Origin of the sequence: Chryseobacterium potabilaquae, assembly GCF_902728265.1 — a bacterium.
GTDB lineage: Bacteria > Bacteroidota > Bacteroidia > Flavobacteriales > Weeksellaceae > Chryseobacterium > Chryseobacterium potabilaquae.
In genome coordinates this window covers 1-49,899 of the sequence record NZ_CACVBR010000026.1, presented here as the reverse complement: position 1 = coordinate 49,899, position 49,899 = coordinate 1, and the positions used below count along the sequence as shown (strand labels likewise).

Sequence of the window (49,899 nt, the reverse complement as noted above, 5' to 3'; positions counted from 1 at the left end):
AAATGGACCATGCCTATTCGAAATTGGGGTATTGTTCTCAACCAATTTATGCTTATTTTTGAAAAAAGGCTCAGATTATAAAATCCAAGCCTAACTTTTTAACTTACACACTTTACGAGATAGTGTCAATAAATATGATGTATAAAATTATAATTTTTAGTATAATAACTTACCTGTTATCTTTTATAACCACTTTTATTTCAATGCATTCTTTCTCATCTGAGACTTCTGCTGCATGTATGAGCTGTTCTTATATTAATGATGTATTTTTCTTTTCCTTATTATTATTGATTATCATGCCGATAGCTATATATATATCAGCTAAAACAATATACAATAAAAAAATATTCTGCTTAATAGTATCTACTATTTTTATGCTTTTTACCTTTTTGAACAATTATAGCATATTTGAAGACAGAGTTGCTTCTTGGAGCTCTTATAGTTTTGAAGATGCTTTGATAGCAACAGCATTTCAATCCTTTTTGTATATACTTGCAGGAGGAGTTTTGACTTTTTATTTATACTATAAATTTTATAAAACACGTCTTCATATTGAATTATAACAAAATTTTTATTGTATGTATGATATGTTATCTTTTAGGATGCTTACAATCATATATAGGTTTGTTTTCATTGAAAGAAAAGATGTCCTCTATGTGTATGGAGTGCTCTTTTTTGGAAGAGATTTTATATACTAATCTGATAATATTAGTTTTAATGGTAATAGTATCTTTCATTTTTAAGATTATGAGACTAAAAAAAGTATATTTTATAATAGTTTTATATATATTATCATTTTCTACTTTTTCAATAATTGTAAATAGAGATATTTTTAATGCTCGTGAAGCGTCATGGAGTACTTATCTAGAGTCAGAAGTAGCTGCTAATGTAATTTCAAGTCTTGTACCTACTATTATGATGAGTTGGTTAGTAATTTTCTGGATGATAAGGAAAGGTTTAGATGATAAAATTGATACAGATAAAAATGATTTGTTAGTAATTAAGATAAAGAAAGTAAAATGAAATTAATTACAAATCCATATTAAAAAAAAATCAATCAAGTTGCTGATTAATATAATATGGTAATTTGTGACTTGACAAATTATATCAAAGGACTAAAGAACAAAATATTAATATAAACAATATATGGGAGTACTGGTAACCAATGAAACAGTAAAACAGCTTTTGCATATTGCACAATCGATTGCGAGAGAGAACTATAATGCGACTTATGGTGGACCTCATATTTTACAGGCTTTAATGCATAAAGATATTGGCCTTAATGATTTTTTAAGAAGCCTTGAGAAAGACCCAGGGTATTTTTATGAGTGGGCAGAAGTAAGAATTGAAGATTATCCTAAAACAACACATCTTTTGGATGAAATTATAAAAGATGATCATGTCGATGATATTGTAGAAGAAGCTGATGATATGCGATTGAAACTTGGATTGGATGAAATAACTCCTTTATGCATTCTTACAGCAATCGTAAAACCTCAAGTGGCTTTCACGTTACAGCAGTTGAAATCTTTACCTCTTCGTGAACATGAGATTTTTAATCTATACAGAAAGGATATCGTAGGTGAGGTTTCTCAAAGTGGGCAGACTTCTTCTATTTTTTCAAATGGTTCGGAGTTTTCAGATCACTCTTTTCCTTCTCTTAAAAATTATTGCATAGATAAAACCAGGCAGGCAAGAAAAGGAGATTTGGAAAATATCATTGGCAGAGATAAAGAATTGAGAATGTTGGTTGAGATTCTTTGTAGAAGAAGTAAGCCCAATGTAATTATTATCGGAGAGCCTGGAGTGGGTAAAACAGCTTTAGTGGATGGTTTTGCCATTGAAATTACAAAAGGAAATGTGCCTGAAATGTTAAAAAATGCCACTCTGATGGAATTAGATACAGGGGCTTTATTAGCAGGAACTTCTTATAAAGGTGAAATTGAAGATCGCCTAAAAAAGATTATTAATGAATGTAAAAAGATGGAGAAGGGAATTTTATTCATTGATGAAATTCACACATTGTTAGATCCGAAAGGGAGTATCGGAAATGTATCCAATCTTCTAAAACCTGAATTAGCAAGAGGGGAAATTACAGTAATTGGAGCAACCACTCAGGAGGAGTATAGGAAAATTATTGAACCTGAACAAGCTTTCAATCGTCGTTTCGAGGTACTAACAGTACATGAGCCTGATGAAAGGAATTGTATTAAAATGATTGAAGTACTTATTGATAGATATAAAAAACATCACAACATTGAAGTGGAAAAAACAGCTCTTCCTGAATGTGTGCGTTTAGCGAAGAGGTATTCAAAAGGTAAAAAATTACCCGATGCGGCGATTGATTTACTTGACAGAACAATGGCGGCGATCAAAATACTTGATGAGCTTTCTATGAAAGAGCTTCAAGATTGGAAAGAAACGTATAATGAAATTCTGAAAGAAGATTTTTTTAATGAAAAAGATAATGCTAACGAACTGATCTGGGCCTATCATTTATTAAGAGATAAAATTAGTCCAATACTATGGGGATCCTTAGCTGAGCAGCCTCAAATTGATAACTCGATGCCTGTTGAGCATATTAAGAAAATAATTGACGATACATATGCTGAGTTGTTATTGCATGCTGCTAAAAAAAGACATAAAGTGGACAGACTTGAACTAGCTGCTGTAATGGCTGCTAAAACCAATATTCCTATTGGAAAAATTCAAGCTCAAGAAAAAGAAAAGCTACTCAATATGGAATCTCTTTTATTAAAGAGGGTAGTAGGACAAGATCATGCGCTTAAAATACTCTCTGATGCGATTGTTGAAAATCGGAGTGGATTGAATAAACCCGGTCAACCGATTGGTTCTTTCTTTCTTCTTGGGCCTACTGGAACAGGAAAAACTGAATTGGCAAAAGCAATGGCAGAATTACTCTTCAATGATGAAAAGGCTATGATTCGTTTTGACATGTCCGAATTTAAAGAAGAGCATTCTGCTGCTCTTCTTTATGGAGCGCCTCCAGGCTATGTAGGATATGAAGAAGGGGGAATGTTGATTAATAAAATTAGACAACAACCTTATACCGTTGTTTTATTTGATGAAATAGAAAAAGCTCATCATTCGATCTTTGATATATTTTTACAAATTATGGATGAGGGAAAGGTTCATGATAAGCTAGGAAAAGAAGGAGATTTTAGCAATGCACTCATTTTATTTACATCCAATATCGGGAGTGAAGAAATAATAAAACAATTTGGAGAAGGAAATATTCCGGAATCTTCATCACTCATGCAAATTATGACTAATTCTGGCCGTTTTAGACCTGAGTTTTTGGCAAGAATTACAGAAATTATCCCTTTTGCACCTATTACAGAATCTATTGCAGAAAGAATTTTTAATATTCAATTAAAATCCCTCCATACTTCATTAGCAAGATTAGGGATTACAATGAATATCAGTGATAGGGCAATTAAAAGCCTTACGTTAGATGGCTTTAACAGTAAATATGGAGCAAGGCAGATTTCAGGGGTTATTAGATCACAATTAGCGAGACCGATTTCCAAAATGATAGTCCGTGAAGAAGTAAAATCTGGACAAACAATATATGCAGATTGGGGTAAGGAAGAACAAAAATTAAGCTGGAGAGTTGAATAATGGATAGTAAAATTATAAATACCCTTTTGGTAAAAAGTAGTAGCTTTAAAAGTGTTTTTTTTAGATTGGTACTGATCAGCTCTTCGACTTTTGTCAATGCTCAGTTTCTGGCGGCAACAGATACTTCGGAAAACAGTGTTAAGAAATATAGGACCATTATTAATAATAATAAAGAAATTGTTAATTTTATAGAGTACTCGCTTTCTCAGAAGGGTCTGCCTAGGCATTTGAGGAACTTAGCTCTCATTGAATCCCATTTTAATCGAAATACAATTTCTAAAGCCGGAGCTGTAGGTGTTTGGCAGTTGATGGGTGCTCATGCCAATCAATATGGACTGACAGAACAAAATCGGGCAGATCTTTATAAAAGCACAAAAACCGCAGTGATATCTTTAGCAAGTCTTTATAAAAAATACAATAATTGGGTTACTGTAGTGGCTGCTTATAATTGTGGTGAAGGAAATATTGCTAAAGCTATGCAAGAAGCGAGTTCCTCTCAATATCATGAATTTTATAAATATTTACCTGCGGAAACTATTAACCATGTTAAGAAATATTTGAATGCTTGTTATGCGACTAGAGAACTTGAGGATGTAATAAGTAATTATAATTCTTCCAGAATAAATTCTGTTTTCTTTACCGATGGAAAGCGTAAAGTAGAACAGACTTCTTTAGCGGAGACGTCCATTAATGCAGGGTTTAATTTAAATATAATTGCAGATGAATTGAAGGTGGGTATGGAGCAGCTTCTTTCATGGAATCCAGGAATTAAAGAAGAATTACAGAATAAAGGAGAAGGTATCTTACATCTCCCAATGGATTTGATGCCGGATTTTCTCTTAAAAAAGAGTAAGATACTTTTCCAGTCTATCAAAGGGAAAAAGTAATATTTCTTAACTCATAAAATTATTAAAAAACAGGTGTTATGCCAAAATAACATAACACCTGTTTCGATATAAGGTATGTAGGACGTCTTATCTAATGATAAATTTTAATAATGTATTATCCAGCTTAAGAAAATAAATACCTTGCTCTAAGTTTTTAATTTTAAATGAGTTCGATTTTTTTGAGAAAGGATGATGAATTGTTTCCATTACCTTTCCTTGCGGATTATAGATTTCTGCTACTTTGATGTTTTGTGTGAGTCCCTTTACAAAAATTTCTTGGTTAGATACCGGGTTAGGATAGATTTGTAAAAGGTCCGAACTCGTATTCTTTTCAATAAAAGTTTGCTGGTCTTGTTTTGATGCTCCAGAATAGCAAGTCCAACTCAAATTATCGATAGCCACTCTGTTACCTGTTGAATTATTAATCAAAGTGATTACTACATTTCCTGAAACATTAATGTTATCAATGGTTGTGGTCGTTGATTTGTCACTGTAAGGAACTGTACCCACTACAGTATCATTTACTTTTATGATCAAAGCTCCATTATTTCCGGAAAATTTCAATTGTGTGGTTAAAGTTAAGGAACCAATTCCTTTATTAGAAACACTTGAGGTTAGCGAACCGTTTCTTACTATAATAGCTTTATTGAAAATTGTGGTATCAGTTCTTGCATCAGTTGCGGTCCAATTGATACCATTATTCATCCATGTTCTTTGAGAGTAGGATGAAGCATTGTTGGTAGGAATAGTCTCAAAATCTTCGTTAATACAGCCTGTTCCTGAATTAGGGTTTGTGGAGTTGATTGTAGTGCTTGTACTTGCTGAGCCAGATCCCCAAATGAGGTTTACATAGCCTGGGTTATCAATAAAAGGATTTCTATTACCCTGATATGAGTAAGAAGCATTATTCCTATTAATTTCTGCTGGAGATACAGGATCTTGATTATGCCATGCTAATAATACATTCAATTCCCAATTTTGTAATCCCGGAAATGTAGAATTTCCCAGCATATTTCCCGAAGAAAAAGAGGAAAGTTGAGATTGATAACGAGTTACAAAATAGAAAATCATTCTGGCAACATCTCCCTTAAATTCATCGATAGGTTCAAAAACGGTTCCTGCATATCCTGAAGATGCAGAGTTGCCTAATTTAGATCCGTTTTGAGATACGAAAGTAGTTGATCCTACTATTCCAAAAGGATAATTACTTCTCATACCATTCACTTTTCCATCTGTAGCCCGAATGAAGTGAATATCATTTCTCATGGGAGAATCTTTATAAAACAAGCTTTGTGGTACAATATGTTCACGATTATAGCATTGACCTTCGCCTACATAGGTTCCGCATTGATTGTTTCCCGGAGTATATTGATAAGAATCAGCTCCAGTAGGCTTTTCAGAGTAAATATCTAAAATCGAACCATCATTTTCATAGGTGGTATCTAGATCTGTTGTTTTATAAGCAGTCCAAAGCCCGCCGTAGCCTTTATCTTGATGACCATGGGTTATAATATTGCTTAATGCTGTTTTCAGTTCTGCTCCACTTAAACCATTGGCTGAATCATAATATCCCGCTGGGCTTTGAGCATAAGCAAGATTTACTAATGTGATAAATAATAACGTTTTTCTCATATTAACATAATATTGAGCAAGAATACTACATTTTATTGATAAAAAAATTCCAGCATTATAGCGGATTATTTTGATATTGTATTTTAACTAGAAATTAATGAATAATACTAAGTAAAGTGATATTGTATTTGATTCATAATTATTCTTGTTTTTGTCAAAATGAATCTTTTTTATAAATGTTTTTTACTATACTCTATTTCTTTTCGTTGAAATTATTTCTAATATATGGGAGTTTTATTTTTTTAATACTAAGAAAAATTTAAAATATATTAAAAAGAAGAGGTATTTTTCTATGGAGGTTATTTTTATTTAGAAAGATTAGAAATATTATTTTTTTTATTTATTTTTTTAATTGATGTGGGTTTTCAGAGAAAAATTTACGAGATAAATAATTTGATTATATTGATAAAAATAATCTATTCCTTGTGTATGAAATATTAAATGGACGACTTTACGTGGAAAATATAAGTGAATATTGATTTTAAGGGTATAGTCACTAATTTTAAAAATCAGAAAAGATAGAAGTTTTCCATAGAGATATAAATAAAGAGGCTGTCCCAATTTGGGACAGCCTCTTCGTATACGATGATTAATTTACTTTTTTTGTGGAGGATAATTTTTCATCATCTCCGCTATTATTTCAGGAATTTGTTTCTGCTTAGCTCGTGGAGAATCAACAGATATACCACTGCCAATACCTTGCCAAACCAATTTATTGGTACGAGCATCTACTAAATCAACAACTAATGCTCCTTCATTATAATTACTCGTCCACGTTCTATTTACTCCAATTCCCCATCCAAAAGGTCCTCCCCATCCCCACATTCCATAAGGAGATACGCTGTTGATATCCGTTACTTTTTTGTGGTTTGCTTTTACATTAACGATGAGGTCTGGATTCTCACCAGACTGCAAACCTTTCATTTGCAATTGTTTGGATAGCTCATTTAAAACTCTATCTTTATCTATATCATTAAGCTTTAGATCATCAATCCTAAGCTTATAGGTTTTATAAGTATTAAAATTTGCTGTATCAGCATAATCAGAACGCACTTGAAAGGGACTACATGATGTTAAGCCTAAAGTAGCAGCTAACAAAATAAAAATATATTTTTTCATTTATTTATTTTTTTATCGTTTTTAATGAATGTGTCGGTCTTTTTATCATATCCATAAGGACAATGTTTACAACCACTTTTACAGCAATAACCTCTTTTTAAATGAAATTTTTCTGTAAAAACCTTGTAGCCTTGTTCATTATAATAGAAGTCTTCATTCTCTTTGATGTCAAAATGGCCCATAAGTTAAATCTCTAATCCAAAAAACTTTATATTTGTTATCATGATAATTGTATGCCAAAAACCATTAGAAAAATTGAAAATTAATGGTATTGCTCTTTTTCCTTTTATTTTTATTAGACAACCCGAAGATAAGGAAAATAAAGTACTTATAAATCACGAAAAAATACATCTAAGACAGCAAGTCGAGATGTTGGTTATATTTTTTTATATTTTTTATGTTGTGGAGTATTATTATCGACTCTTTACACTAAAAAACAGATATTTAGCGTATAAAGGCATCTCATTTGAAAAAGAAGCTTATGCAAAAGAACGAGATTTAAATTACCTTAAAAAAAGAAAATTTTGGAGTTTTAGTAAGTATTTATAACTTTTTATAATCAATATAAATAAGTTTGTAGAGTAAGACTTTAAAGATGGATATGTTAAAATATCATTTAGATAAAATGCTATTAGAAAAACCCCTAACAAATATTCCTATCCAGGAAATAGTAATACATAAGAGAGTGAGACTTTTCATGAAAAGAGAAGACTTGGTTCACCCTCAAATTTCAGGAAATAAATATTGGAAACTGTTTTATAATATTAATGATTATTTAGAGAGTAACCCTAAAAAACCGTACATTATTAGTTTTGGCGGAGCATTTTCAAATCATATTTCTGCTGTTTCTGCAGTGGGTAGAGTAGCAGGAATTTCAACATTAGGAATTATAAGAGGGGAAGAGCTTAAGAATAGTTGGAGAGATAACCCTACGCTTCTTTTTTCCCGAAGAAATGGAATGAATTTAAGATTTGTTACCCGTGAAGAATACCGCTATAAGGATAAGTTGACCGAGTTTTTGCAATATGAATTTCCTGATGCATTGATCATTCCGGAAGGAGGGACGAATAAGGAAGCTGTCGCAGGTGTAAAAATGATGTTAAATCATGAAACAAAAGATTTTGATTATCTTTGTACTGCAGTTGGAACAGGAGGTACAATTGCTGGACTTTCGATGTTTTGTGAAGGAAATCAGAAAGTTATAGGGTTTAAAGTGGTGGACGATGCATCATTAGAAAATAAAATTCTTGAATTAACTTCTAAAAGGAATTTTAATCTAATAGACTCAAGCTTTGGAGGCTATGGGAAAATAAAGGATGATAATGTTGCTTTTATCAATGATTTTAAAGAAGAATTTAAAATTCCTTTAGAACCCATTTATACAGGCAAAATGATGCAAAAAATCTTTGAATTGATTGATGCAAAATATTTTCCTGAGAATAGTAAAATTTTATGCTTTCATACAGGGGGATTACAAGGAATTGAGGGAGCTAATTTGCTTTTAGAAAAACAAAATAGAAATTTAATTATATAAGTAAATAAAATTGAAAAACATGAAAAGACTTTTCTTGTTGGTAAGCCTTTTAGTTTTATCAAAATTCTCGGCTCAGACGTGGGCTACTGAAGATCAGTACATTCAAAAATTCGCTAAATATGCGGTAGAAGAAATGGAGAAGTATAAAATACCCGCATCAATTACACTTGCCCAAGGACTTTTAGAAACAGGTGGAGGACAGAGTAGACTGGCGCTGGAAGGTAAAAACCATTTTGGAATAAAATGTAAAGAGGATTGGACCGGGAAAACGATGAGGCATACCGATGATGCTCCCAATGAATGTTTTCGAGTATATGATGACCCAAGACAATCATATGAAGATCATTCTATATTTTTATCTACTCGAAAGTATTATACGAATCTTTTCAGACTAGATATGAAAGATTATAGGGCTTGGGCCCATGGTTTAAAGAAAGCCGGCTATGCAACAAACCCTCGATATGCTTCTATATTGATTGGTAAAATTGAAAGATATAAACTTTATGAATTTGATAATACAAACTCAAAAGAAGTTTTATATGCGGTATTGAAAATGTATCCCGATCTGAAAAATGATAGGGCTTTCATGGCGCAGCTGGATTCGGATAAATACCCTAAAACGAAAGAGCCGGTTACTCTTACCGTGCCTTATAACCAAACTTCTTATACTCAACAACAAAAAAAAGTTGAAAAAATCAAAACGAGAGCAGAAGTTCTCAATTCTATTATCATTAAGACTCATCCCAATGAAGGCTTGAAATATATCATTATTCCGGAAGATACTAATCTGAAGTTCATTTCAAATAAATTTAAAATAAGTGAAAGTAGATTGATGAGATGGAATGAGCTTGAAAGTGATGTATTAAGAAAAAATGATATTATTTTCCTTGAATCCAAAAATTCCACAGGAAATACCCCAACTTATAGAAGTGAATATGGTGAAAATATGCATGATATAGCACAAAAATTTGGGATTAAATTGCATAAACTATACGTTAAAAATAGGATGGATGATGGACAGAAACCATCCACAGGACAGTTGATTTATTTAATAGATAAAAAACCTCGAAACTAAATTGAGTTGTCAATATCTAGCTAAAAGCTTAAGGCTTAATACTCATAAAGTTGCCTGTTTTAGTTAGAAAATTTCAACGGTCAATTATCAACAAAAAAATATGAAGTACCAAAGAAGTTCAGCTTTATTTGATGAAGCTTATAAGTACATTCCGGGAGGGGTGAATTCTCCGGTTCGTGCATTCAAATCCGTAGGAGGAGTTCCCATTTTTATGAAGTCAGCAAAAGGGGCTTATCTCACGGATGAAGATAATAATACATATATAGATTATATAAATTCTTGGGGGCCGGCTATATTGGGACATACCCATCCGGAAGTTTTAGAAGAATTAAAATTACAAGCAGAAAAAGGCTTTTCTTTTGGGGCTCCAACGGAATTGGAAACCGAAATAGCCAAGTTTATTATAGAAAACGTTCCTAATATTGAACAAATTAGAATGGTTTCTTCTGGCACGGAAGCCTGCATGAGTGCTATCAGGTTGGCAAGAGGGTATACAAAAAGAGATAAAATTATCAAATTTGAAGGGTGCTATCATGGCCATTCGGATTCTTTTTTAATTAAAGCGGGTAGTGGAGCAGCTACTTTTGGAAACCCAAATTCACCAGGTGTAACACAAGGAACTGCTAAAGATACCTTATTGGCTAAATATAATGATTTTGAACAGATTCAAGATCTATTCCGCCATAATCAAGGAGAAATAGCTGCGGTGATTATTGAACCTGTTGCCGGAAATATGGGGTGCGTTCTTCCTGAAAATGACTTTTTACAAAACCTAAGAAAAATCTGTGATGAAAATGGATCTTTATTGATTTTTGATGAAGTAATGACTGGCTTTAGATTGGCTTTCGGGGGTGCTCAGGAACTTTACAATGTGAAAGCGGATTTAGTTACGTATGGTAAAGTAATTGGAGGAGGTCTTCCTGTAGGTGCTTTTGCAGGAAGAAATGAGATTATGGATCATCTGGCACCTAAAGGAGGAGTATATCAAGCAGGAACATTGAGTGGAAATCCTTTGGCCATGAGAGCAGGTTTAAAAACTCTCCAAATCATTAAGAATGATCCGGATTTTTATACCAGAATCAATAAAGCAACTGAAATATTGGATTTTGAAATAGGAAAAATTTTAAATGAAAAAGGAATTGCCCATAAAATCAATAGAAAAGGATCTATGATGTCGGTCTTTTTCCATATCCATAGCGTTTCCAACTTTGATGAAGCCCAAAACGCAAATCATGCTTTGTTCAATAATTTTTTCCATCAGATGTTGACAAATGGAGTATACCTCCCGCCAAGTGGGTATGAAACCTATTTTGTAAGTGATGCAATTAAAGATAGCGAGCTTGATATGACATTAGAAGCTGTAAGAAAATTTGAATATTCTTAAATAGATATAACAAGAACTAAAAATATACCCTCAGAAAATGGTATTCTAAGGGTATATTTTTTATATAGTGTATCTTCATTTTTATAAACCAGACCATCCTATGGCCCATGTTGGAGTCAAAATCCCATTTCCAGCTCCTTTAGCATCTACTTTTTCCGTATATGTATCATTTAATATCGGAACATTGGTACCGGAAGTTGATGTTGCAATAGCTTGTGTGGTAATAGTATCAAACATGACATCTTGAAGTTTTTCTTCTCCATTGAAAAAGCTCACAGAAGCATCACTTTCAATATTGAAACCTGTAGTCCAGTTGGAAAGTACAATATTACTAATGGTAGCATAAGTACCTGTTTGAAGTTTTATAGCATCAGAGTCTCCTGAAGTATCACCAATAAAAGTTACATTTTTAATGGTAGGATTAGATCTTGGTGATGCATCATTATTGCTCGTATTGTTATTGCCTATAATGCCTCTATTTCCAGCTCCATTGGTTCTTCTCTTAGTATAGATATTTGTTGCACTTCCATCCCAGCCTTCCGTCCATGAAAAAGCATTATTTTCGTTACCGACTGACACAATATTGGAAACATTTACTGTTCCTCCAAAGATTTCAATACCATCATCAGATCCATTAATTAGAGCAATATTGGATACATTGGTTTGATTTCCCACTCCAAATAAAGAAAGTCCATTAAATTTATTATTGCTATTATAATTTATTCCCGAATACTCGATTCTTACATAGGTTAAAGCTCCCGAATTATCCGTTTCAGAGGTTCCTCCGTAAGGAACATTTCCAATAGAAGATGTAGAAGATGTTCCAGTATTAATAGGTGCTTTACCGCAAAGAATTAATCCTCCCCAGCTTCCCGAATTGCTATTAGAAGAGGTAAATAATACAGGAGACCCTGCAGTTCCGTTGGCAAATATTTGTCCACCTTGTTCTACAATAATATAAGACGACGCTCCTCCTGTAGCGACTATTCTTGTTCCTGCGGGAATAACTAGTTTGCCTCCGTCTTTGATGGCAATAGTGCCCGTGAGATTGTATACTTTAGTAGGGTCTAGAGTGACTGTTTCTCCATTTGTTACATTACCTTTAAGATTACTCGGATCAACTGCTATACCTACTGGAATTATGGTTTCGACAGAATCATCATCTTTAGTACAAGATTGAATACTGAAGGAACTTACAATAGATAAAGCAATGGCTATATATTTTACATAGTTCTTTTTCATAGTATTATTTACATTTTATTAAGTCTCAACATTAAAATATTATGCCATAAAGAAGTGTGATTAATACCTCAGGTGATATGTATAAATATTTAAAATGTAGACCCATTTTTCAAGGTTCAAATTACCATTTTTATGTTTATTTTCATAATACTAATTAAAAACTTTTGATTAATCCAATTTAATTTTTTTTTAATTATAAGGTCTACAACAAAAACAAAACACCCTCGAAAAGAAGTTTCGAAGGCATTTTTTCAAGATTGAAATTTAGGAATTAATTCCTTTTATTAGTTCATGGCATTAGTTACGTCAAAACTAGTAAGTCCTGTCCATCCTTTAGCCCAATCTGGCAAAGCTGTACCATTTCCGGCACCTGTTGCAGAAGCATTTGTGGTGAATACTCCGGACATATCTGGAGCTGGAGCTTTAGACTTCCAAGGAGTTGTAATATTTACGAATCTTACATTTTTGATATATGAACCACTCGTAAACCAAGTGTAAGTTCTATCTGTTTCGAAATCTAAACCAGTTGAGAAATTAGCCAGAACCAGATTATCAAATTTCCCTTGGGAACCTGCTCTGATTTTTAAAGCTTGTGATTCTGAACCGGCAGTATTTCCTAAGAAAGTAGCGTTATTGATTGTAGGGTTAGAAGCTCCGTTTCCATTGGTTGTATTGGGTTCTAAATCTTGAGTATCTGCTTCGATACCTCTGTTTCCTGGTTCAGCAGCATTTTGATATTCCTTTTTTCTAGCAGCATACAAATAGTTGACGGTTCCATTATAGCCTTCTGTCCAGTCAAAAGAATCATCACCAACACCTGTTACCACAATGTGATCTAAATTTACATTTCCTCCGAAACATTCTACACCATCATCAGCACCATCAGTTACATACACATAAGAAACTGTAGTACCACTTCCTACTCCAAATAAGGATAATCCATTGAATTCTTTTTCAGGATTATATTTAAATCCACTATTTTTAATGACAACATATTTGATAGAACCTGAATTATCTGCTGTGTTTGTTCCTCCATAAATTAATTCCCCCAGTTCTGAAGTTGAAGTTCCGGAAGCACTTCTGTTCGATGGAGCATTACCTAATACAACTAAACCTCCCCAGTGACCTTGTTTATTTTGAGTACCTTCAAATACCACCGGATTAGTAGCTGTACCATTAATGAAAATTTTACCCCCTCTTTCAACAATTAAATAAATAGCACCTTCACTCGCTACTACTTTAGTTCCTGCGGGAATAACAAGGGTTGCTCCATTTTCCACGGAAAGTTTTCCCGTAAGACGATATTCTTTAGTTGGATCTAAAGTTAGGGTAGTTCCAGCTGCGATTTTTCCTTGAAAATTAGTTGGATCTAATGTTGATACGCTCTCTTCTGTGTCATCAGAACTACTACAAGAAATGGCAGTTGATGAGAATGCTGCGACTAATGAAAAACAAAGAAATGCTCTTAAAATTGTTTTTTTCATGACTAATAACGGTTTTATTATTATTTATTTTTTTAAAATTTATATGATACGTTGAATCCAATTTGACGACCTTTCGTATAATCTCTATGAATAAAGGTACCCGATTGATTGATCTGTTCTATTTTGTAATGAGGATTGATTAAATTTTTGGCATTAATACCAATACTTATGTTTTTTAAAGTAACATTTACATTAGCATCAAGTATTTCACGGGCTTTGTCATAAAAATTCCCTGTGTTGTTAGTACCCAATGCGAATAGACTTTTTCCGATATGAGAATAAGAGACTACAAAATCTACACTATTATCCGTACTCCATTTATAATTATATCCTAGATTTATATTGGCTAAAAGATCGGCAACTCCTTGTATATCGTCTTTAGTTTGTCCACTAAATTGTGCTACCATGCCGTCGTTTTCCTTTGCTAATGTAGCCTCATCTTTTAATTCTTGTTGAGAATGCATATAGGTGGCATTAAGGAACGTGTAGATTTTAGAATCATTCCATTTGTACAAATCTTTTCTATATTCTAGCTCAGCTCCAAATATATACCCCCAGTTTGCTAAGTTAAAATACGTCATGTCACTTGGTGCAGAAGTAGAGTAGGTGGTTCTTGCGATTGGATTTTGAATATATTTTCCAAATGCAGTAACCGATAATATTTCACCTGATTTTGGAAACAACTCCCATTTTAAATCAAGGTTATAATTGTCTGATGGATAAAGATTTTTATTACCATATACATTACTTGTTACATCATAATAAGCGATAGGGATAATTTCTTTTGGCTGTGGTAAGGTATACGTTTTTGAGAATGATAGCCTAAGATTTTGTTTATCATTGATGCTATATTTGGCATTCAATGCAGGAAGAAATTTATTGTACTGTTTGTTTTTCTTTCCTTCAGTTCCCCCACCTAAAGGGTCTTTCCAACGAGATTTTATATCAATATAATCAAAACGAGCGCCTACTTGAACGATGAACCTTTCCGAAAGATTAAGATCAATATTAGCAAAACCAGACTGGATATTTTGTTTCACAGTATAGTAAAAAGGAATAAATAGTTTGTCTCCAGTCTGGAATGTTTGATAGCTAAATAAACTATTGTTATTGGCATTGATGAAGCCGTCAATATTATCAGGATCTACCGGATTAATGAAATTAAAATTCATTCCAATAGTTGTATTATCGAATTTACGATCTTTATATTGTCCGTCATAACCTACTACTACTTTGAACTTGTCAAAATTCTTGGTAAGGTAAGCATGTCCTAGCAATGTATTGTCTTTAAGCTCGTCAAAGTATCTGTGATTATTAATCGCGCTTCCTGCAAGTAAATTAAAGTTTTCAGCATCAATCGTATTTTGAAGACGATCCGGTCTCTTGCTATTAAGCATGTTATACCCTAAAGCCCAGTCCGCATTCCAAGTTTCCCCCAATTTATGAGTACCAAATAATTGATTGATCCAAGTACTGGTAATCTTGTTATCCCCTCTATTGATAATAACATTTCTATCCACATCATAAGTGTATCCATTAAATTTTCTGATCGTCTGATCTGAAGAGTGAATATAATTAGATGTAAAATTAATCTTATTATGATTATTGATTTTATATCCTAAATTAATTAAAGCTGTTGTATTGGTTTTATAATTGTAACGTTGAACAGCAAAATCTTTAATAGGTCTTCCTTCACTAGCCGTAAAAAAGCCTTCTCTTCCTTCACTATATTCGTACGCATTATCAAATCCTGCATATCCAAAAATTGAAAGCTTCCCGAACGTAGCCCCCCCTTCTATATTCATATCTGAGCTAAAAGGATTTTCGGCATTTTTGAAATTCCATTTTGTAGTAAAAGGGTATGTTTGATAAGGATTTCCTTTAATAAAACTCGCTTCTTTAAATCCAAAAAAGCCAGGGCCTCCATCTTGTAGTTTGAAATCTTTTTTATTATAAGTTTGCATGTTGATACTACTTCCAATGCCAATTTTAAAATAAGGCTTTCCTGAGTGCTCTTTAGAAACAATGTTGATACTGGCTCCTCCAAAATCACCAAGAAGTTTTGGGTTGTATACTTTATCCAAAGAAATATATTCAACCATAGAAGTTTTAAATATCTCCAGGTTTATATTTTTCAGTTCAGGATCGTCAGATGGAATAGGTAAACCATTCAAAGTAGTTCCATTATAGCGATCTCCTAGACCTCTCACAAAAATTTGTCCACTCCCTTCCTGTTTTTGAGTCCCGGATGCTTTTGTTACGGCTGTTGCAGCATCACTTACACCTTGCTTAGAAAGCTGTACGGATCCTACTCTTTCAATAACTTCAACCGATTTTTTTTGCAGGTTTATAAGATTTGCTTCAGTTCCTTTTTTCGTAGATCCTTTAATAATGACTCCTTCAATTTTTTTCTCATTCTTGATGGAATCTTTTTTGATCTCCTGGGCGTAAATTACAGTTCCTGATGTTGTTAAAAACAAAACTGCGATATTCAGTTTTCTAAAATTCATTTCTTTTTACTATATTCTTTCGCTGCAAAGGAAGAAAAGATTATTAAGGTAAATGGTTTATTAAAATTTAATTAATTTTTAATAAAATATTAAGAAATAAGGATTATTGTTAACTTTATGTAAACGATGAACGTTTTGTTAATCTGTGATTTAAAAATGATTAACTTTGAATCAGCAAAAAACGAACATGAATCAAAAGAAAATACTCTTAATAGATGATGAGCTGGATATTTTAGAGATACTGTCTTATAATTTAGAAAAAGAAGGCTATGATATTTATACTGCTACCAATGGCAATGAAGGTATAGATAAAGCTAAAGAAATTATCCCTGATCTTATATTATTAGATGTCATGATGCCAGAAAAAGATGGCATTGAAACTTGCCAAGAATTACGTAAAGTAAAAGAACTTCAAAAGACCCTTATTGTTTTTCTTTCGGCAAGGAGTGAAGAGTTTTCACAGTTGGCGGGGTTTCAAGCTGGAGCAAACGACTATATTGTGAAGTTGATCAAACCTAAAATTTTGATATCTAAAGTGAACGCTTTATTGCAATTAACTTCTCAGGTTTCTGATAATAGTAAATTAATAGAAATAGGAGATTTAGTGATTGATAAAGATAATTTTAGAGTTTCAAAAAATGACCAACAATTTTTACTTCCTAAAAAAGAATTTGATTTGCTTTATCTTTTAGCCTCAAATACAGAAAAAGTGTTCAAAAGAGAAGAAATTCTTGAGAAAGTTTGGGGTAATGACGTGATAGTAGGAGAGAGAACAATCGATGTTCATATTAGAAGACTAAGAGAAAAATTGGGAATCAATACAATCCAGACACTAAAAGGAATCGGGTATAAACTTATTGTTTAGCACTAAAGTTCCTCACTATTAACCTATTAAATCTTTGTAAAATTGAAATTTTACAGACTTACTCTCGTTGCCTCTTGTCTCTTGACAATGCTAATGCTTCTTTTGGTGATCATTTTTGATTCACTAAAGGAGATTTATTATCAAACCCCTTTCTTTAAAGTTGGCTTTTTGGTTTGTCTCATTTTTATTTTTATCATTAATTGTGTGGTGTTGGAATTGCTTTTTAATTATTATGGAAAAAAGCAAGTACGCGGAATTTCTCAGATTTTACCGCAGAAAATAGTTCATAGCCAAGATGAAAATATTACCATTAGGGAATTGGGAGAACGTTTCTCGGATCTTAATCAGCAACAAATGACTGAGATTGATATGATGAAACAAATGGAAGGGTATCGTAAAGAATATATTGGAAATATTTCGCATGAGCTTAAAACTCCATTATTTTCAATTCAAGGATATGTAGAAACATTGAGAGATGGAGGAGTCGAAAATCTGGCTATCCGCGATAAATATTTGGAGAGAGTGGATAAATCTCTTGAGAGACTTATTGCTATTGTTACAGATCTTGATATGATCAATCGACTTGAGGCGGGAGAAATTAATCTTACTATTTCCAAGTTTGACGTAAACCTATTGATTAAAGAAATATTTGACCTTCTTGATCTTGAAGCTGTAAAGCACAATACGGTATTACAACTTCATACTTTACATCCCCAAATATTTGTAGAAGCAGATAAACAGAAGATATCACAAGTATTTATCAATTTATTATCTAATGCTATTCATTATGCAAATAGGCAAGAAGCAAAAGTGATAGTAAAAACAAGTATTCTGAAAAATAAAGTATTGGTAGAAGTAATAGACAATGGAATGGGGATAAAATCTGAAATTTTACCTAGGATTTTTGAAAGATTTTATCGTGTGGAAACCAGTAGAAGTAGAAGAGAAGGTGGTTCGGGACTAGGTTTGGCCATCGTAAAACATATTTTAGAAGCTCATAATGAAAATATTACGGTAGAAAGTGTTTATCTGGAGGGGACTAAATTTAGTTTCATGTTGGAGAAAAGCAGATAATTTTTGGCAAAATGTAAGGAAAAAAAATATTTTAAAAAATAATGAAATATTTTTTTGTCACATCTCATTTATTATATATTTGCAACAGAGATTATCATAAACATAAACGCAAAAAAAGTAATTGAAGAACTGATATGGTTTATAAGGTCCGCGTAATATTAGATGCGAAAGAGAATATTTTCCGTGACATTGAAGTAAAAGGAAAGCAAACACTATGGAACCTACATTTAGGAATTAAAAGTGCTTTTAGCCTACAAGGTGATGAGCTTTCAACTTTTAATTTATTGGAAGAAGATGGGACGATAGTAAAAAGTGTTCCCCTTGAAGATATGAGCGATGACGGAGATGGAGAAATTATGTCGGATGTATATATTGATGAAGCTTTCCAGAGCAAGGGCGATAAAGCCCAATTTCAATATGGATTACTCGACCTTTGGGAATTTTTCTGTGAATTGGTTGAAGTTATCGAAGAAACTAAGGGGGTAAACTATCCAATTACGGTCTATAGATTTGGAAATGTTCCTTTAAAGGCTCCTAGTAAAAATGGAAGTACAGGAGGTTCAAAGAAAAAATCGGCAATGCCTTTAATGGATGATGACTTTAGTTTCGATGATGATTTCGGAGGTAATGCTAACTTCTCAGACGAAGATGATAATTTTGATGATGAGGAGGAAGAAGATTATAATGATGATGTTTTCGATGATGAAGATGATAATGAAGAAAGATAGAGAATGATATATACAATAAAGGAGCCCGTTTATAATAAAACGGGCTCCTTTATTATTTAGAAGATTAAGTCGTATATTTTTTTAATATTTTATAGTAAATGTTGTGTATTTTATTCTATTTTAATCGTTAAATTTTTATTTTTGTTAAAAGCAGATTAATGAAAAAATTAATTTTATTAGCTATACTTGTTCTGGGAATTATTTCTTGCAGCAAATCAAATATAAAAAGTACTATGGAATTACCCAACGAATGGAAACATACAACCAATATTTACGAAGTAAACGTACGGCAATATACACAAGAGGGAACTTTTAAAGCTTTTGAAAAAGAAATGCCTCGATTAAAATCAATGGGTATTAAAACTCTTTGGTTTATGCCCATAACTCCGATTGCTCAGGAAAACAAAAAAGGGAGTTTAGGAAGTCCATATGCTGCTGCGGATTATACATCTGTTAATCCTGAATTGGGTACATTAGACGACTTTAAACACCTAGTCAAAGAAGCTCATAAATCAGGGTTTAAAGTAATTATTGATTGGGTGGCAAATCATACAGGATGGGACCATGTTTGGACAAAGCAACATCCTGAATTTTATCTTAAAGATCCGGATGGCCAATTTCATAAAGCTTCTGGTATGGATGATATTATTGAATTGGATTACAAAAATCAAGAGATGAGAATGAAGATGATTGAAGCAATGAAATTTTGGGTCAGAGAAGCAGATATTGATGGGTTTAGATGTGACCTCGCTGCTTGGGTGGAGGTTGATTTTTGGGAGCAAGCAAGACCTCAAGTTGAAATATTAAAACCGCTTTTTTGGCTAGGAGAATATGATGAATTAGAAAATCCTGAATATGGAAAAGTATTTGATGCAAGCTATTCATGGAGATGGATGCATAAATCTGCTGATTATTACAAAAATAATGAATCACTTCAGGGGTTGAAAGATTTATTGATGGACTATTCCAATATTGGGGATACATCAATGAGGGCTTGGTTTACAACAAATCATGACGAAAATTCTTGGAATGGAACAGAATATGAAAAGTATGGAGTAATAACTAAACCAATGGCTGTATTTTCGATTACCTGGAATGGAGTTCCATTATTATATTCAGGGCAAGAACTTCCAAATTTGAAAAGGTTGGAATTTTTTGAAAAAGATCCTATAGAATGGGGAAATGCTTACCAAGTTGCAGATTTCTATAAGACATTACTGAATTTAAAAGAATCAAATCCGGCCTTAAGGGGAGGTGATACAAAGGCCAAAACTTATTTTCTGAATACTACGGCGAATGATAAAATTCTTGCATACATAAGAAAAAACGGGAAGAATGAAGTGCTGGTTGTCTTGAATATGTCAAAAGACCCTGTGAATTTTACGATTCAAGATGAAAATCTTTCGGGTACATTTAGAGAGGCTTTTAGTCATACAAACAGAAATTTTGATACCGGAAAAGAATTTCATTTCAACATATCAGACTTTGTAGTATTCGAGAAATAAAATTTATATTTTTATGGGTAGCAAAAATAAGGATATACTATTATCTGTTTTCAATAGTGGTGATGAATATGATTTTTGCTTGAAAATTATAGAGACATGAATAAACAAGAAATATTGCAGATGGTAAGCATGAAAATTGCTGATAAAATTCAAAATTTTGAAAAGCTTATAGAAGAAACTAGAGATTCGAATAATGATACTAAAAGTTCTATGGGAGATAAGTATGAAACAGGACGTGAAATGCTCCAACAAGAGATTAATAATTTGCAAAGACAATTAAATGAAGCTTTACAGCAGCAGAATTTAATAAAAAAGATGAACCCTACTCATTCTTTAAAAGTATCCAATGGAGCGTTGGTGAAAACCAATAAAGGAATCTTTTATATTTCTGTTTCTATGGGGGAAATTATATTTGATAATCAAAAAATTATGACGATTTCTGCAGATTCTCCCTTGGCGAAAGTAATGATGGGGCTGAAGGTTGATCAGCAGTTTATGATTAATAGTACAAATCAAAGTATCGAAAATATTTGGTAAAATTATAATTATATTATTTGATGTATAAAATAATTTGATTCCTTAACTTTGGACTTTAAAATTACTCTTCAAATGCAAAATTATTTAGATCTTTTACAGCACATTATTGATAATGGGACTGACAAAACAGATAGAACGGGGACAGGAACAAGAAGTGTTTTTGGATATCAGCTAAGATATGATTTATCAAAAGGTTTTCCTTTAGTGACAACCAAAAAAGTGCATTTGAAGTCTATTATTTATGAGTTGTTATGGTTCTTGAAAGGAGATACTAATATTCAATATTTAAAAGATAATGGAGTCTCAATTTGGGATGAATGGGCAGATGAAAAGGGAGATCTTGGGCCGGTCTATGGAGCTCAGTGGAGAAGTTGGAATGGAGCAGATGGGAAAGTGGTTGATCAGATTACAGAAGTTATTGATCAAATCCGGAAAAATCCGGATTCCAGAAGATTGATTGTATCCGCATGGAATGTAGCTGAAATTCCTAATATGGCATTGGCACCTTGTCATGCATTATTTCAATTTTATGTAGCCGATGGAAAGTTATCTCTCCAGCTATATCAGAGAAGTGCTGATGTTTTTCTAGGAGTACCATTTAATATTGCAAGCTATGCTCTTTTATTAATGATGGTGGCTCAGGTTTGTGATTTACAAGTAGGTGACTATATTCATAGTTTTGGAGATGTTCATATCTATAATAATCATGTTGAACAAGTAAGAACTCAGCTTTCAAGGACTCCTAGGCCATTACCCTCAATACAATTAAATTCTGAAATCAAAGATATTTTTGATTTTAATTTTGAAGATTTTGTTCTTGAAAATTATGATCCTTATCCAGGGATCAAGGCTCCTGTAGCAATATAGTTTTTTATATGTTGGGCTTATTGTATATAAGTTCTCTGGTTGTCATTTTACTTGTTTAATAAAATAGTAATCTATTATTCAAAAATATTTTGTTTGTCTATTTTTATCAATGTAAGTTATTTAGAATGCAAAAATAACTATACATATTCATAGGAAAATAGAATCTTAAAATTGGAAATAAAAACATAGATGAAAGAAAAATCAAGCAATATTTATTTAAAATTTTTAAATATTCTCATAGTTATTTATAGTTTTTATATATGCTTTACAATTTTTAAAAATAAGGTGTTATTAGCTGATGATCTAAGTCAGGTTTATGAATCAAAAAATATTTCAGAGTCTTATTTTAAATATATTCATACTTTTCTAGATTCTTATACTATGGCTTCCAGGCCTATATCAGGTTTTGTGTCTGGGACTTTAGTGTTTTTTTCAAAGTATAATGAAAATATTTATTTTCTAGGATTGTTTTTTTTTCTACTATCCTTGCTGACAATATATATGGTCATACAAAAAATCTTGTCAAAGGAACTTGCAAGCTTAGTTACGCTACTATATATATGCTCTTTATTGGGGACAAGTATTCAGTTTTCTCCCATCATGTTAAACTCAAATTTAGCAACCATTTTCTTTTCGTTGAGTATTTTTTATCTCTATTTTCATGAAAAAATATTTATCAGCTCATTATTTTTTATTGCTTCAGTATTAAGTTATGAAATCTTTTTTCCATTGTGTTTGCTGCATGTTTTTTTATTAAAAGATAATAGAAAAAGAATTTTGTTTTTAGTTGTAACATTAGGTGCCATCATTGTGTTTCGAAAAGTTATTCAGCCTATTGTCTTTGTACATTCATATCAGAGAGATGATATAAGTAAGATCCTTGATTTTAATAGAGTAATATTTGTTGGGATATGTTCTGTGAAGTTATTTTTTAAAGATATTTTTGTAGGAATTTACAAAAGTCTTTTAAACTTTAAGAGATTATTCTTTTTAGAATTAATATTGGCTTTACTTATATCTTTAACTATTTACCAAACATTCCGTCATTATAATTTTAGACATAAACTACAGTTTTTAGAAAAAATTTGTATGATTTCATTTATTTCAACCTTGGTAGGTTTAAGTGTGTTTACTGTTTCGTCATATATTCCCACAGTTTTTGGATTTGACAATAGGAATCTAGGCGCTGTCCGACTTTTTTATACGGTATTTGTGAGCACAGGTCTTATCTATCTATTTATAAAAATCAAACTACGAAATCAAACGATTAGTATAGTGTTGGCAAGCATTACTTTTATTCTCGTTACTACAAATATCAATATTAAAAACTCTTGGATTTATGCACATAACTATAACAATGAATTGTTTGGTAAATTGAAGCTTGCATTAAAAAAAGATCATATTACAGAGGGAGTGGTTTGTATAGATAATGATATATTTAATGAGTTGAGTACAAATTCTAATCTAATCTTTAAAGAATCAATTTTTTATAATAACTGGGAGGGTCCTATGTTGTGTGAAATGAATGGATTGGATTCAAGGAAAATTCATGTTTATAATAGAGATAAGAATATAGATTGTTCCACGATATTTCTCTATAAAAATGGATTAATTACAAAAGTAAAATAATAACATATTTTTTTATCTAATAGTTGTTCAGATAAATTATTTTGTAACGATTTTTCTAATCTTACGACTTACTTAGGGTGATTTATAAGGGAGGAAAATAGACATGCTAATTTAAATCACATGATATTGAAATATTAATAAAAATAATTCTAAAAATAATGGAAAGTCAAGGATATTTCATATAAATCCATTGATTGTTATTCTGCTTTAAAATTTAAAATAATTAGAGATTAATGAAAAAGGCTATTTTATCAATTGCTATACTAGGAATTTTATTTTCTACTCCTATATCAGCACAAACCGAAACTTCCGGAAGAGAAAAAGTATATAGGGCTACTCATACCAAAATAACTGAATTAAAGCATACAAAACTAAAAGTTAATTTTGATTATCAGAAGGAACAGATGAATGGAGAAGAGTGGTTAACAGCTTCTTCTTACTTTTATCCCTCAAATGAGCTAACTCTTGACGCCAAAGCGATGCTGATTCATGAAGTAGCATTAGATAACAATGGAAAAAAGAGTCCTTTAAAATATGATTATAAGGATGATGTTTTAAAAATTACTTTAGATAAAGTATATCAAAAAAATCAAGATTTTACTGTATATATCAAATATACTGCTCGTCCCAACGAAGTAAAGCAAAAAGGAAGCGAAGCGATTAATGATGCTAAAGGATTGTATTTTATCAATGCACAAGGGAAATTACCTGATATTCCTACTCAAATATGGACACAAGGGGAGACAGAATCTTCTTCTGCATGGTTCCCTACCATTGATAAACCCAACCAAAAAACTACTCAGGAAATTTATATGACAGTTCCTGATAAATATGTAACCCTTTCTAATGGTGTGTTGAAAGATTCTAGTAAGGAAACGGATGGTTTAAGAACTGATCATTGGGTAATGGATAAAAGACATTCTCCTTATCTTTTCTTTATGGGAGTAGGAGAATATGCTATTGTTAAAGATAAATGGAAAAATGTTCCTGTAGAATATTACATTGAAAAAGAGTATGAGCCCTATGTTAAACAAATCTATGGGAATACTCCTGAAATGATTGACTTTTTTTCTAAGAAGTTGAACTATGATTTTCCTTGGGCAAAATATGCACAAATTTCGGGAAGAGATTATGTAAGTGGTGCCATGGAAAATACGACAGCAACTCTTCATGGAAGTGATATCTTGCAAAAACCAGGACAGTTAGTCGATGAAAATAAATGGGAAGATACGATCGCTCATGAATTATTCCATCATTGGTTTGGTGATTTGGTAACAGCAGAGAGTTGGAGTAATTTGACGGTAAACGAATCTTTTGCCAATTATTCTGAATATCTTTGGAATGAATATAAATATGGAAAAGATCAAGCAGATTATCATCAGATGACTGATGTTGATATGTATATTCACGACCCTAATGATTTCAAGAAGAACCTTGTAAGGTTCACTTATGACTCTCGGGAAGATGTTTTTGATCTTGTTACTTATCAGAAAGGTGGAGGAATTCTTCATATGTTAAGAAACTACTTAGGAGACGAAGCATTTTTTGCAGGAATGACAGATTATTTAAAAACGAATGAATATCAAAATGCAGAAGCTCATCAATTGAGATTATCATTTGAAAAGGTTTCAGGTAAAGATTTGAATTGGTTTTTTAATCAATGGTATTTTGGAAGTGGAAATCCAAAAATTGATTACTCTTACACTTTTGAACCTGTTAAAAAGCAAGTGATGGTTACGATTAATCAAACACAAGAACTTCCATTCGAATTTCCTTTGGCTATTGATGTTTACGACAATGGAAAGCCGAAACGATATACGGTTTGGGTGAATGCTGAGTCAAAAAATACATTTAATTTTGAGACATCTAAAAATCCTGATCTCATTAATATTAATGCAGATGGTGTTTTGTTAGCAGATATTACTGGATCGAAGACTCCTGAGCAGAATTTGATGCAATATATAGGATCCAAAGAATTTAAAAGCAGATATAATGCTTTATCTGATGTGAAAGATCAATTGGGGAAAAATCCGACGGCTATCAAACTACTGGCTGTAGCTTTAAAAGATCCATTTTTTAGACTAAGGATAGAAGCGTTACAATTGATGGATCTTTCCAACCCTGATCAAATGAAAATGTTAGGTGCTGAGGTTGAAAAACTAGCTGGAAATGATCCTAAAACACTTGTCCAGGCAGCGGCAATTTCGGCTTTGGCAAAAACAAAAGATAAAAAATATAGTTCAATTTTTGAAAAAGGTATGGGCTCTATTTCGAATGCAGTAAAGATAAATTCCATAGCGGCAATCATAGATATGGATCCTTCCAAAGAAAAAATGCTAAGCGATAAAATAGACCTTGATGGAGCGTCTGACAGTATAATCGAAAAAATGCTACCTATTGTAGTTCGAAATAAAGTGAATTCACAAATGGCAAATATTGCTAAGCTTGTTGCTTTTTATCCATTTCTAAAGTTTCAGAATCCTGAATTAGGAAAAGCTGCTGAAGAGGGATATAACTTGATTATGACTTCAGACAATCTGAACGCTACAGAAAATATAACCAAAGTGTTAAGTCAAGCAAAAGGTCAAATGGGAAATAATCCACAAGTTAATATGATGATTTCTCAAATGTTGAAAGATGGACTGAATAAAAAAATGGGACTTCTTAAGCAAAACCCACAAAATGCAGAAAGTATTAATAGACAAATTGATGCGTTGAATAAATCAATTGAAAATTTTAAATAAATGAAAAGAGGCTTTTTTAAAAAGCCTCTTTTTTGCATATAATTACTCTTTCATTTTCAGCAAATCCATGATAGGAATCTTTTGTGAAAGTTTTAACCTGAGTTACAAAGCCTGTTTTTTCTAGCCTTTCAACTAAGTTTTCGACTGAATAAACTCTTACATGATCTTCTTGACCAAAATGTTTAAGACGTTCTTCAGGTGTTCTTATCGTCGAATCTTCGTATGTATGTCCATCTTTAAAAGGAGTTTGAATCAATAAAGAACCATCGACCTTCAAAACACGGTATAGTTCACTCATGGCACGATGATCCTCTTCTATATGTTCCAAAATATGATAACATACAATTAAATCAAAAGTTTCAGACTCGGTATCTATTTGAGTGATATCAAAATGATAATCAGCTAAAAATTCATCTTCATAATCGGTAGAAAAATATTGGATGTTTTTTCTTTTTTTAAGCTTTCGAAAGATTGATCTTGATGGAGAAAAGTCTAGAAATTTTACATTATCTTTTAGATACTCATCATGTAAAATTTTATATAATCTCCGAGATCTAGGTAAACTTCCACAGATAGGACAAAGAAGATTTCCATTTTTTAATATAATAAAACTCTTAAGCTTTGAATGGCAAATATTACATTCGTAATGACTTCCTTTATAAAGAGGATAAAGCAATTTTCTGAAAAGCATTTCATTTTCAAAAAGAAACTTTTGAGGAAGAATTTTTCTAATAATGTTTTTGGCAATAGAATACATGAGTATTGCAATTTAACAATAGTAAACGAAATATTCGTTGTTGTGATTAATAATTTTTAAATTCGTAATTTAATTTTTTAGAATATGAGTTTTGGAATAGAAGCAGCAAGTTATTATGTGCCCTCTTTATATTTAGAAATCAAAGATTTAGCAGAGAAAAGAGGTATAGAGCCGGCAAAGTTGGAAAAAGGATTGGGGTTACATAAAATGGGGTTTCCGGATGTGCATGAAGACGCAGCTACATATGCAGCAGAAGCATTATTAAAATTAATTAAAGATTATTCAATCCATCCTAAAGATATTGCAAGGATTTATTTAGGGACAGAAAGTGCTTTGGATGCAGCTAAGCCTACTATTTCTTATGCAATGCAAATGGTAGAAAAGCATATAGAAGAGGAATTTGGAATGCGATGTTTTAAAAATTGTGATGTAGTGGATATGACATTTGCGTGTATTGGAGCGGTTGATGCCCTTCATAACTCTCTTGATTTTGTGAGGGCAAATCCTGATAAAAAGGCTATTGTGATTGCAAGTGATTATGCAAAATATGAATTAGAGTCTTCTGGAGAATATACACAAGGTGGAGGAGCGGTTGCTTTACTCATTTCATCGAAACCTGATCTTTTGGAAATTAAGAATGAATGGGGAATAGCTACGGAAAGTGTTTTTGATTTTTTTAAGCCAAGGCGCCACTATAAAAAATCAGATTTAAACAAAGCACCCGAATCTTTTCCAGATACAATTGAAGTTTTTACGGACGAACCTGTTTTTGATGGTCAATATTCGAATCAGTGCTATCAGGATAGAATAAGAGAAGCATATGAACATTACAAAATTATTACGGGAAAGATGAAGCCTTATGAAAATTGGAAATATTTAATCTTTCATCTTCCCTATGCTTTCCATGGCAAAAGGGTTTTTACAGAAATTTATAGTATGGAAAACGGTCTTTCATATGAAACTCTTGAAGAGCAAAAAGCAGTGGCTAAGTCCGAAGAATATCTTCAATTCATTAATGATAAGATTGAAAAATCTCAGCGAGCATCCTCAGAAATTGGAAATATGTATACAGCTTCTATTTTTATGGCTTTCCTTTCTGCTTTACAAACTTCATTTGATGAAAATGACGAATTAAATGGACAGGAAATAGGCTTTCTAGGTTATGGAAGTGGTTCTAAATCAAAAGTCTTTACAGGGAAAGTATCTAAAGATTGGAAGAATGTGGTGGCAAAATGGAATGTGTTTGAAAATTTAAAAAAGCGAAAGCCTATTAATTTTGAAACCTATGAAAAACTTCATAGAAAACAATTGGACCAATCTGTTAATGTAAATTATAAAGGATTTGGTTTAAGTTCTGTAGAATTTGAAAATCCATTACTAATTGGAGCTAGATATTACAATTATCAAAAATAATGCAATATAATCAATAATAAATTATAGAAATGGGCCTTAAAGGGCCTATTTTCATTGTTTTCAAAAAGAGAAAGGCTGTAAAATTAATATATAAATTATTTAGAAAAGGTGGATGTTATTTCTCATTTAGTAAGGATATATTAATAAATTACAATTACGATTGTTTAAAAAATTCTTATTAAATAGTTTTTTAACGTATTTTATTTAATGTTGTTAAAAAAAAACAAAATACTTGCTTTTTTTTATTTTGTTAAAAAAATTATTCTAAACGTGATGATTGATAAAAAAAATTAATATTTAGGCTAAAATATCAATGTTATTTTTGAGTTATTCTTTAAAATAGCGAAATTATTGCAGTTTAATTTGTTGTTTATCAGGTATTTATGTTTTGTTAATGTTAATACTTATTAACATATTTGCGTTCTAGAAATACTAACGTTTATGAATATAAAGTTACGCATTATAACAACTGGTGTTTTGTTTTTTACTGGGCAGTATGCTATTGCGCAAACAAGTACAAAAGATACCATTACGAAAGAGAAGAAAATTGAGGAAGTTGTAGTTACAGGTTATCAGAAAAAAAGTAAAGATGAGGTTACTTCTGCTATTACAGTAGTTTCAGGAAAATCTTTATCCAATTTTTCATCTTCAACTTTAGGAACTAATGCTCTTCAAGGAAAAGCTGCGGGTGTAAATATTTCATCATTAAATGGAAAACCAGGATCTGGTTCTGCCATTAATATTAGAGGACTCGGAAATATAACGGCTTCAGTAGGAGCTTCGAATCCATTATTTGTAATTGATGGATTTATTGTAGGAAATGATCAAAGAGCCCAAGATGTATTCAACTCAATTAATCCTAACGATTACGAAAATATTTCTGTGCTAAAAGATGCAGCGGCAGCGGCTATCTATGGTTCTCAAGGAGCAAACGGGGTGATTGTTTTAACTACAAAAAGTGGTAAATCAGGTAAACCAGTGATTACTTTTAGTTCAAGAGTAGGATTTTCTGAGAAAATTAAAGATATTAATTTCAGAATGATGAATTCTGCTGAAAAAATTGATTTTGAAAATCAAATGGCAGAATTAGGAGTAACAGGATATACGAAATGGACAGATCAGGAAAGAGCTGCTGCTCTTGCCCAAGATCATAACTGGCAAAAAGATATATTAAGAACTTCTGCAATTGAATCATATCAAATTGGAGTGAGAGGAGGTAATGAAAAATCAAAATATACCTTTTCATTAGGATATGACTCTGATAATGGTATTGTACAAAATATCCATGCATATAGGAGGTACACAGGAAGAATGAAGTATGAGGCAACTCCTACGGATCGACTTAGCTTAGGCGCATCAATGGGAGTAAATTATAGTAGATCACAGGAAGTTAGGGATAGGAATAATAGTCAAAATCCATTCAAGGCTATGTATGCTTATAATCCTTATGAGCCAGTATATGATGCGGACGGGAGTTATAATCCTACACAGCAGGGATTTCCTATCTTAGAAGCGTTGAAAAATAATCCTGAAAACATTAATACTTTGATATTTGATGGTAATATTTTCGCTCAATATAAAATTACTGAGGGATTAAACTTTAAGTCTCAACTTGGAGGATATTTTAGTAATATGAGGAGAACTTCTAAAACACTGAGAGGCTCATTTTTGGATCGTATATTAGGTATTGGAGGAAGGGTTAATGAACGAAATGAGAACCGTTTTAGATATACCAACTCTAATACTCTTAATTATGTAAAGAAATTCGGAAATCATAATCTTGATTTATTAGGGTTAGTAGAATATACTGAATTTAGAAATGATTTTATTGGAGGAGAGGGAAGGAGTTTTGCTCTTCCAACAGTGAGTGCACCTAGTAATACGTCAACTCCTTTTTCTATTACGGGATATAATCAAAGATATATAACTTTCTCTTATGGAGCATTTTTAACGTATGATTTTGCAAAAAAATATATTTTAACGGCTTCTGTAAGACAAGATAAAGACTCAAGATTTGGTAAAAATAATGTGACTTCTGAGCCTTTTTGGTCTCTAAGTGGAGCGTGGAACCTTACCAATGAAGAGTTCTTGGCAAATAATAATATTGTTTCATTATTAAAGCTTAGAGCGTCAGTGGGTACGAGAGGATATAATAATATCGATCTTAATTTAAATAATGTGCTTGTAAGTGGAGGAGGATATGGAAACTTTCCTTCAGGATCATTAAATACTGTGTATGGAAATCCAGACCTTAAATGGGAGATAACCAAATCTCAGAATTATGGCGTAGAATACGGGTTATTAAAAAACAGAATAAAAGGAACTGTTGATTATTTTATTGATCAGAAGAAAGATTTCATTTTAGCTATCCCTAATCTTAGTACTGAAGCAGGTGGATATACAAAATACATCAATGCTGGAGATTTAAAAAATAAAGGCCTTGAGTTAAGTATTTCTGCGGATATTATTAAGTCTCGTGATTTTAATTGGTCAATTAGAGCAAATACCAGTCTCATGAGCTATAAACTTAATAAATTAAGAAATGGAGAGAGTGAAAGAATTTATGGTATAAATATTCTTAGAGAAGGATATGAGCCCTTTTCGTTCTATCTAGTTAAAAGTGCTGGTGTTAATCCAGACACTGGAAATGAGATGTACTATACCAAAAATGGAGGTGTAACAGATGTTTACAATTCTAATGATGCCGTACTGCTAGACGGGAAATCCCCATTGCCTAAACACTTTGGAGGATTCGGTACAAGTTTTTCCTATAAAGGACTTGATTTGCAGGCAGATTTCACCTATAAATCTGGTAATTATACTTATAATTATATGGCTTATGATATGTTGAATTATACTGATAATATAAGTAATATGAGAGCCGATGCATTCAATTATTGGACTGCACCTGGACAAACTGGTGTTTTACCAAGACCTAATAACACTACCAATGCACCTGGAGGTATTGTGGGGCCACAAATTACGGATCGATTTTTACAAGATGCGTCTTATATTAGGCTAAGGAATGTAAGCATAGGGTATACTTTTGATAAAAGAGTTTTTGGAGAATCATTCCCAGTTAACAAAATTAGAGTTTCTCTATCTGGACAGAATTTAGCAACATGGACGAAGTTCCAAGGAGATCCGGAAGTTTCTATTGGGTCTGGTGAAAGCCAAACTGGAGAAGGACAAACTTTCATTAATGGAGCGTATACTCAATATAGCTATCCTGCTGTTAAAACATATTTATTCGGAATTGAAGTAGAATTTTAAGAAAAATTAATTATGAAAAAAATATTTAATATTGCCGTACTATCATTTATAGCTTTTAGTTCTATACATTGTAGTGATGAAAGATTTGATATTCTTCCTAATGATCAAGATTCTCCAGAAAATATTTATTCCTCGGAAGCGAACTTCAGAGTAATGATGGATGGAGCTTACGATGCTTTTAAAGGTTCTGGGTATTACAGTGGAGATACAGGAAGTTCAATTATATTAGGTGACGTCTTGGCGGATAATCTTATTTTGAATCCAAAAGGAAGACAAACCAATACGGTTGCTTATCAATGGTCATATAGCCCCCAAAGTTCCGATGTAACCGCATTGTATGGAGGTGCATATACGGTTATTTCTAGAGCTAATAGTATCTTAGATAATATTTCTAGAGTTCCATATACAGATGTGATGAAAAATATTGAAGCTGAGGCAAAAGCAGTTAGGGCTATTGCTCATTTTGATATTGCAAGGGCTTATGCAAAAATACCAACACAGAGTGGTGATGCTCCAACATCATTAGGTATTGCTTATGTTACTCACTTTGATCCAGAGGCTAAACCGTCAAGAGATGCTACGGTAACAGAAACATACAATAAAATAATTAAGGATCTTGAAGATGCATTAGTGAATATCAATACAACGAATGGAACTGTTGGAAGATTAAATAAAACTTCCGTTTTGGGTTTCTTATCTAGAGTATATTTATATAAAGGAGATTATACAAAAGCAGTAGAATATGGCGAGCAATGTATATCATCTAGTAGTTCTTCAATGGTAGGAGGCAAAGAAAATTTTGTAAATGTATGGAGAGATGGATCTGATGATGGGGAATTATTTACAATTCTTAATTCAAATTTAGCTAGTGATAATGTAACAGTAGGGGTTGCATATAATCAAGATGTTAGGGGAATCCGTTCAGAGTATAGTGTTAATTTTGATTTATTTACCAAATATACAGGTAATGATGTAAGAAAGGAAGCTTATGTATTAACTGCTAATACAGGTGATATACCTTATAATCATGTGATAAAATACAGATCTAGGCTAGGTACGAATGTGCGTCAAGTGGTTGATGTTAAATTTTTGAGAGGTTCAGAAGTGTATTTAAATGTTGCAGAAGCTTATATGAAATCAGGAACTAACCCAACAAGAGCACTTGAGTTACTAAATGCATTGAGGTCTCAAAGATATATTTCGTATCCTACTCCTGGAACAGAAACGGGAGCAGCATTATTGAATGCTATCTATGAGGAAAGAAGATTAGAATTAGCATTTGAAAATGACAGATTCTGGACAATCAAAAGATTAGGACAGGCAGTTGTAAGATCTAATTTTGGATCAGCCGTAGATGGAACTGGTGGAGACCAACCTGAAGGTGCTTTGAAAACACTTCCTGCTAATAACTTTAGATTTGTTCTACCTATTCCTCAAGATGCTATTAATTTGAATCCAAATATAGTTCAAAACCCGAATTATTAATTAGTTGGGTTTTTAGAATAGATTAACTGATAAAATATACATAAAGTTTAAAAGCTCTGCTATTGCAGGGCTTTTTTATTATTCCAGTATCAGATTATTCTGATAGCTCTTAGGAGTAATCCCCTCAAACTGTTTAAACACCCGCGTAAAGTAATTACTATCTGAAAATCCAGTTTGGTAGGCGGTCTCTTTAATACTATTGTGGTGAGCTAAAAGTTCTTTTGCTCTATTTATCCTTTCTTGCAAAATAAATTCATTGGGAGAAGTACCTAATTCGTCCTTAAACATTTTAAAGAAATTTGATTTACTTACGTAAGTTAATTTGGCAATGTGTTCAATTGACAATTTTTGATGGAGATTTTTTTTGATATAATCTATTGCAAAACCTATTCTTGATTTGTTTTTAGCCATGCTTTTTTCCACTATGTTTCTCGCTTGAGTTTGCATCAACCTTATTAAAAGTTCTTTTAAGGCAAAGTCAGCCATAATATCCTTTTGGGTATTATCATCCATTGCAATTCTCATAATATTTTGCGTTGCTGAAGCTAAAGATGTATTATTAAAAAGAAAATATTCATCAAGCTTAATATCCCATAGGGAAGTCTCGTCTATTTTTGGAAAATGGTAATTTAGATAATGTAAAGAATCTTCTATAAATTCAGGATTCAGATTCAAAGAAACACATTGAGTAGGTGTTTCATCAGCTTCAGGAAAGTCAATAACCATGGTCTCTCCAGGTCCAACAATAACACTTTCTCCAGGAAGATAATCAAAATACCCTGTTTTATTTTCTAGCTTCATATGTTTTTTTCCACGGAGCATGGCCGTAAATGCAATATTTTCAAAATGTAATTTTATATTAAAAGCAGCTTTATGCGTTTCGTATATGCTAAATTCACAGTTATTTAGATTGAACTTTGTTTGATTTTCAATTAAGCTTGCGAGTTGATTTTCCTTCTTCAATGCAGGGGTATTTAATAAAATCCTATTATTATTCATTTCTAAATATTTTTTATTGCCTGTTTACTCAAATATAAAAAAATATAAGTCTATATGATTGTTAACGAAATTATAAAATTATAATCTTGTACGATTTTGAAGTTTTTTTATACGATTGTGCTATATGTTTTTCATGGGTAAGTGTAATTTAGGGAAATCTAAAATTAAAATTACACTAATATGAGCACATTAACAGAACAGAAATCGGAGACACTTTTACAATGGCCAGATTTCAAAAGCCGATATGATAATTATATTGATGGTAAGTTTACAGCACCTATCAATGGGAAATATTTTGATGTAACTTCTCCGGTAGATGGTAAAAATTTTACCCAAGCTGCCCATTCTTCTAAAGAAGATTTAGAATTGGCTGTAAATGCGGCTGAAAAGGCTTTTCAAACTTGGAAAAATACGTCTTCCACTGATAGAAGCATTATTCTGAATAAAATTGCGGATAGAATTGAACAAAACCTCGAATATTTAGCAACAGTTGAGACTATTGATAACGGAAAAGCCGTGAGAGAAACTTTAGCAGCGGATTTGCCATTAGCGATTGATCATTTTAGATATTTTGCTTCTGTTATCCGTTCAGAAGAAGGCTCTCATAATGAGCTGGATAAAGATACCGTTTCATTAATTGTTCATGAACCGCTGGGAGTGATTGCCCAAATTATTCCATGGAATTTTCCACTACTAATGGCTGTATGGAAATTGGCCCCCGCATTAGCAGCAGGAAATTGCGTAGTATTGAAGCCGGCAGAAAGTACACCCATTTCTATTATGATATTAATGGAAATTATAGGAGACTTATTACCGGCGGGAGTGGTAAATATTGTAAATGGTTTTGGAGCTGAATTGGGAAGAGCATTAGTTACAAATCCTAAGGTATCAAAAGCTGCCTTCACAGGATCTACAGCTACTGGGCGTTTGGTAATGCAGTATGCCACAGAAAATATTATTCCGGTAACATTGGAATTAGGAGGAAAATCTCCAAATATATTTTTTAATTCTGTAATGGCCCATGATGATGAGTTTTTAGATAAAGCAATTGAGGGTGCTGTTCTTTTTGCCTTGAATCAAGGTGAGATCTGTACTTGCCCCTCAAGATTATTGGTACAGGAAGATATTGCAGATCAATTTATCGAAAAAGTTATTGAAAGGGTAAAAGCAATTAAAGTGGGAAATCCTTTGGATAAAACAGTAATGATGGGAGCGCAGGCTTCGCAAATTCAAAAAGATAAAATTCTATCCTACATTAAACTAGGGAAGGAAGAAGGAGCTGAAGTTCTTGCAGGTGGAGAGGTAAATAATGTAGGAAAAGGTCTTGAAAATGGGTATTATATACAACCAACAATTTTCAAAGGAAATAATAGAATGAGGATTTTTCAAGAAGAGATTTTTGGCCCTGTTCTCGCATTTACAACATTTAAAGATGAAGAAGAAGCTATTAAAATTGCCAATGATACTATTTATGGACTTGGAGCAGGAGTTTGGACAAGGGATGCGCATCAATTGTATAATATTCCTCGTCAGATTCAAGCAGGGAGGGTATGGGTAAATCAATATCATTCTTATCCTGCAGGGGCTCCTTTTGGAGGATATAAACAGTCTGGAATTGGTAGAGAAAATCATAAAATGATGTTAGACCATTATCGCCAAACAAAAAATATGTTGATCTCTTATAACAAAAATAAATTAGGATTTTTTTAATCGCAAATCATATAGGGGAATGTCCACTTCTGCCATATTATTAGTATGGCAGAATGCTTGGATTATTTCAAAGTTTCTTACAGCCATTTTTATAATATTATAGATCTTTTTTAGATTAGAATGGGTAAACTTATCGAGTTTTTTGCAAGCAATTCTAGTAGGCTTTTTTAACTTTATTAAAGTAAAATCTAAAGATTCTTTCAATGAACTTTTAAAAATAAAAAATGGAAACAAAAATATCCAGACTCTCTGCTACAGAGAAAGCAATGGAAGTTATTTGGACGTTAGAAGAAAAATATGGTGACTTGATGTTCTATCAAGCAGGAGGATGTTGTGAAGGAACTCAACCCCAATGTTTTGAAAAGGGTGGTTTTTTTCCTAGGATGAATGATGCTATGATTGGAACAATTAATAGCCATGAATTTTGGATCGATCGCGATTTATTTGAATATTGGAAGTATTCTCATTTTACATTGGATGTTGCAGACGGTTTCGGGCCGGGAGGTTTTTCTTTAGAAACTCCATTGGGAAAAACGTTTAAAGTTCAGTATAGGCTTTTCACTCCGGAAGAATATAAAAATTTGGAGCCTGTAAAACGCAGTGAATAACTATACTTTTACAAACCTATTGACAAACATTGCCGCAACAATTTGTCCCACTGCATTTAGTACTGTTGCTAAAGGATCCACTAAAGTTCCGATAATCATAACAGCTGGAATAGCTTCTTGAGGTAGTTTATATACAGAAATCATCAACATTTCTCCAATATATCCTCCGTTAGGAATTCCTCCTGCAACGATACTTACAAAAACAGTAATTCCTAGAGCGAGTAAAAGATTTGTAGGTTCAAAGAAATCTCTTCCAATAATTAAAAAAGCGACATAAATTTTAATGATGGAAGACATAGAAGAACCGTTTTTATGTAAGGTTGTCCCAATAGGAATTACAATATTAGCGATTTGATTAGGAATTCCGATTTTAGACGCTGCTTGTAAGTTAGCGGGCATGGTGGCTAAGCTACTACATGTACTTAAAGCGGTAAGAGTAGGGAAAATTGAATAAGCCCAGAAGCTTTTGATACCAGTTTTGGGATTGGCCATAAAAGCATATAATGAAAAGAAAACAATAAAATAAATGACCCCAGCCACATAATATAAACCTAAAGGTTTAGCATAAAATCCAAAAAGTTGGGATCCCAATGTGGATACTTGAAAAGCAAAGTAAGCACCTAATCCAATGGGAGCAAATTTCATAATAAGCAGAAGTAATTCTTTCATAACTTCGTAACCAGAAGCTATAAAAACTCTGAATGGTTGGCCTATTTCTCCTGCTTTTCTCGCAGCAAAACCTGTTAAAAAAGCAAAAATCAAAAGTGCTAACATATTTTTTCGAGAAAAAACGTCAGTAAATTCTGCCACAGTGAAAAAGCTAACCACTCTATTACTCCAGGAATCATTATTTACGGTTTCTGAAATAGCTTCGGAGCTGCCCGTTATGCCAGAAACAGGGAAAAGATAAACCATAAGGATAGTGAAAATAGCTGCGGTTAAAATAAAAAATAGAAATGTGAAAGACATGGTTAGAATAATCTTTCCAAACTTGGATTGTTGTTCTAAAGAGGCAATAGAATTTGAGACTGCAAAAAAGACTAAAGGAACAACACTTACAAAAAGTAAATTTAGAAAAATATCTCCTAATGGTTTTATATAGTCAACAGTTTGTGGAAGGTAAATGCCTATAATGCTTCCGATAGTAATTCCCAGCAGCAAAGACAGTATTCCAAAATAGTTTTTTAATACTTCGTTCATATGGCGTTTTTACCAAAGATAGGTTTATTTTAACATTTCACTCTATTCATTTCATTTTGAAATTTCATAAATTTGAGTAAATACCTATTTTTATGGCTTATATAGATTACTATAAAATTTTAGGAGTAGATAAAAATGCGACCCAAGATGATATCAAAAAAGCATATCGAAAGCTGGCAAGAAAATGGCATCCTGACTTAAATCCAGAAGATAAAGAAGCGGAGAGAAAGTTTAAAGAGCTTAATGAGGCTAATGAAGTGCTTAGTAATTCTGAAAATCGTATCAAATATGATAGATACGGAGAGCATTGGAAACAGGGTGGAGAGTATCAAAAAACCAAACAACAAAAAAAGGAGTATCACGATAAAGGCTTTGGAGGAGGATTTTCTGATGCGGACTTTGGAGATGGAGGTGACTTTTCAGATTTTTTTCAGAGTATGTTTGGCAATACACGAGGGAATTTTGGTACAAGTTCTAGAGGAAGTGCCTCAGGAAAGTTTAAAGGTCAGGATATTCATGCAGAATTGAATATAAGCTTAAGAGATGCAGCAAGAACTCATCCACAGACTTTTGAAATAAATAATAAAAAAGTTAGAATTACTATTCCTGCAGGAATTTACGATGGCCAACAGATTAAATTAAAAGCACATGGAAATCCAGGCTTTAATGGAGGACCTTCAGGTGATTTATATATTACGTTTAACATTTCTGCTGATGAAAATTTTGAGAGGCTGGGAGATGATTTAAAAACGAAAGTAGTGATTGATTTATACACGGCCGTATTAGGTGGAGAAGTAACTGTAAACACTTTAGAAGGAAGTGTTACTCTTAAAGTAAAACCGGAAACACAAAATGGAATGACTGTAAGGCTAAGAGGAAAAGGTTTTCCGGTGTATAAAAAAGAAAATCAATTTGGTGATTTATTTGTTACCTATGAGGTCAAATTACCAACCCATCTTACCGAAAAGCAAAAAGAAATTTTTGAACAACTGAAAAATTCCTAAACGAATGAGTGAAAGAATATCCAGAGAAGAACTTGTAAAAATATACAATGTTGAAATTACTTTTTTTGATGAACTTGTAGCGTGTGGTCTTTTAGAAATCGTCATAGAAAATAATGTAAATTATTTAATGTATGATGATCTTGCCGTGTTTGAAAGGTTAGCCAACTTACATTATGATTTGGAGATTAATCTTCCGGGACTAGAAGTAATTCATGGTATGTTAAAAAGAATAGAGAATTTAAAAAATAAAAACCGTGAGCTTGTGAAAAAAAATTCTTCTATTAGTGATAAATATGAAAATATTTAGTTTAGCTTTGTGAACTTTTAAATTAAATATAAGAATGAACGAAGAAAAGACAATTATCTTACAGGCTGCAAGAACTGATTTTGAAGAAATATATTTTAACGAAAATCAAGGAAGTTTGTTATTCTCTCCGATGACAAAAGGGAAGACTATCATGACTATCATTACAGCTATTACTTTATTTACTACTTTTCTTTTAAAAGAAAATTTAAGCGAAGAGAATGTGGGAATTTTGTACTTTCTAAGTTTCATTTTTCTGCTATGCGCTATTTTTTTGTCGGTAAGTGTTAATAGAGTTTCACGATGGAAAAAGCAGGTTAATAATTATTTAAGTTCGCTTGAAGATTGTAATGTATATGAAATTCGTTTTGATCATCATTTTTTCACAGTCAATATTGATAATGAAAAAGAAACCAGTGAATGGACAGATTTTGAAACTTTTGATATTAATGAAAAATTTATTTCATTGGAAGGAAAGTACAGCTATATGTTTCCAAAGAAGGCAATGAATGAAAAAGCATTTGTACTACTTGAAAAAACAATAAAAGATAATATAAAGATATAAAAAAAACAAAACCAATTTGGTTTTGTTTTTTTATATTGAGATTGGATTAGTCTAGCCAACCCATTTCTTTCATCCAGTCATCATTATAGATCTTCCCAACATATCTTGAGCCATGATCGTGAAGAAGAACTACAATAACATCATCTTTAGTAAATTGATCTTTCATCTGAACTAGTGAGGCAATTGCACTTCCAGCAGAGTAACCACAAAAAATACCTTCTTCCTTTGCTAATTTTCTTGCATAAATTGCACCATCCTTATCCGTAACTTTTTCAAAATGATCAATGATAGACATATCATAATTTTCCGGGATGATATCTTCTCCAATACCTTCAGTAATATACGTGTATGCATGATCGTAGTGAAGCTCTCCTGTTTCATGAAACTCTTTTAGAATGGATCCATAGGTATCAATACCGATTACTTTAATAGTAGGATTTTTCTCTTTGAAAAACATTCCACATCCTGTGATTGTTCCTCCTGTGCCTGCTCCTACTACAAAGTGGGTTAACTTTCCTTCCGTTTGTTCCCAGATTTCAGGGGCTGTAGACTCGTAGTGGGCGGCTCTATTCGATAAATTATCATATTGATTTACATACCATCCATTTTCTGTTTCAGTGGCTAATCTTTTAGATACTGAATAATAAGAACGTGGATCTGTAGGTTTTACATCTGTAGGGCAAACAATTACTTCTGCACCTACAGCACGAAGTATATCACATTTTTCTTTTGATTGCTTAGAGTTGGTTACAAAAATACATTTGTAGCCTTTAATAATTGCCGCAAGAGCGAGTCCCATTCCTGTATTTCCAGAAGTTCCTTCAATGATGGTTCCACCAGGTTGAAGTCGACCATCTTTTTCAGCATCTTCTATCATTTTCAGAGCCATTCTGTCTTTTACAGAATTTCCAGGATTAAAAGTCTCCACTTTTGCTAAAACCAATGCTGGAAAATCATCTCCCAAAACCTTATTAAGTTTTACCAATGGGGTATTTCCAATGGTTTCAAGGATGTTGTTTGCGTATTTCATAAACGTTTTTTAAAGCTGGACAAAGATACGGCTTTAAATTTGAAGAGAGTCGGAGAGAGGTTAAAGATCTATGAAAGAATTATGCAATGATTGATAAACTATAATTTAAAGTTCTTGATAATTAATTATACTTAATAGCTTTTACCGGAGAAATTTTACTAATCAAATAGCTAGGAATAATAAGAGCCAAGCCTGAAATGATCAAAATTCCTACAGAAATAGAAGTAATAGCGAGGGGATTAAGATCTACAGGAACTGTACTTACATAGTAGTTTTCAGGATTTAATTTAATAATCCCAAAAAACTTTTGAATCAATAACAACCCAATACCAATTGCATTACCATAAAGAAGTCCCGGAATCATAATAATTAAAGTATAATTGATAAACGTTTTCCTTATTTGAGAATTGCTTGCTCCTAATGTTTTAAGTAAACCAATAGAATTTGTTCTTTCAATGATAAGAATTAAAAGAACCATAATAATATTGATAACAACAACAATTAACATTATAATAATAATTAAAGCAATGTTAGTATCAAAAATACTGATCCAATCATTAATTTGAGGGTATTTTTCAGTAGCTTTTTCTGCATAGTTTTTGTAGCCAATAAATTTCTCAATTTCTGGAAAATCTTTATCAATATTATTAATGTTTTTTAGGAAAATATCAAGGCCTCCCATTTCGTTTGCTTTCATATCCTGAATTTTTCTCACATGATTAATCCCTCCTAATACAAATTGGTCATCAATCATTTTGATGTCTGTCTTATAAATTCCTACTACCTCAAACTTTCTATAAATGGGTTTCTGATCAGCTTTTGAAAAGACGGTAACAATGCTGTCTTTTAATTTTAGATGAAGATCATTCGCAATCTTTTGAGATATAGCCACGCTATTATTAAAACCTACTTCAGTTACTTTAGGAGTTGTTCCCTCAATAAGAAATTTTTTAAATCTAAGACTGTCGAAATCTTTTCCAATTCCTTTAAAAATGATACCTGCAAAACTATTTTCATTTCTCATGATCCCTGTAACGGTAGCGTATTTCTGGACGCTTTCTACGTCAGGAATTTGTTTTATTTTTTGAATATTCAACCCCTGATTGTCAAGAACTGACGTATTGTATGAAGAATTTGATCGAGTGGATTTTATAGTAATATGACCGCTAAAATCTGCTAATCTTTCTTTTATCGCTTTTTTGGATCCAAATCCGGTAGAAACGGTAATTAATGACACAATAATTCCTAATGCGACAGAAAGCCTACCGATGAAGATGATAACCCTTGAAAGGTTATTTTTGTTATCTTTGGAAAATGCTATTTTTCTAGAAAAATATAAAGGAAATTTCAAGCTTATGAATTTAGACTTCAAAATTAAAAATTTACTTTTTATTTGCCTAATTTTTTTAGGAGTATTCAATCATTATTATTCTCAGAGTCAAGATAAAGGTGAGTTTAAAACGGGGGCAGACCAACCGGAGCTCTATTTGCCTTTATTGAAAGATAAAGTTATCGGAGTTGTAACCAATCAGACGGGATTAATGAATGATAGAACCTATTTAGTAGATTTTTTGGTTAAAAATAATATAAAAATACAAACCATTTTTGCTCCTGAGCACGGTTTTAGAGGGGACGCTGATGCGGGTGAGAAAGTGAAAAATGGGATAGATGTAAAAACCGGAATTCCTATTGTTTCTCTGTATGGAAATAATAAAAAACCTACGGCTGCACAGTTAAAAGGTATTGATATAATAGTGTTTGATATTCAGGATGTAGGAACGCGATTTTATACCTATATTTCAACATTAAGTTATGTAATGGAGGCCGGAGCGGAAAACCATGTGGAAATAATGGTTTTAGATAGATCTAATCCTCATGACGGCTATACAGATGGACCTGTATTAAAGAAAAAATGGTCTAGTTTTGTTGGGCTTCATGAAGTTCCTGTCATTTATGGACTTACCATCGGAGAGTATGGAAAAATGGTGAATGGTGAAAGGTGGCTGAAAAATAATATTCAGGTTAAATATACCCTGATTCCTATGAAAAATTATCATAAAAAGCAACGGTATGCAATTCTAGATAAGCCTTCTCCTAATCTACCGAATGATAAAGCAATTAATTTATATCCAAGTTTATGCTTTTTTGAAGGTACACAGGTTTCTGTGGGTAGGGGAACTTCTTTACCGTTTCAGATATATGGGTCACCATGGACAAAAAGTTTACCGTATCAATTTACTCCAAAGCCAACTTTTGGTGCAAAAGATCCATTTTTAAATGGTAAAATATGCTATGGAGAAGATCTTTCCCAATATCCTACTAATTTGAAAGGCTTGAATTTAGAATGGGTGATAAAAGCTTATAAAGCCTATAAAAACCCAAACCTTGATTTTTTTCTAAAGAATCTATGGTTTGATACTTTAGCCGGAACAGATGAATTAAGAAAGCAAATAATCTCAGGAAAATCAATGGAGGAAATTAAGTCATCATGGAAGCCTGATCTACAAAAGTTTGAAAAAATCAGAACAAAATATGTGATGTATAAAGATTGATTTAACGGCTTTAATCAAAATTTTGCGGTGGCGTATTATCATTTTTACCCTTATTTAAAATGAAAATACCAATGGATAAACCTATTACCCCAGCAAAAGCTGTCATTAATGCTCTTTCTAGTTTATCCGGAAGATTATTACCAACATAGTTCATTAAAAACAGAATCACAAAAGTAATACTACTAATAATAATATGTCTTTGCCCAAATAATTTCATGCTATTTTAGTTTATATGCTATCATAATACCACCTCTATAGGGTAGCCATTCTGAACTACGATTATATCCCTCTGCACTATCGTACCTTACGCCTGTGCCCCTTACATATCCTTTATAAAAATCTTGAGAGTTTCCTATACCGAGAAAGACGTCCATATTCCAACGTTCTGCTAGGCGGAATTGATATCCTCCAGTAACACCGAATAGAAAGGAATACCCTTTTTGATATAATTGAGAGTTAATGTATTGGCTTGGAGTTCCTATTTGGACATCTACATATGTATTATCATTCCAATAGTTTGGTTTTTGTATCGTGTATAGTCCAAAGGATAAGTTTCCTCCTACATACCAACCTTTGAATGCTTCTTTGAAATAATATCTACCTTCTAGGGTTCCCATATATATTTGGGCTTCGTGTCCTGCAAAAGATTTCCAGGGAGATATGAGAGCATCTGCTTGAAGCGTGTATTTGGGAGCAATTTTATATTCTATTCCGGTATTTATTACTCCAATGGGTAAAAATAGGGCATTAGCTTTTACGTATAGCTTTTCACTTTGTTTTTCCTCTTGTTGTGCTTGTAAGTTAGTGGAAAGGCTTATTAAAATAAAAAAAACTGATCTAAATTTAGATTTCAAAATTATTTTATTTGGGTTAATAGTTTTTCAGAAAGGCTGGCATCTTTATTACTGCGTATTGCTAAATCTTTTGCCATTTCAGCATACGTTTTTGCCATTTCTTTATTTCCGGTTAAAAAGAAAAGATTAGCTAAGATATATGTATTTTCAGGAGTTTCTCCTCTCATGACTGATTTTTCAGCCCATTCAATAGCTTTTTTCAAAGAGGGTTGATTTTTTACATGATCTGAAAATATCCAAGCTGCTTTTAGTAATTCCGTAGGATCTGTTGATTCGGTGTTTTTATAATATTCTAATGCTGTTTTTTCATATTCGTCAAAATTGGAATGTTGTTCATAGTAGTCCAATTTTATTTGATTTAGCCTTGTAATAGCATTTTCTTTTCCAATCAAAGGCTCAGCTGTTTTAATGAAATATTCATCGTTGATTTTATTATTTTTATCATCAATGGATTGTTCAATAACTTTTGTCAATTTCATTTGATTATCAAACTCTGTATATGTTTCTGCCGGAAGATATTTGATGATCTCATTTTTTCTATCCAGAAAAACTTTATAGTTTTGATCTTCAGGTGATTTTAAGAAAAATAATAAAAATCCAATATCATCTTTTGATAATTCATCGGTTTTTTTCTTATTTGCAAAATACCTTTCAGATGCTTTTTTGGCAAAGTCAAAATCAGAATTTGAGTTTAATTTCATAATGTTGATCAGAAAATCGGGAGAAGCTTCTCCTTGTGCAAAGCGCTCTTTTAAAGAACCTTTTTTATTGTTGGGAGAATTGACTTCTTTAGCCATAGATAAAAACATCTCTTCTTCCATATATCCGAAGTTTTGAGAAATAAGTTCTCCATCTCCATTTAAAAAAAGATAGCTAGGGTAGGAGCGAACGCCATATTTTGCGGCAATCTCTCTTCCTTCTCCTTTTTCCATATCAAACCTGGCATTTACAAAGTTTGCATTATAATAATCCCCGACAGATTTTTGGGTAAATATGTTTTTTTCCATTAACTTACATGGACCACACCAAGAGGCATAGGCATCTATAAAAACAATTTTATTTTCTTTTTTTGCTTTAGCAATTAAATCTTTAAATGAAGTCTCCTGAAATTGGATGGCTTCTTGTGAAAATGTAATAATCGTAAAAAAAATAAACAGTCCCGAGATGAGTTTTTTCATTTGCATTGTATTCTGTTTCACGAAGATAGTTATTTTTATATATAATAGCAGTATTTTAATAATATATTAACAAATTATGATATAGTATGTAGTGTGGATAGTTGAGTATAATTTTCATTAATTTTTAATTTAATAAGTATTTTAATTGTTAATATATTCTTTATTTGTTTAAAATATAATGTGATTTTATTTTTTGGCATGTCTTTTGAATGAGGTAGGCTCGCTGAATAAAATATTGAAAATATCTATAATTATAAAAATTATTTAAACTATTTTATTTTTTATTATATGTTTTTTAATATTTATTGCTTATTATGATTTAAACGAATACCATGAGAAACAAACTTTTGATGTCGCTATTGTTGCTAATCTTGGCTCTTCCTAAGATGATATGTGCCCAAGGAAACTCAAATAATATTCTGAAAAGTAACAATATTCAAGAAATTGAAAATTATTTGAAAATCGCCCATCCAGATGATCCTAAAAGAATGGTTTTGAAACCTAGACTGGTTGCTTTGAAAAATAAAGCTTGGACGGAAGGAAAGAATATTCCAAAACCAAAGGAATCAACGATGAACAATATTGTTATTACTCAGAAACCTGTAATTGATGAAAGCCAAGAGTTTAATCGGTTGATAATGTTGACTCCTCAGGAACATAGTGGAAAAACGGTTAAGCTACTCAATACAATGTTTAATGAGGATATTGATAGTAATGAGGCAATTCTCTTATTTAAAAATCAGTCGGATTGTAATCTTATATTAAGAATTCATGGAAAAGAAAATTATAGTATGGCTGTTCCTACGCATGGAGAAAACTTTATAGTGGTGAATAAAGATTCTTATAATTTAACAGCAAATGTTTGTCATTCTTCTTATTCTTCGTATAAAGAGGTGAGAAAAGGTATGGTAATAACAATTGCTAATTCACAAAATAGACCAGAGAATAATATATTTTAATACCTGCTTTACTCTTTTTTTGTTAGGTTTGGTAGGGATTCAATTTTTATATACATAAAAATAGTGGAGGCTAAAAACCTCCACTATTTTATTTTATCAAAAGATTGATAAAATACTTTTATTTACTTTATTCTCTATCGGATTTGTCCTCTCATTAAACCACTTGGTATTTGAGTAGAGTGAAGATTAACATATACTGCTGCTGTTCTTACTTTTGTAAGTTGTGCCTGAGTTAAAGATAGAGTTTTTGTAGTTCCTAAATTTGTTATATCGAAATTGATATAAACAGGACCATTCTGTGTAGAGCTTCCTTCATGAATGTGTCCCATAGTAATTGCATCTGTTGAAGATAAATTATTTACAACCAATCTATAATACATAACACCATCTACAATTCTGATAAATGCCATCCCAGTTTCGCTTCTTCCAGTAACAGGAGGGATTTCATTACTTGGAGATAGTGCGATATTGTAGGCATCACTAACCATTTGATTAATTTGTCCTCTTACAAGTCCTTGTGGATACGTAGTGGAATGAACATTTACATATAAGTTTTGTCCTTGCGTTAATCTGGACATTTGTGCATCAGTAAGTTGTATTTGACCTGAGGCCATGCCTCCTGAAAAAGTAATCTTACTGTTATCTACTAAGTCTACCAAAACATCTCCTGTGGAAGCTACATCTCCTGTATGGATATGTGCTATGGTCAACTTATCTGAAGAAAGAAGGTTGTTGATCTTTATTTGAAATGCCAATAAATTATTGTCATACAATTGGAAAGATGCCGTTCCGGTTTCGCTACGTCCCGTTACTGCAGGAATGGAATTAGCAGTGTTGAGGGGAACATCAAATTCACTTACGAGCCTAGGACTATCTCCATCTTTACAGCTGATAATTACAATGGCAAGTACTGCCATAAATGCGAACGCTTTTAAAAATTTTCTCATCATAATTTTTTTATCTAAAGTAATAAAATAATCTCAACCTGTTCAATTTCAATAGTTTTTTTTAAAAATAAAATATAAAATATCTTTAAATGATGACTTACGTGATGTTTTTATCTATATATGTTTTATATTTTGTATTTAAAATCTAAAAAAAATGATAAGATTGTATTGCGAATTGTTTTAAAAATAGGTGATGTAGGAAAAAGATATCCCTTAAAGTGTTTTTATTGTTGTCATTTTTATATTGACTCATTAATTTTGAATTTTAAATGTTTTTTTATGAAATAATGTAATTTACTGCTGTAAAATTTTATTTTGGATAAGGTGTACCAATTTGTCAATTATTGATTTGTTATAAAATCGTAAATCTCGGTAATTAATTTGTCAATGGTTTTACTTTTTTTTAATGTCTCCCATGAAAATTCTTTATTAGCAATTGTTTCGCTTAATCTTCTCTTGTTCTTGAGGGTTCCAAAAGTACTTTTAGTCTTGCTTTCATATTCAGATTCATTAATTGCAAATTTTCCATCAAATTTCCCGACTTTATTTCGAATTTGATTCAAAAATTCTCCAATATATTTTTTAGAATAATCATTGCTATTGGTTGTTTTTAGAGTTTCTTTAATCTTATCTTTAATATTTTTACATTGTTCAGGTACTGATGTCAAACTTTTATTACATAGATCAATGAGAACCTCTTCCCATACTTCATTGGGAAGTAAATTTTCTATTTCTCGGTGGGTTTTAATTATTTTAGGAATGAAATTAGAGGCTTTTTCAGCTTCAAGTTTTGCGAGTCTTGTGCCTTTTTTTGAATTCGCTTTGGCATTATCACTATCAGCCAATAAAAAAATTCTATTGGAGAGAGAAAGTGCTTTAATGTCACTTATTATTTTTTCTTGTTCATCTTCCTTCATATCGTCAAATAAATAATGGTCTAAATTAGTTCCTGCATATTCAAAAAATGCAAAGTCAATATCTTCCTTAGGATATTTTTTTTCTGTAAACGTGCAATACGATTTTAGAAATGCTCTAATGTATATTCTATCCGAAATGCCTTCTACCCAAATACTACAATTAGCCATGAAAACAGATGAATTTTGAACTCCAATATTTTTTAGAAGATCATTATCTCCAGCATTGGTATTCTTAATTATCAGCTTTTTATCTTCTTTTTCTGTTTTAGAATAAAAAGAATAAATTGAAATATTATCTTTTTCAAGAGTTAAATCAAGAAAATGATTGGAGTGAGTAGAAAGGAAATAGGTTAAGTTTTTTTCACTTAAATCGGGATTAGTTATTATTTGTTCTAAGAATAATCTTTGCATTCCTGGATGAAGATTTATTTCAGGTTCGTCAATGAAAATATAAGAATCGTTTTCTGCCATAAAGATTTTATACATAAGAATTATTAATGCTTGAATTCCATCTCCTGAGTCGTATAAATCTCTAGTGTGTTTCTCTCCTTCAATATGAATACTTATAACTTCTTTTGTATTGTTTCCTTTTCTGCTTTCATCTTTATCAAATTCTGCAATAATATCGATATTTTTATCGTCAAAAAAATTACGACTAATAAATTTTTCAAAGCTTTCAAACCTTTTCCTGGTTTCTCTCTTTGAGTTTCTAGTATTTAAAATTTCCTTATATAAATGTACTCCAGTAAAAATATCAATATTTTTATCGGGAGAATAATTTTTTTTTAAAGTATGTAAGAAAATATCGTCTTCCATTTTTTCATAACGAACTTTATTTAAATCATTTTTTTGAAGATATAATGAATGTGCTGTTCTTAAAACGGGTATATAATAAAACTTAGGATTTTGAATTTGTGTGACTAGCTCAAAATTGTTGGTGTTGAATTTCTCAAACCAAAGATTGTTTTTTAATATATCAAAGTGCTTCCCTATTTCTAAGTTTTTTACTAATGGTTTAGAAGGAGATTGAGTGCTTCTTCTTATTCTATTGTGTTCCTTGATTGATGAATTAATTGTTCTAAATTCATCCTCGTCTAATATCCAAAAATTTTTATTGGTCATTAAACTTCTCATGAATTTACTTTTGCCACTATTATTTGCGCCTATAAAAATATTTATTTTATTAATAAAGGGGAGGTATTCTAAAGGTAAAATGCCATCCTTGTTTTCCAGATAATAGGTGTTAGATTTTTCTAAAAGTAATGTTTTATTGCTTTTCATGTTTTAGTTTTTATAAAGGTATTGGTTTTTAGATGTATTTATATGTGATTTATCAATTGCTTTATTGGGTGAAAATTATTTAGAGAGGAATTTTACAGTAATTAAGATAAAACTCTAGGATAAAGAGCAAAGAAACCTTCATAGATAGGTTTCGGAAAATCTACAATCAAATTATTACAAAATTTGTGATAATGACTAAACTAGAAGTGCCAATGCTTCAACAGAATGTTTTAATGCGAAAATCAAAAACTTTAGAACGCACCTTAGAGGAGTAAAAGATAGGCTCAGGCGCAAAAGTTGGGGGGAACTTTTAATACTATTATCTTTGCTTTATGATAAATGATCAGGAACTTCTTAAATTATTACTTCCAGAATTTTTGGTAGAACACTTTGATATACTAAAAG

General features: G+C 31.9%; 41 protein-coding genes. 25 read left to right on the top strand and 16 right to left on the bottom strand.

The genetic code is table 11. The features are described 5' to 3' along the window. Positions 1 to 747: 747 nt before the first annotated feature. From CHRY9293_RS13095 to CHRY9293_RS13085, 3 genes are all read left to right on the top strand, one after another. Entirely contained in the window at positions 748 to 1,023 is a 276-nt protein-coding gene (locus CHRY9293_RS13095) for a hypothetical protein (protein WP_162033388.1), read from the top strand. A gap of 123 nt (positions 1,024 to 1,146) precedes the next feature. After that, positions 1,147 to 3,642, top strand: coding sequence for an ATP-dependent Clp protease ATP-binding subunit (locus tag CHRY9293_RS13090; protein WP_162033387.1), 2,496 nt, complete (start codon positions 1,147 to 1,149; stop codon positions 3,640 to 3,642). Continuing rightward, positions 3,642 to 4,529 carry a lytic transglycosylase domain-containing protein gene (locus CHRY9293_RS13085; RefSeq protein ID WP_162033386.1) on the top strand — a complete coding sequence of 296 codons (888 nt, stop codon included), beginning with the start codon at positions 3,642 to 3,644 and terminating at the stop codon, positions 4,527 to 4,529. Before CHRY9293_RS13090 ends, CHRY9293_RS13085 begins: the two co-directional genes overlap by 1 nt. Positions 4,530 to 4,616: 87 nt before the next feature. Here the strand turns inward: CHRY9293_RS13085 and CHRY9293_RS13080 are convergent, their stop codons facing one another. The 3 genes from CHRY9293_RS13080 to CHRY9293_RS13070 form a co-directional block, all read right to left on the bottom strand. Beyond that, a complete protein-coding gene (locus CHRY9293_RS13080; protein WP_162033385.1) occupies positions 4,617 to 6,161 on the bottom strand; it encodes an endonuclease in 1,545 nt (514 codons plus the stop codon). 594 nt (positions 6,162 to 6,755) lie between these two features. Beyond that, positions 6,756 to 7,280, bottom strand: a complete 525-nt coding sequence (locus CHRY9293_RS13075) for a DUF4136 domain-containing protein (protein ID WP_162033384.1) — start codon at positions 7,278 to 7,280, stop codon at positions 6,756 to 6,758. Beyond that, the gene (locus CHRY9293_RS13070; RefSeq protein ID WP_122546563.1) at positions 7,277 to 7,462 is read right to left on the bottom strand and encodes a DUF5522 domain-containing protein; all 186 of its coding nucleotides are present in this window, start codon (positions 7,460 to 7,462) and stop codon (positions 7,277 to 7,279) included. Before CHRY9293_RS13070 ends, CHRY9293_RS13075 begins: the two co-directional genes overlap by 4 nt. A gap of 40 nt (positions 7,463 to 7,502) precedes the next feature. Here CHRY9293_RS13070 and CHRY9293_RS13065 point away from each other — a divergent pair, with 40 nt between their 5' ends. The 4 genes from CHRY9293_RS13065 (at position 7,503) to hemL (ending at position 11,273) form a co-directional block, all read left to right on the top strand. Next, a complete protein-coding gene (locus tag CHRY9293_RS13065; protein WP_162033383.1) occupies positions 7,503 to 7,829 on the top strand; it encodes a hypothetical protein in 327 nt (108 codons plus the stop codon). 46 nt (positions 7,830 to 7,875) lie between these two features. Then, a complete protein-coding gene (locus CHRY9293_RS13060) occupies positions 7,876 to 8,814 on the top strand; it encodes a 1-aminocyclopropane-1-carboxylate deaminase/D-cysteine desulfhydrase (RefSeq protein WP_394351039.1) in 939 nt (312 codons plus the stop codon). Between the two features lie 19 nt (positions 8,815 to 8,833). Beyond that, positions 8,834 to 9,889 carry a glucosaminidase domain-containing protein gene (locus CHRY9293_RS13055; RefSeq protein ID WP_162033382.1) on the top strand — a complete coding sequence of 352 codons (1,056 nt, stop codon included), beginning with the start codon at positions 8,834 to 8,836 and terminating at the stop codon, positions 9,887 to 9,889. A 100-nt stretch (positions 9,890 to 9,989) separates the two neighbouring features. Beyond that, on the top strand, positions 9,990 to 11,273 hold the full coding sequence (gene hemL / locus CHRY9293_RS13050) for a glutamate-1-semialdehyde 2,1-aminomutase (RefSeq protein WP_162033381.1): 1,284 nt from the start codon (positions 9,990 to 9,992) through the stop codon (positions 11,271 to 11,273). A gap of 81 nt (positions 11,274 to 11,354) precedes the next feature. On the opposite strand, the gene CHRY9293_RS13045 is transcribed toward hemL, so the two are convergent. The 3 genes from CHRY9293_RS13045 to CHRY9293_RS13035 all read right to left on the bottom strand — a co-directional run bounded on the left by CHRY9293_RS13045 (position 11,355) and on the right by CHRY9293_RS13035 (position 16,509). Then, positions 11,355 to 12,515 (bottom strand): hypothetical protein, encoded by a 1,161-nt coding sequence (locus tag CHRY9293_RS13045; protein ID WP_162033380.1) that lies wholly within the window; start codon positions 12,513 to 12,515, stop codon positions 11,355 to 11,357. A 284-nt stretch (positions 12,516 to 12,799) separates the two neighbouring features. Further along, on the bottom strand, positions 12,800 to 13,999 hold the full coding sequence (locus CHRY9293_RS13040) for a hypothetical protein (protein WP_162033379.1): 1,200 nt from the start codon (positions 13,997 to 13,999) through the stop codon (positions 12,800 to 12,802). 32 nt (positions 14,000 to 14,031) lie between these two features. Further along, a complete protein-coding gene (locus CHRY9293_RS13035) occupies positions 14,032 to 16,509 on the bottom strand; it encodes a TonB-dependent receptor domain-containing protein (RefSeq protein WP_162033378.1) in 2,478 nt (825 codons plus the stop codon). A 187-nt stretch (positions 16,510 to 16,696) separates the two neighbouring features. On the opposite strand from CHRY9293_RS13035, the gene CHRY9293_RS13030 reads away from it, so the two are divergent. The 8 genes from CHRY9293_RS13030 to CHRY9293_RS12995 all read left to right on the top strand — a co-directional run bounded on the left by CHRY9293_RS13030 (position 16,697) and on the right by CHRY9293_RS12995 (position 26,458). Further along, positions 16,697 to 17,374, top strand: coding sequence for a response regulator transcription factor (locus CHRY9293_RS13030; RefSeq protein ID WP_122546570.1), 678 nt, complete (start codon positions 16,697 to 16,699; stop codon positions 17,372 to 17,374). 42 nt (positions 17,375 to 17,416) lie between these two features. Beyond that, positions 17,417 to 18,448, top strand: coding sequence for a sensor histidine kinase (locus tag CHRY9293_RS13025; protein WP_162033377.1), 1,032 nt, complete (start codon positions 17,417 to 17,419; stop codon positions 18,446 to 18,448). A 134-nt stretch (positions 18,449 to 18,582) separates the two neighbouring features. After that, on the top strand, positions 18,583 to 19,176 hold the full coding sequence (locus CHRY9293_RS13020; protein ID WP_162033376.1) for an IS1096 element passenger TnpR family protein: 594 nt from the start codon (positions 18,583 to 18,585) through the stop codon (positions 19,174 to 19,176). 158 nt (positions 19,177 to 19,334) lie between these two features. Further along, positions 19,335 to 20,681, top strand: a complete 1,347-nt coding sequence (locus CHRY9293_RS13015; RefSeq protein WP_162033375.1) for an alpha-amylase family glycosyl hydrolase — start codon at positions 19,335 to 19,337, stop codon at positions 20,679 to 20,681. 96 nt (positions 20,682 to 20,777) lie between these two features. Next, positions 20,778 to 21,218 (top strand): hypothetical protein, encoded by a 441-nt coding sequence (locus tag CHRY9293_RS13010; RefSeq protein ID WP_162033374.1) that lies wholly within the window; start codon positions 20,778 to 20,780, stop codon positions 21,216 to 21,218. Between the two features lie 72 nt (positions 21,219 to 21,290). Continuing rightward, complete coding sequence (locus tag CHRY9293_RS13005) at positions 21,291 to 22,085, top strand: thymidylate synthase (RefSeq protein WP_162033373.1); 795 nt, start codon at positions 21,291 to 21,293, stop codon at positions 22,083 to 22,085. Between the two features lie 1,089 nt (positions 22,086 to 23,174). Beyond that, entirely contained in the window at positions 23,175 to 23,714 is a 540-nt protein-coding gene (locus CHRY9293_RS13000; RefSeq protein ID WP_162033372.1) for a hypothetical protein, read from the top strand. Between the two features lie 233 nt (positions 23,715 to 23,947). Continuing rightward, on the top strand, positions 23,948 to 26,458 hold the full coding sequence (locus CHRY9293_RS12995) for a M1 family metallopeptidase (protein WP_162033371.1): 2,511 nt from the start codon (positions 23,948 to 23,950) through the stop codon (positions 26,456 to 26,458). 16 nt (positions 26,459 to 26,474) lie between these two features. Here the strand turns inward: CHRY9293_RS12995 and CHRY9293_RS12990 are convergent, their stop codons facing one another. After that, positions 26,475 to 27,215, bottom strand: a complete 741-nt coding sequence (locus tag CHRY9293_RS12990; protein WP_162033370.1) for a class I SAM-dependent methyltransferase — start codon at positions 27,213 to 27,215, stop codon at positions 26,475 to 26,477. An 84-nt stretch (positions 27,216 to 27,299) separates the two neighbouring features. On the opposite strand from CHRY9293_RS12990, the gene CHRY9293_RS12985 reads away from it, so the two are divergent. The 3 genes from CHRY9293_RS12985 to CHRY9293_RS12975 all read left to right on the top strand — a co-directional run bounded on the left by CHRY9293_RS12985 (position 27,300) and on the right by CHRY9293_RS12975 (position 33,386). After that, positions 27,300 to 28,628, top strand: a complete 1,329-nt coding sequence (locus tag CHRY9293_RS12985; RefSeq protein WP_162033369.1) for a hydroxymethylglutaryl-CoA synthase family protein — start codon at positions 27,300 to 27,302, stop codon at positions 28,626 to 28,628. A gap of 441 nt (positions 28,629 to 29,069) precedes the next feature. Further along, positions 29,070 to 31,901, top strand: coding sequence for a SusC/RagA family TonB-linked outer membrane protein (locus tag CHRY9293_RS12980; RefSeq protein ID WP_162033368.1), 2,832 nt, complete (start codon positions 29,070 to 29,072; stop codon positions 31,899 to 31,901). Between the two features lie 12 nt (positions 31,902 to 31,913). Continuing rightward, positions 31,914 to 33,386, top strand: a complete 1,473-nt coding sequence (locus CHRY9293_RS12975) for a RagB/SusD family nutrient uptake outer membrane protein (RefSeq protein WP_162033367.1) — start codon at positions 31,914 to 31,916, stop codon at positions 33,384 to 33,386. Positions 33,387 to 33,464: 78 nt separating this feature from the next. Here CHRY9293_RS12975 and CHRY9293_RS12970 read toward each other — a convergent pair whose 3' ends face one another. Continuing rightward, positions 33,465 to 34,385, bottom strand: coding sequence for a helix-turn-helix transcriptional regulator (locus CHRY9293_RS12970; RefSeq protein ID WP_162033366.1), 921 nt, complete (start codon positions 34,383 to 34,385; stop codon positions 33,465 to 33,467). Between the two features lie 180 nt (positions 34,386 to 34,565). Between CHRY9293_RS12970 and CHRY9293_RS12965 the strand changes: the two genes are divergently transcribed. Further along, positions 34,566 to 36,095, top strand: coding sequence for an aldehyde dehydrogenase family protein (locus CHRY9293_RS12965; protein WP_162033365.1), 1,530 nt, complete (start codon positions 34,566 to 34,568; stop codon positions 36,093 to 36,095). Positions 36,096 to 36,319: 224 nt separating this feature from the next. Then, positions 36,320 to 36,703 carry a DUF779 domain-containing protein gene (locus CHRY9293_RS12960; RefSeq protein ID WP_162033364.1) on the top strand — a complete coding sequence of 128 codons (384 nt, stop codon included), beginning with the start codon at positions 36,320 to 36,322 and terminating at the stop codon, positions 36,701 to 36,703. On the opposite strand, the gene CHRY9293_RS12955 is transcribed toward CHRY9293_RS12960, so the two are convergent. Next, positions 36,704 to 37,903, bottom strand: a complete 1,200-nt coding sequence (locus CHRY9293_RS12955; protein ID WP_162033363.1) for a dicarboxylate/amino acid:cation symporter — start codon at positions 37,901 to 37,903, stop codon at positions 36,704 to 36,706. It abuts the gene before it with no gap. 92 nt (positions 37,904 to 37,995) lie between these two features. Here CHRY9293_RS12955 and CHRY9293_RS12950 point away from each other — a divergent pair, with 92 nt between their 5' ends. From CHRY9293_RS12950 to CHRY9293_RS12940, 3 genes are read left to right on the top strand one after another with little or no spacing between them, the layout of a single operon-like run. After that, the gene (locus CHRY9293_RS12950; protein ID WP_162033362.1) at positions 37,996 to 38,907 is read left to right on the top strand and encodes a DnaJ C-terminal domain-containing protein; all 912 of its coding nucleotides are present in this window, start codon (positions 37,996 to 37,998) and stop codon (positions 38,905 to 38,907) included. Positions 38,908 to 38,911: 4 nt separating this feature from the next. Beyond that, positions 38,912 to 39,214 carry a chaperone modulator CbpM gene (locus CHRY9293_RS12945; protein ID WP_162033361.1) on the top strand — a complete coding sequence of 101 codons (303 nt, stop codon included), beginning with the start codon at positions 38,912 to 38,914 and terminating at the stop codon, positions 39,212 to 39,214. Between the two features lie 34 nt (positions 39,215 to 39,248). Next, on the top strand, positions 39,249 to 39,776 hold the full coding sequence (locus tag CHRY9293_RS12940) for a hypothetical protein (RefSeq protein ID WP_162033360.1): 528 nt from the start codon (positions 39,249 to 39,251) through the stop codon (positions 39,774 to 39,776). Between the two features lie 46 nt (positions 39,777 to 39,822). Here CHRY9293_RS12940 and CHRY9293_RS12935 read toward each other — a convergent pair whose 3' ends face one another. Together CHRY9293_RS12935 and CHRY9293_RS12930 are read right to left on the bottom strand one after the other, a co-directional pair. Continuing rightward, positions 39,823 to 40,806, bottom strand: coding sequence for a PLP-dependent cysteine synthase family protein (locus tag CHRY9293_RS12935; RefSeq protein WP_122546588.1), 984 nt, complete (start codon positions 40,804 to 40,806; stop codon positions 39,823 to 39,825). A gap of 121 nt (positions 40,807 to 40,927) precedes the next feature. After that, complete coding sequence (locus CHRY9293_RS12930; protein WP_162033359.1) at positions 40,928 to 42,157, bottom strand: ABC transporter permease; 1,230 nt, start codon at positions 42,155 to 42,157, stop codon at positions 40,928 to 40,930. A gap of 4 nt (positions 42,158 to 42,161) precedes the next feature. Here CHRY9293_RS12930 and CHRY9293_RS12925 point away from each other — a divergent pair, with 4 nt between their 5' ends. Beyond that, positions 42,162 to 43,358 carry an exo-beta-N-acetylmuramidase NamZ family protein gene (locus CHRY9293_RS12925; protein ID WP_162033358.1) on the top strand — a complete coding sequence of 399 codons (1,197 nt, stop codon included), beginning with the start codon at positions 42,162 to 42,164 and terminating at the stop codon, positions 43,356 to 43,358. Between the two features lie 10 nt (positions 43,359 to 43,368). On the opposite strand, the gene CHRY9293_RS12920 is transcribed toward CHRY9293_RS12925, so the two are convergent. The 3 genes from CHRY9293_RS12920 to CHRY9293_RS12910 are packed head-to-tail and all read right to left on the bottom strand — an operon-like array spanning position 43,369 to position 45,390. Then, on the bottom strand, positions 43,369 to 43,575 hold the full coding sequence (locus tag CHRY9293_RS12920) for a hypothetical protein (protein ID WP_122546590.1): 207 nt from the start codon (positions 43,573 to 43,575) through the stop codon (positions 43,369 to 43,371). A gap of 1 nt (position 43,576) precedes the next feature. Continuing rightward, positions 43,577 to 44,212 carry a DUF3575 domain-containing protein gene (locus CHRY9293_RS12915; RefSeq protein WP_162033357.1) on the bottom strand — a complete coding sequence of 212 codons (636 nt, stop codon included), beginning with the start codon at positions 44,210 to 44,212 and terminating at the stop codon, positions 43,577 to 43,579. 2 nt (positions 44,213 to 44,214) lie between these two features. Then, positions 44,215 to 45,390 carry a thioredoxin family protein gene (locus tag CHRY9293_RS12910; RefSeq protein ID WP_162033356.1) on the bottom strand — a complete coding sequence of 392 codons (1,176 nt, stop codon included), beginning with the start codon at positions 45,388 to 45,390 and terminating at the stop codon, positions 44,215 to 44,217. Positions 45,391 to 45,722: 332 nt separating this feature from the next. On the opposite strand from CHRY9293_RS12910, the gene CHRY9293_RS12905 reads away from it, so the two are divergent. After that, positions 45,723 to 46,349, top strand: a complete 627-nt coding sequence (locus CHRY9293_RS12905; protein WP_162033355.1) for a DUF6759 domain-containing protein — start codon at positions 45,723 to 45,725, stop codon at positions 46,347 to 46,349. A gap of 134 nt (positions 46,350 to 46,483) precedes the next feature. On the opposite strand, the gene CHRY9293_RS12900 is transcribed toward CHRY9293_RS12905, so the two are convergent. Then, a complete protein-coding gene (locus CHRY9293_RS12900) occupies positions 46,484 to 47,296 on the bottom strand; it encodes a CHRD domain-containing protein (protein ID WP_162033354.1) in 813 nt (270 codons plus the stop codon). A gap of 341 nt (positions 47,297 to 47,637) precedes the next feature. Next, positions 47,638 to 49,494, bottom strand: a complete 1,857-nt coding sequence (locus CHRY9293_RS12895) for an AAA family ATPase (RefSeq protein WP_162033353.1) — start codon at positions 49,492 to 49,494, stop codon at positions 47,638 to 47,640. Positions 49,495 to 49,899 lie beyond the last annotated feature (405 nt).

Excerpts from the sequence above, each read along its gene's own strand:
- CHRY9293_RS13005 (WP_162033373.1), top strand. The coding sequence starts at position 21,291 with ATGCAAAATTATTTAGATCTTTTACAGCACATTATTGATAATGGGACT.
- CHRY9293_RS12965 (WP_162033365.1), top strand. The coding sequence starts at position 34,566 with ATGAGCACATTAACAGAACAGAAATCGGAGACACTTTTACAATGGCCA.
- CHRY9293_RS12945 (WP_162033361.1), top strand. The coding sequence starts at position 38,912 with ATGAGTGAAAGAATATCCAGAGAAGAACTTGTAAAAATATACAATGTT.
- CHRY9293_RS13075 (WP_162033384.1), bottom strand. The coding sequence starts at position 7,280 with ATGAAAAAATATATTTTTATTTTGTTAGCTGCTACTTTAGGCTTAACA.
- CHRY9293_RS13060 (WP_394351039.1), top strand. The coding sequence starts at position 7,876 with ATGGATATGTTAAAATATCATTTAGATAAAATGCTATTAGAAAAACCC.
- CHRY9293_RS13015 (WP_162033375.1), top strand. The coding sequence starts at position 19,335 with ATGAAAAAATTAATTTTATTAGCTATACTTGTTCTGGGAATTATTTCT.
- CHRY9293_RS12970 (WP_162033366.1), bottom strand. The coding sequence starts at position 34,385 with ATGAATAATAATAGGATTTTATTAAATACCCCTGCATTGAAGAAGGAA.
- CHRY9293_RS13070 (WP_122546563.1), bottom strand. The coding sequence starts at position 7,462 with ATGGGCCATTTTGACATCAAAGAGAATGAAGACTTCTATTATAATGAA.
- CHRY9293_RS12960 (WP_162033364.1), top strand. The coding sequence starts at position 36,320 with ATGGAAACAAAAATATCCAGACTCTCTGCTACAGAGAAAGCAATGGAA.
- CHRY9293_RS13080 (WP_162033385.1), bottom strand. The coding sequence starts at position 6,161 with ATGAGAAAAACGTTATTATTTATCACATTAGTAAATCTTGCTTATGCT.
- CHRY9293_RS13085 (WP_162033386.1), top strand. The coding sequence starts at position 3,642 with ATGGATAGTAAAATTATAAATACCCTTTTGGTAAAAAGTAGTAGCTTT.
- CHRY9293_RS12975 (WP_162033367.1), top strand. The coding sequence starts at position 31,914 with ATGAAAAAAATATTTAATATTGCCGTACTATCATTTATAGCTTTTAGT.
- CHRY9293_RS13010 (WP_162033374.1), top strand. The coding sequence starts at position 20,778 with ATGAATAAACAAGAAATATTGCAGATGGTAAGCATGAAAATTGCTGAT.
- CHRY9293_RS13000 (WP_162033372.1), top strand. The coding sequence starts at position 23,175 with ATGATTTCATTTATTTCAACCTTGGTAGGTTTAAGTGTGTTTACTGTT.
- CHRY9293_RS12995 (WP_162033371.1), top strand. The coding sequence starts at position 23,948 with ATGAAAAAGGCTATTTTATCAATTGCTATACTAGGAATTTTATTTTCT.
- CHRY9293_RS12935 (WP_122546588.1), bottom strand. The coding sequence starts at position 40,806 with ATGAAATACGCAAACAACATCCTTGAAACCATTGGAAATACCCCATTG.
- CHRY9293_RS12900 (WP_162033354.1), bottom strand. The coding sequence starts at position 47,296 with ATGAGAAAATTTTTAAAAGCGTTCGCATTTATGGCAGTACTTGCCATT.
- CHRY9293_RS13045 (WP_162033380.1), bottom strand. The coding sequence starts at position 12,515 with ATGAAAAAGAACTATGTAAAATATATAGCCATTGCTTTATCTATTGTA.
- CHRY9293_RS13065 (WP_162033383.1), top strand. The coding sequence starts at position 7,503 with ATGATAATTGTATGCCAAAAACCATTAGAAAAATTGAAAATTAATGGT.
- CHRY9293_RS12925 (WP_162033358.1), top strand. The coding sequence starts at position 42,162 with ATGAATTTAGACTTCAAAATTAAAAATTTACTTTTTATTTGCCTAATT.
- CHRY9293_RS12990 (WP_162033370.1), bottom strand. The coding sequence starts at position 27,215 with ATGTATTCTATTGCCAAAAACATTATTAGAAAAATTCTTCCTCAAAAG.
- CHRY9293_RS13095 (WP_162033388.1), top strand. The coding sequence starts at position 748 with ATGAGACTAAAAAAAGTATATTTTATAATAGTTTTATATATATTATCA.
- CHRY9293_RS13035 (WP_162033378.1), bottom strand. The coding sequence starts at position 16,509 with ATGAATTTTAGAAAACTGAATATCGCAGTTTTGTTTTTAACAACATCA.
- CHRY9293_RS12950 (WP_162033362.1), top strand. The coding sequence starts at position 37,996 with ATGGCTTATATAGATTACTATAAAATTTTAGGAGTAGATAAAAATGCG.
- CHRY9293_RS13055 (WP_162033382.1), top strand. The coding sequence starts at position 8,834 with ATGAAAAGACTTTTCTTGTTGGTAAGCCTTTTAGTTTTATCAAAATTC.
- CHRY9293_RS12955 (WP_162033363.1), bottom strand. The coding sequence starts at position 37,903 with ATGAACGAAGTATTAAAAAACTATTTTGGAATACTGTCTTTGCTGCTG.
- CHRY9293_RS12940 (WP_162033360.1), top strand. The coding sequence starts at position 39,249 with ATGAACGAAGAAAAGACAATTATCTTACAGGCTGCAAGAACTGATTTT.
- CHRY9293_RS13040 (WP_162033379.1), bottom strand. The coding sequence starts at position 13,999 with ATGAAAAAAACAATTTTAAGAGCATTTCTTTGTTTTTCATTAGTCGCA.
- CHRY9293_RS12905 (WP_162033355.1), top strand. The coding sequence starts at position 45,723 with ATGAGAAACAAACTTTTGATGTCGCTATTGTTGCTAATCTTGGCTCTT.
- CHRY9293_RS12895 (WP_162033353.1), bottom strand. The coding sequence starts at position 49,494 with ATGAAAAGCAATAAAACATTACTTTTAGAAAAATCTAACACCTATTAT.
- CHRY9293_RS12985 (WP_162033369.1), top strand. The coding sequence starts at position 27,300 with ATGAGTTTTGGAATAGAAGCAGCAAGTTATTATGTGCCCTCTTTATAT.
- hemL (WP_162033381.1), top strand. The coding sequence starts at position 9,990 with ATGAAGTACCAAAGAAGTTCAGCTTTATTTGATGAAGCTTATAAGTAC.
- CHRY9293_RS12980 (WP_162033368.1), top strand. The coding sequence starts at position 29,070 with ATGAATATAAAGTTACGCATTATAACAACTGGTGTTTTGTTTTTTACT.
- CHRY9293_RS13020 (WP_162033376.1), top strand. The coding sequence starts at position 18,583 with ATGGTTTATAAGGTCCGCGTAATATTAGATGCGAAAGAGAATATTTTC.
- CHRY9293_RS12920 (WP_122546590.1), bottom strand. The coding sequence starts at position 43,575 with ATGAAATTATTTGGGCAAAGACATATTATTATTAGTAGTATTACTTTT.
- CHRY9293_RS12910 (WP_162033356.1), bottom strand. The coding sequence starts at position 45,390 with ATGAAAAAACTCATCTCGGGACTGTTTATTTTTTTTACGATTATTACA.
- CHRY9293_RS13090 (WP_162033387.1), top strand. The coding sequence starts at position 1,147 with ATGGGAGTACTGGTAACCAATGAAACAGTAAAACAGCTTTTGCATATT.
- CHRY9293_RS13030 (WP_122546570.1), top strand. The coding sequence starts at position 16,697 with ATGAATCAAAAGAAAATACTCTTAATAGATGATGAGCTGGATATTTTA.